Here is a 43,875-nt window from a genome sequence, read left to right as displayed (position 1 = left end):
ATCCGATTTCAAACAATCCAGCCAAAACAAGATAGATCCAACCCATTGCGATTCTCCTTCAAATTTTTCATATCCGGCATACATACTCCGGCATGACCACCAGCTTAGAACTTCGGCGGCTCTTTAGGCGTGGTGTGGGGCACATCGCCATCTTCGTAAAAGCGCTTTCGCGTAGCCTCGGCAACCCGGTTACATAGTTGGTCGCCCAGCATTGGTCGATCCAACTTGCATTGCTTGCGCAACTCTTTCAGACGCTCAGGATTGAGCGCTAATTCATCGACTGTCGGAAGGTTGGCTTTATCTGGTTTCCCAGATGGGCTGCAGGCTGCCAATGTCGAGGAAAGCAATATGAGAGCAATCTTCTTCATGGTTAATTTTCTTTGGGAGATTGTGTGATGGTTTACCGCCGACCTTTGGCATCTGGAGATTTGATCGAATGAACGCGTTCCATGAAGCGAGTCAGCATTTCTGACGGCTCGCTGGCCGGCCGTAGTAGATAGGTCGTGAGCATTGGCGAACGTCCAGTCAGCGGCCGTGCGACCACCCCCTGTTCCCTGCTGGCTGTGATATGCGCGCCTCCTGTGAGGCCTAGTGCAAGTCCCGCCGAAACCAGGACCATCATTAGATCGCTGGAAGTCACGCGTTCGGCAATCAGTGGCTCTATGTCCACGCGACGTAGCCCCCGTTCAACTTGCCGAGCATGGCCCTCACACGCCACCGCGTCGCAGAGCACCAGCGGATACCGCAACAGCTCTTCTAGGGGAATCTGTTTGTGGGATAGCAAGGGGTGCCGTGCGGGCACAGCTACCATCAGAGGGTCACTCCACACCGGCACGGCGATGATGCCTTCGCCGACTTCATCCGATTGAGCGAAGCCGAGATCGTACAGTTCGCCACACAATCCCTTGATTTGCTGTGCCAAAGGCACCTCGAAGAAGCGAACTTCCACTTCCGGCTCTTCCTGCCGGCAGAGCGCCAACAACGCAGGCAGGCGCGATGGCGTGATTCCATCAGACAATGCAATACGGAGCTGGCAATGAAAGCCATTGGCTGCGGCGTTCACACTGTCGCGCGCCTGCTGCAAAGCTGCGAAGACACGCGGCACGCTCTCAAAGAAGAGCCTGCCCGCACGAGTCAAGCGGGTGCTCCGAGTGGTTCTCGCAAATAGCGCTACGCCCAACTCTTCCTCAAGTTCCTTGATGGCGCGCGACAGCGGCGATGTCTCTATGTGGAGGCGCTCTGCGGCTCGGGCAAAGTGCAGCTCCTCTGCCACCGCCAGAAAGTAGCGCAGGTGTCGAATTTCCATGTTCGCATTCCTCATCACTCAGGCCTCACCACCTTCGCCTTGCGTCACGCTATTTAGCTAGCCTTCGCAAGCTGCTCCAGCATGTTTCTGCGATCAAACAGGAGAGCCGGATAATGCTTTTGCCAGGACGCCCCATTGCATGGCTGTCTCGGCCCGCGTGCGGATCAGCGAAGCCTGCGCTGACAGCACCCCGGCCTCAGCCTCGGCCACCACCGTGGCGTCCACTTGTCCCGCCTCGAACAGACGTCGGCTGCGATCGAGCTGACGCTCCGCGACTGCGACACCCTCGGCCTGATGCTCCAGTGCTGCGTGCTGCGTATGCCAACCGAGATATGCGTTCTCTACGTCCTGCAAAGCACTCAACAAAGTGCGCTCGAACTCCGCATGGGCAGCTCGGCTGCGCGCCTCTCCGGTCTCGATGCCGGCACGGATCGCGCCACCATCGAAGATCGGCAACGACACCCCGGCCCCAAGTGAAAAAATGTTTCCAGTGATGCGGGTTCCCACACTCTCTACGCGCTGCCGTCCGCCGCTCAGGTCCAACACCAGCCTGGGGAAGCGTTCGCCTTCGGCTGCGTTCCAGCGCGCGGTTTCGGCGGCGAACTTCGCTTCGGCGGCGCGCACGTCGGGCCGCTCACTCAGCAGGTCCGCAGGTATGCGTGTCGGTGTCCAGTCCGGGACGGCGAGCGACGCAAGAGTTGGGGAAGCTGCAGGCGCTCCGGGCGTTTGTCCCACTAGTACATCGAGTGCATGCGTCGCCTCGCCGCGCGCACGCCGCAGTTGCTCTTGCTCCACGCGCAGTGCGACGACGCCGGCGCGGGTACGCTCGATGTCGAAGCCGGTAGCTTGTCCGGCCTCGAACTTCCGTTGCATCAGCAAGACGAGTCGTTCTGCGGATGCCAGCCGCGCCGCGGCTAGCGCTTCGAGCTCACTGGCTTGGCGCTGCTGCACAGCCGCCGACACTGTTTCAAACGCGACCTGCCACCGCGTGGCAACCCACGCTTGTTCGGCTGCCACCGCATCCAGGCGCGCACCTTCTGCTGCCTGCGAAAGCCGTCCCGACAGGTCTGCCTCCCACGATGCGGACAACGTGGCGCGGCCATCATTGCCGATTGCAACGTTCTCTGAATAGTCGCGTCCTCGAGTTGCCTGCGTGCCCGCGGACAACGAGGGGAGCAGGGAGGCCCGTGCTCGCCGCGTGGCGGCCGATGCCTCGTCCACGCGCGCTCGCGCAATCGTCAGTTCGGTATTGCGCTCCAGCGCCGCCCGGACCAAGGCATTGAGGTGCGGATCGCCGTAGGCCGTCCACCAATCGACGGGAAGAGTACGGCGGGACGATTTGTCCAAGATGCCTTCACCTCCCTCTTCATTTGAGAAATGGGCCGGTACATCCAGGCGAGGTGGATCGGCAGAGTGCGGGGCATGGCTGCAGGCCGCAAGAAGCAGTAGCGGAGAAATCATGGCAATGAGGCGATAGCGTTCAAGAATTTGAGACATGGCAGCTCCTTGCGTTCCGAAAAAGTCTTGACGGACTGTTGTATGGCTTCTACTATACCGTCTGGACTGTATATGACTCAAGCTTTTTTGGAGCACGACCATGCCGCCCCGCGCGAAAACAAAGTTGCCCCCCCCGTCCACTGCCCATAGCAGCGCCGATGCGCAGCCCGGCCTCCAGCAAGGAGCCCAGCGAACTCGCGACCGCATCCTGCAGGCCGCCCGCGAACTGGTACTGGAGGAAGGTGCCAGTCGCTTGACACTGGACGCCGTCGTTGTGCGGGCCGGGTTGAGCAAAGGGGCGTTTCTCTATCACTTCAAGACCAAACGCGATTTGTTCGTGACACTGATCGACGAGATGATCCGGGCGGACGACGCGGTACAAGCCAATCACGAGCGCAGGTTTGCCGGAGATCCGGACCCCTGGCTGTCGAGCCAGGTGGAAGCGATGCCCGACGACGAGATGCAGAAGATGGGCGCAGCGCTGCTCGCGGCAGCTGCGGAAGATCCAACACTTCTCGACCCACTGCGCGAGTGGTACCGCGTGCAGTACGAACGCGTGCGTCGATCCCCGCGTGGCACCGAGACCGCGGCACTCATCATGCTGGCATTGGATGGCGCCCTGTTCGCCGATCTTCTGGGTTTGCCAATACTCGCACCCGCAGAGCGGCGGCATTTCTTTCGGGCGCTCCAGGATCTCGCCTCGGGCCATCTCGAACTTGTCCCGGCAAAAGGACGCACATGAGTCGCGTCCGTAGCGGTGTCATGACCGCGTGCGCACCGCGCTCCTTGGCGGTTGCTTGCACACTATCCATTTCGACTCTGCTCTCAGGGTGCGGAAACTCGCAATCCACCGTATCCGAGCCTCCGCGCGCAGTGAAGCTCGCCGCCGCGCAGTCGGATCTCCCGCATAGCTCTCGCATCGAATTGACTGGCTCGGCGCGAGCAACCGAGCGCAGCATCCTAGGATTTGAAACAGGAGGACGGATCGCCAAGTTGAACGTCGACGTGGGTGAACGGTTCTCCCGCGGCCAAGTCCTGGCAGAACTTGATGCGCAACCTGACCGGCTTCGCGTGACACAAGCGCAAGCATCCCTGGCGGCCGCCGAAGCCGGCCTGATGGATCGACGTGTACAGACAGATCAACAGCGCCGGTTGCTCGAAAGCGAAGTCATCTCCCCTGCTGCGTTCGAGAGCGCGAAGGCGCAGCTAGCGGTCGCAGAGGGTCAAGCGCGCACTGCCAAGGCGGCGCTTGGCCTGGCCGAACGAGCACAACGTGGCACGATGATCGTCGCTCCTTTCGATGGTGTCGTGGCGGAAAAGCTGGCTTTGGCGTTCACCGACATTGCTGCTGGTGCGCCGGTATTTCAGGTCGACGGCGTGCGCAGTGGCACTGAGATCATCGCGAACGCGTCTACTACACAGGCACCTCACATAGATGTCGGCCAACGCGCAGAACTGAGCTGGAGCGGAGCCGAACAACCAATCCGAGCGGTGGTACGTCGTGTCGGTCTGCGCGCCGAAAATGGCTCGCTCCTACCCGTGGTGCTAGTGCCTGAAGATAACGCGCAAGCGCGCGCACTTCGGCCAGGTATTCCCGTACAGGTCGTGCTCGACGCACCTGCGGCAACCTCCAAGACCTCTCGGCCCGAGACTGTATCCATACCTTATGCCTCGCTGGTGCTCGGCACGAAGCCGGGCGAGGCTTCCGTCTTCGTCTACACCCCTGAAGATAAGAAGGTGCACCGTCGCGCGGTGCGCTTCACGCCGGTACAGGAAGGAGACAGCGCGCGCGTCCTCGCTGGACTCAAGCCCGGCGAGACGGTGGTTGCCGCCGGAGGAGGATGGCTCACCGATGGACAGCCAGTGACACCACTGGAAGCCACCACTCAATTGACCAAGCGCTAACGCGATCCACCAGGTTACTTCATCATGAAGATCACCGAGATGGCGCTGCGCGCCAGTCGACTTACCTACTTTGTAGCGCTCATCATTTTCGTCGCCGGCATCGCGACCTTCCTGAATTTTCCTTCTCAGGAGGAGCCGACTGTCACGGTCCGCGATGCGATGGTCACGGCGTTGAACCCGGGGCTGCCCGCCGAACGCGTTGAGCAACTCATTGCCCGGCCGATCGAGGAGCGCTTGCGCGAACTGGCAGAGGTCAAGCGCGTGACGAGCACCGTGCGCGCAGGCAGCGCCATGATCCAGGTCACGATCTGGGACCGCTACACCGACTTGGCACCGATCTGGCAGCGCGTCCGGGCCAAGGTCGCCGATTCGAAGGATGCCTTACCACAGAGCACAATGGGGCCTTTCGTCGACGAAGACTTCGGCCGCGTCGCGGTTGCCTCGATTGCGGTCACTGCACCAGGTTACTCCATGAGCGAGATGCGCGTCGCGCTCAAGCAGATGCGCGACCGCCTGTACACCGTGCCTGGTATTGAGCGCATCACTTTCTACGGCCTGCAGGAAGAGCGCGTCTATCTCGAATTCGATCGGCCTAGGCTCGCGCGATTGGAGCTGACACCACAGGGGGTGATCGACCAACTCGTCAAACAGAACGTCGTCGCTTCGGGTGGACAAATTGTTGTCGGCGGCATCAATGCAACCTTGGCGGTCAGTGGCGAAGTGCGTGACGCTCCCTCCCTGCGAGCAATGCCGATCGCGCTGCCACGACCGCAAAGTAGTACGGCGCCCGTGCCGACGATCGCATTGGGTGAACTGGCGCAGGTGAGTGTGCGGCCAGCCGATCCGCCGGAATCTGCTGCCATCTACAAAGGCCAGCCCGCTGTCGTCATGGCGGTTTCGATGGCCTCCGGTCAGAACGTGGAGCAGTTCGGAAAAGCGCTCAAAGCACGGGTTGCAGACCAGGAGAAGCTGCTGCCGGCGGGTTTCGATCTGTCATACGTCACTTTCCAGGCCGATGTCGTCAAGCACGAGATGGGCAAAATGAACCACGTCATGATGGAGACGATCATCGTCGTCCTCGGTGTCGTCGTGCTATTTCTCGGTTGGCGCACCGGGATCATCGTGGGCATGATCGTGCCGTTGACGATCCTCAGTGCACTCATCGTCATGCGCGCGATGAACATCGAGCTTCAGAACGTCTCGATGGGCGCCATCATCATTGCGCTCGGCTTGTTGGTGGACAACGGCATTGTGATTGCCGAAGACATCGAACGCCGCCTGGCCGGTGGCGAAGATCGTAAGCATGCCTGCCTCGAGGCGGGCCGCACGCTCGCCATTCCGCTGCTCACGTCCTCGCTCGTGATCGTGATCGTGTTCTCGCCGTTCTTTTTTGGCCAGAACGCCACGAGCGAGTATCTGCACAATCTCGTGGTCGTGCTGGCACTGACGTTGTTCGCTTCGTGGCTGCTGTGCCTGACTGTCACGCCCCTATTGTGCTACCACTTCGCCAAACCCCACCACAAGCAGGAGCAGGGCGACGCCTATGACACCCGCTTCTACCGTGGCTACCGGCGCGTACTGGAGTGGGTGCTCCACCATAAGGCGGTCTATGTAGCGTCGATGATCGCGGCGCTTGCCATTGCGCTGTATGGCTTCACCACCCTGCCGTACGATTTCATGCCCAAGTCCGACCGGCTTCAGTTCCAGATTCCGGTGCAGCTCGCCCCCGGTACCGACTCGCGCGAAACGCTCGCCCGCGTGAAGCAGATCAGTGGTTGGCTGGGCGACACGAACATCAATCCAGAAGTCTCCGATCACATCGGCTACGTCGCCGATGGTGGCCCGCGCTTCATCCTTAGCCTGAATCCACCACTGCCGGCATCGAACATCGCGTACTTCGTTGTCACATTGAAGCCGAAGAGCGACATCGACGCCGTCCTCGCCCGCACCCGCAGCTACTTTGCGCAAGCACATGGCGACGTGCGCGCCGAGCCCAAGCGTTTCTCACTCGGTGCGACCGAGTCAGGGACTGCCATTTATCGCGTCAGCGGTCCGGATGAGGAGGTATTGTTGGGGGCCGCGTCCAAAATCGAAGCAGCGCTGCGCAAGCTGCCCGGCACCATCAACGTCAAGAACGATTGGGATACGCGCGTTGGCCGCATCGACGTACGGGTCGACCAGGACCGCGCGCGTCGGGCGGGCGTGACGACTGAAGACATCGCTGGCGGGCTGGATGTCCGCTACAGCGGCAGATCGATCTCGGTTATTCGCGACGGTGACACCTCCGTCCCGATCGTCCTGCGCAGTATCGTAAGCGAGCGTCGCAGCACGGCAGACGTAGGCGCGACGCTCATCTATCCCACCAACGGCGGTCCAGCGGTGACGCTGGCTCAGGTCGCAGACGTATCGCTCGCGAGCGAGCCCTCGGTCATCCAACGGCGCAATCTCATCCGCACGATCACCGTGCAAGGACAGAACACCTCTTACACCGCCCAGGAGATCATCAACCGCCTGGCGCCTAGCGTCGCTGCCCTGGACCTGCCCGCGGGCTACTCGGTTGAACTTGGCGGCGAGATCGAGGAAGCCGCCGAATCGAACGCCGCGCTGTCGACCTACATGCCCCTCGCATTTCTGGCGATGCTGATGCTGTTCGTATGGCAGTTCAATTCTTTCCGCAAGCTCGGTGTGATCCTCGCGACGATCCCTTTCACGCTTATCGGCGTGGTATTGGCTCTGAAGCTGACCGGCACACCTTTCAGCTTCATGGCGACCTTCGGCGTACTGGCCCTGTTCGGGATCATTGTCAACAACGCCGTGCTCTTGCTGGAACGCATCGACCAGGGGCTAGCGGAAGGCCTGCCACGCCATGAAGCCTTGGTTGGGGCCGCGATACAACGGCTTCGTCCAATCGTGATGACCAAGGTCACCTGCATTTCGGGACTGGTGCCACTCATGCTCTTCTCCGGACCATTATGGAAAGGGATGGCGATCGCGATGATCGGTGGGCTGGCACTCGGAACGCTGGTGACGTTGGGCTTGATTCCGCTGCTTTACGAAGTCCTGTTTGGAATCAAGCGAATTGGGCCGTGGAACCTGAGTGCCGCCACCGCGCATGGAGATCGCTCATGAGTCTCTTGCGAGCCGCCGCGTGCTGCGCATTCTCAGAATTCGTATGCACCCACGCTTCATGCGTATGTCTCGCTAGGCTTATGCGATTCAGCACCCATCCGCTGATCTGGAAATCCTGGTCGATTGTCATTGCCGCAGGGGTTCTAGGAGCGGGCTATCCACTGGGCCTGCGGGCCATCACGGCGGGCGGTCCGATGCGCTGGGTCGGCCTCTGTGTGGCAGTGACGTGCATGGCGGCCAGCGGCGCACTTTTGTGGTTCGCGCTCAAGCGGATTCCGATCAGCGCGGCCTCTGCAGCCTGGGCAGGAATCGGGCTACTTGGAAACTTGGGCGTCGGCGCCCTCCTACTAGGCGATGTCGCATCGGTAACGCGCTGGTCTGGCACCGCCCTCATCGCAGCAGGCATTGCCTGTCTTAGTTTCGTTTGATCAAGGAGACCCATTATGAAGAGCAAAACTGCATTGATCCGCGGCGGCATCTTTTTTTGCGTAGCAGGCGCGCTCTCTGGATGCGCGACCAACAGCATGACGCGCTCCGGATTTCTCGGCGACTACGAGAAGTTATCGCCGACACGATACGAGAACGTACTGATGTACCGCGCAGCGGGATTCGAGCCCAAGCGTTATGCCGCTGTCGTGGTGGAAGAAGCGCAGATCAAGACCGCCTCGGGTCGCATCGATGGGCTCGATGACGCGCAGCAGCGCGAAGTGCTAGACCATGTGACGAGCGAACTGAAACGCCAGGAAGGCAAAAGTCCCGCCCCCCCAGGTGGCGCGGGACAGGTTCGGGTGCGTGTAGCGGTCACCGAACTGCAGACACCGAATCGGGCAGTCAATGCAATGACGACCCTGCTGGTTGGACCCGTGACGACGGGTGGTGCCAGCCTAGAGTTCGAAGCAGTCGATTTAAGGACGGGACGCCGGGTTGCTGCCGCCAGTTGCTTCGAGCGCGGCAACGTCATTAAAGAGTTCGCCGGTTCGTACACATTGCTGGGTCATGCCAAAGCGGCGATCACGAACTGCATCGAGCGCATCGACAGCGCTTGGCGGGACACGCAGCCATGAGCAACGCTTCACAGGCTTGGCTCCGGCAGGATGCCATGGTCGGCGGTGATCACAAATGGCTGGCGGGTGGCGACTGGACGATAGAGCACTACGCCAGTCTGGCAAAATCCGTGTCCGCCGCCCGCATCAGTCATGCCGAGGGGTACGCCACTCCCTTACTCGACTGGACGCAAGTCCAGAGACTGGACACCGCCGGCGCGGCTCTGCTGGTGGAAATTCTCGGGCCAGACTCGATACTCGACCGGCCGGAGGCAGCTCCAAATCTGTCCTCGGATCGCCTCGCCCTAATGAGAGCGCTGGCCGCCGCTGCTACCGATCAGCAGAAGACGGAGAAAGCAGCGGTGAGCGGGAATCCTCTGCTCCGCGGTCTGGGACGCATAGGCCTGACCTTGGAACAGGGCTGTCGTGCGTGTCTTGGTCTGGCCGGGTTCGTGGGCCAGATCATCGAAACATGGAGCCGTACCGTTCGTCACCCGCGTCGCTGGCGCGCGACCTCGGTGATCGCTCAAATCCAGCGATCAGCGGTGGACGCCATTCCCATCGTGGCGCTACTGAGCTTCATGGTAGGAATGGTGGTGGCGTTCCTGGGAGCAACGGTGCTGGCCAACTTCGGTGCGAGCATCTTCTCGGTGCATCTGGTCGCCTTCTCGTTCATGCGCGAGTTCGGAGTGCTGCTCCCGGCCATATTGATTGCAGGCCGTACCGCAAGCGCGTACACCGCCCAAATCGGTTCGATGAAGGCAAATGAAGAGATCGATGCGCTTCGCTCCAACGCGCTCGACCCCATCGAGTTACTGGTGCTGCCACGCGTGCTGGCGCTTCTTGTGTCCTTGCCACTGCTCACCTTAGTAGGCATCTTGGCTGGCATTGCGGGCGGCGCCACCGTATGCGCACTGAGCTTGGAAATTCCTCCCGCACAGTTCCTTGCCATCGTGCAGGAAAAAATCGAGGTGCGCCATTTTCTTGTCGGAATGAGCAAGTCCCCGCTCTTCGCGGTGATGATCGCCGCTATCGGCTGCCATGAAGGGTTCAAGGTCGCCGGTAGCGCTGAGTCGGTAGGCGACCACACGACGTCTAGTGTCGTGCAATCAATCTTCATGGTGATCCTGATAGACGCCATCGCTGCACTGTTCTTCATGGAGATGGGCTGGTGAGCGCGGTGAAGCAAGACACCGACAACGGTGTGCGACACGCTATTGAAGTGCGCGGCCTGGACAACAGGTTTGGAACCCAGCAGGTCCATCAGGACCTAGACCTGGACGTGCGGCGCGGGGAAATCCTTGGCGTGGTGGGAGGGTCAGGCACCGGGAAATCCGTGCTCTTGCGTAGCGTCGTCGGGCTGCAGAAGCCGCATTCGGGCGTGGTCCGTATCGGGGGGCGCGACCTACTGCGAGCCCAATGGCTTGCGCGCGCGCGTATGGAGCGAAGGTTCGGCATTCTGTTCCAGAAGGGCGCGTTGTATTCATCGCTGACCGTCTTGGAGAACGTCGCTCTTCCTTTGATCGAGCATGTCGGTCTGGCGCGGCCTCTTGCCGAGCGTTTGGCAAGAAGCAAGCTGGGCTTGGTGGGGTTGCCTGCCGGAGCGGGAGACAAGTATCCGGCCTCGTTGTCCGGAGGCATGGTGAAACGAGCAGCACTGGCGAGAGCCTTGGCGCTTGATGCGAACATCCTGTTTCTTGACGAACCCACCGCAGGACTGGATCCAATCGGGGCTGCATCTTTCGACCAATTGATTCTGACCCTGCGCAATGCACTGGGCCTCACGGTGTTTCTGGTAACCCACGACCTCGATACGCTGTACACCATATGCGACCGTGTCGCGGTCCTGGCGAACCAGAAGGTACTCATCAACGACGGCATCGAGGCAGTCGAGCGCTTCAAGCACCCGTGGATACAGGAATACTTTCACGGCCCCCGTGGCCGTGCGGCCGCACAGGCCACTGGTGCTTCCAGCCAAGAGACGCAGCCATGAAACCCCTCCGCATCTGCATCATTCTTCCGTCGCGCACGCATTGGGCTGGGCGCACGCAATATTTAAACTCTGAGAACGAGGTGGTCTGATCATGGAACCACGTGCCCATCATGTATTCATTGGTCTGTTCGTCGTGCTGCTCGGTGCGATTGGTATTGGCTTCGCGCTTTGGCTCAGCGACACACGTTCCGACCACGATTACCAGTATTACCGGATTATGTTCGATGAGCCAGTGACCGGGCTTACGCCCGGCAGCCAGGTTCAGTACAGCGGAATCACGATTGGCGAAGTCGTTGCACTTTCTCTTTCACCGCGAGACCCAAGGCGGGCGATAGCGCGCGTACGCATCAATGCCACCATCCCGGTCCGGCAGGATACCCGCGCTGAATTGGTCATCACGGGAATTACCGGCAACGCGGTGATCGAGTTGAGCGACGGTGGGCCAAACGTGCCATTGCTGGATCGGAGAGAGGACGAGGAACCGTTGATCCTCGCACCACGTTCGGCGATGGCATCCCTGGTCTCCGGTGAGGGGAACAGCATGACGACACTCAACGGCATCTTGCTGCGCACGCAGGAGTTACTGTCGAAGGAGAATTTGGCTCTTGTGCACCGCAGTCTGGTGAATCTTGAACAGACCACGGGCGCGGTCGCTGACCAGAGGGCCGAGATCGCGACGTTAATCAGCAATCTGACCGAAGCAAGCAGAGAATCGACAGCTGCCGTGCGCCAAGCAAATAGCACTCTTCGCGATGCCAACCTGCTACTAAATAACGATGGTAAGCAAATCATGGTGAACACGCGTGATGCAACGGCATCCCTCGAACGCGCCGCTTTCAGGGTTGAGACGCTACTGCAAAACAATCAGGAATCGCTGAACCAGGGCTTGGCCGCCACAGGTCCTGCCATGCACGAACTCCAGCAGGCGCTGGCCAATCTAAACACCGTGCTGCGCCGACTGGATCGCAATCCGGCGCAATACCTGCTCGGTGGAGAGAACATTGAGGAAACCAAGCCGTGAACACTTCCGCCAGGATGATTCCCGTCGCTGCCGTGACTATGACGCTAGTACTCGGCTTGTCCGCGTGCAGTGTGCTTCCCAAAGCAGCTCCAATGGTCACCTACAAATTGCCCGACTATCACATCGCCCAGGCGGAGAGTACGCCGCGCGCCGTTCCGGGACCCGGGGCGCTGCGCGTCTACGCCCCTGAGAGTAGTCGCGTCCTGGATTCGGAGCGGCTGTTCATTGCGCAGCCCGATGGTCGCTTGTCGGCTTGGCAAGGAGTGCGTTGGGCCGACCCCGCACCGGTGCTGCTGCGTGACCGAATCGTCGAAGCCTTCATGCGCGATGGGCGGTCGACTTCCGTGATTACCGATAGCACCCCAATGAGCGCCGATATGGAGTTGCGCAGTACGCTGCGGGCGTTCCAGCTCGAATACCGCGGCACTGAAGCGATCGCCGCGGTTCGGCTCGATGTGCAACTGGTCGATCCGGCCAAACGGACTGCTATTGCCAGTAGACGCTTCGAAGCAATCCAAGCCACAGGCAGCAAGCGAGAGGCCGATGTGGTGAGCGCGTTCGGTGTCGCCACGGATATATTGGCCGGGCAGATCGTTGAATGGGCAGTTCAGGTCGGGGCAGCGCGTTTGCGAGTTGCACCGGAATTGGCAAGCAACCATGCACCCACAGCGTCGTCGATAAGCACAGACTAGTCGTCTTAACGGAGCACAGAAGCTAGGGCCAAAACGCTGCTCGACACCTTAACTCGGTACGACAGCCTACGGCCCCGATCCAATCCCAGGACCTCTTTGCCGTCCAACCTCCCATGACACACCGCCGCCGCGTACAGTCGCGGCGATCTGCTGCCCCAGTCGTGGCTCGATTATCGGCCGCCAAGGCACCAGACTGAATCCCATGCCGTCATCGAGCAGCGCATAGCGACCGCTGGCGAGCATGACCGAGCGCCGGTAGATGCCGGCTACGCGCTGCCCGTCTGTGACGTGCCGATGCTCCAATCCGCTATCGGCGGCAATGTGCTGGGCGGCCTGCGCCAGCTCCCGATTGCGCAGCGTTTCCAGCAGATTCCGGGAGAGAATCAGCCGCTGCCCGCGCCGCTGGGCCAGCCCCTGTTCTTCGAGGAAGTCGGCGCGCTGCTGCAAGGCTTGCCTAGCATCGCCGCCAAAGCCCAGGTCGCCCAGTCCCTTGCCGCCGCCGATCAACTGCTGATCCAGCCAGGTCGCGCCGATGACGCGGGCCTGCCGTTCAATCGGCAGATGCGATTTCAGTTCGACCGCCACGCCGCCCAGCCGCTGCGCGTCGTACTGGCGGCCACGCTCGGCCAAGTCGTCCGGCACCTTCCATAACCCCTCGGCCACGCGCTCCACGATGCCGGCCCGCCGTAGGGCTTCCAGCCGGCGGATATGGGCCGCCACAGCCTCTTGCGGGTCGCGGCCGGGCTTGGCTCGGCCTTGCTCGATCGCCAGGTGGTGATCGGTGCGGTACAGGCCATTGCTCGCCAGCGTGGCGATGTTCTTGTCGGCCGCCCGCACCTCGGCGGAACCGCGTACCTCCACCACCGCGCCGATGGGATAGTTCGCCAGCTCGTCGCGGGCGTCCAACGCGACGTAGTGGGCTTTGCCGTCCAACCCGTCGATGACCAGATAGCCGCGGTCGTGCAGCTCGTCGGCCAGACCCTTAGCAGCCACGCGACCGACGATAGTGCGGCCGTCGTCGCCCGGCTCGAACACCGCCAGCTCGCGAGGCTTGCCGCTCATGGCCCGCTGCATCGTTCGGATGATGTCGCCACGCTCGCCCAGGGCACGCAAGGTCTTCTCCGCGTCCGCATGGACGGCCCAGGTGCCGGGCTGCACCTCGTCGGCCAGGCCCAGGCGCTGCAAGTGTTGCAGGCGGCCGATCAGCAGCAGGCGCTGGCGTTGCAGCCGGGGTTCGTTGAAGCGTTCGATCTGCACCCGGCCATCCTCGCCGGCCTCGCGCTGCAACGTGCGGTCGAGGCTCGTCCACCGCTCTTGCTCCACCTCGCGCTGCAAGGTCTGCTGGATCTCCAGTTCGGTGCGCGGCCCCAGCCATTCCGTCGCCAGCTCGGCGGCGCGATGGCGGAAGCCGTGGGCGATGTAGTCGCCCGCGATGATGAGGTCTTTGCCGGTATCGTCGCGTCCGCGCACGATCAGGTGCGTGTGCGGGTTGTCGGTGTTCCAGTGATCGACCGCCACCCAATCCAGCCGCGTCCCCAGGTCGGCCTCCATCCGGTTCATCAGGTGCCGGGTGTAGGTGCGCAGGTCGTCCAGCTCCGCACTGTCTTCAGGTGAGACGATGAAGCGGAAATGATGTCGGTCGTCCTGGCAGCGTTCCTTGAAGGCATCGAGGTCGGCTTCGTCGGTCTGCGGCCCGTAGGCACGGCCCGGCTCGCCGTTCCGGCCGGCACCGTCGCGCTCGATGTAGCGCAGGTGCTTGGCGAGCGACTGCGGACTGGCGTTGCGCTGGTTGACCAGCAGCGTCTTGATGGTCACGCGCCGTGACATAGGGGTCAGCTTTGCGCCTGCGAAGCGCGCCGCCGTATGGCCGCGTCCAAGCCGTGAGCCGGGCCGCTGGCCGGCGTGCTGGCCGCTCCCGCCAGCGGTAGGACGGCGCACCGCCGACTTGCCGCCGCTGGCCTTGCCAGCCTGCTTGAGCACCTTGGAAACGAAGCTCTGGCCCTGGCCTTTGCCTCGGTTCTTCGGCGCGCCAGGGCGCACCCAGAAATCATGGTCGCCGCGGTCGGTCATGGCTGTGCTCCCTGCAAGCTCCGGCGTGTCCGAGCGTGCGAAGCACGCGGACATGCCTGCATCGGCGCGTGCCTCGCGCCCCACGCGGCACGGCGGCGAAGCCGCGCCGTGCCGCGCCACCCCCACGTGCAGACTGGCTTTGCGGGCGGCAGAGTGCCGAACCCTTTTGTCTTGCCTTCCGCCTTTGCCCCTCGCTCCCGCTCCGGGCATCGGCGGCCCGGCGGCGCTGCTGCACGAGCAGCCAGCCCGCCGGCGAACACGCCAATGGCCGCAGGCCAGGCGCGTTCGAGGCAAGACGCCTGCACGTTGGGCGGCTGCGCCGAAGGCAGCGCGAAGTGCGGTGCGAATGCACCCGCACTGCACGCGCGACGACACGGCGACGAACAGTAGAACGACATGCCCGATGGCACGATGAGAGGCGCGGCAAAGTGCAGCGAATCGGCGGCCATCATGGACGTGTCTCCAGCCAGATCGGATGCGCAACGCCGATCACGGCGAACGCGCTGACCGGCCCGAAATAGCGGCTGTCGAACGACGCCGGGTTGGTCGCGCTCAACAGGAACAGTTCGCCCGGTTGGAGACGGCGGCAAAGCTGCAAGGATGGCAGCGGCCGGCCCAGCCGGTCGGCAGGCAGGGCGGCGGCCACCGGCACGCCGTCGATGCGAACCTGGCCGGCGACGATGCAAACGTGTTGTGGCGCGACTGCGCCCACACGTTTGAGCAGCGGAACGCGGGTCGGCAGGTAGCCGCGCTGCGCAGCCAGCATGGCGGCCCTGTCGGGCAGCGGCATCAGCACGATGCTGTCCACGGACAGCGGACGTGGCCGCGAGGCGGTGCGCGGGTCGAACGGTTCGATGCGATACCAACCGACCGCCACGCTGTCGGACGGGTTGTAGGCCATTCGCGGCAGGGGCTGCACGAACGCCGCCCAGGCCAGCGCAGCGAGGCCGACGGTGGCGAAGCCTGCCAGCACGAGGCGAGCGCGCAGGCGCGAGCGAGGATGCGGCACGGGGCCGGTCGTGGAAATCGTGGTCATGGCAATGCCCTCCCGGCCAGCCAGGCGGCGTGCCGTTCTGCGGTGTATGTGGGTAGCGCCGAGCGCGCTGCGAGCCGGTTCGCGAGCGTGCGCCAGTACGCGGGCGATGTGTCTGCGGCTGCGATGCCCAGCGCCTCGATGCCGTCGATGCGTTCCAGCACGGCGCGCACGTTGGCATCGCCTTCGGCGTGCAGCAGCAGACGCGCGCCCGGCTGCACGCCGGGGATGCGCTGCACGGCGTCCAGCGGCGTGGCGGTCTGCATCACCATGAGCTGCCAGCGGATCGTGCCGTAGTCGTTGGCCTGCCAACGGATGCGGCACAGAACCGCGTTCGGCAGGAACACGGCGCAGCGCCGCCAGCGGTCGAGCTGGAGCGTGCGCGCCGGTTCGCCGAAGCGCAGGTAGAGCTTGAAGCGCGGTTCGATGTAGGCCAGCGCCACGCGCGTCAGCGGCACGTTGCCGGCCTGGCCGGCGAGTGTCGAAGGCGCCGGCGGCGGCGCAGCCGTGGGCGCACTTGCTTTGGGGGTGTGGGCGGTCGAAGCGGATGCGTTCACGGCGTGCCCTCCGGGGGAAACTCCCGCTCCAGCAGGTCGCGCAGCAGTTCGGCTACGGTCACGCCTCGCGTGAAGGCCGACACCTTGATGCGCGCCCGCATGGCGGGCGTGATGTCGAGCGTCAGTCGAGCGGTGTAGAGGTCGCCTTTCTGCACGGCATCTGCGTCGCCCTGGCGAATCCACGCTTCGGCGTGCGGATTCGCTGGGGGACGCGCACCGATGCCGACGCGCTTGCTGCGTGGTGGTGGCTTCCCAGTCATGTCGGCCACCGCAGCAGTTCGTCGGTGAGCGCGGCGATCTCGCGGGCAGCGGCGCTGTCGGGCGCGGTTTCGCGGGCGAGCCGGCCAGCGGCTACGCTGTCGGCAAAGACGATGCGCTGGTGGATCTCCGAGCGCAGCGCGGGCAGCGGCTGTTCGGCCAGCGATTGCCGTGCCTCCCTGCCGATGATGGTGGTGCTGACGCGCCGGTTGATGACGAAGGCCGCGCGCAGCGCTGGCCGGAACACCTGTGCTTCGCGGATCAGTGCGACCATCTCGGCAGAAGCCCATACGTCGTAGGGGCTGGGCTGCACGGGGATCAGCACGCGCTCGGCCGCCAGCAGCGCGGAACGCGCGAGGGCGGCGATGCGCGGCGGGCCGTCGATGATGATGTGATCGGCCCGCCTGGCGAGTTCTGGCGCTTCCTGATGCAGCGTTTCGCGGGCAAGGCCCACGGCGCTGAACAGACGGGGCAGGCCCTGCTGGCTACGCCGCTGCGTCCAGTCGAGCGATGACCCCTGCGGGTCGGCATCCAGCAGGATGACATGCAGGCCGCGCATCGCCAGTTCGCCGGCGATGTGCGTGGCGAGCGTGGTCTTGCCGACGCCGCCTTTCTGGTTGAGAAACGCGAAGATCATGGCGCGGCCCTCCGAGCTGGAAAGCCGGCCTGGCCGTGCCGTTTCGTGGTTGTCCACCGAAACGGCGCGCTTCTACTAAAAGTTATGTATTTCTTGTTAGGTAAGTTAGAGGGAACGCAAACCCGCGCCGTTGTTGGCTTTCCGGCGTTTTCGTACTCCTGATAGCACGAGGGTCGTACTCCTGATAGCACGATACCCGGTACTCCTGATAGCACGAGGCCGTCCACAGGTTCTCCCGCAGTTATCCCCGTGCCGCGTGCGGCACGGGCCGGAAGGTCAGCAGCTCGGTGTTGTCGTCCGGCATCCGCTCGATGCCGAGGACGTAGCCGGGCAACGACTGCCGCGCCACCAGGGCGCGCACGTCGTAGGCGAAGTCCGAGAAGCGGGCCGCGCTGCCGGATTTGCGGTACAGGTGTCGGAAGTCGAATTGCCAGCCGTGCTCCTGCCGCCCGCCATGCTTGCGCACCAGGCGGTACAGCCAGCGTTCGATACCGCCCTTCAAGCGGAAATAGGCCGGGTCGATGGTCAGCACCAGGGCGGCGTCGAGCACGCCGGCATAGAACCAGTCCGGCAAGATCAGCTCGATGCCCAGCGGGGTGCCGCTGGCGTCGGCGAGTTCCTTCCACTCGTTGATCCACGAGAAGCGATGCAAGCGCCTTCCCGTGGTTTCGCGGATGGACGTGGCCACCGTGGTCGATTGCAGCCGGTCGAGGGCGGCCTTCAGGCGCTGGTAGTCGTTGAGGGACGTGCCGCGCCCGATGAAGCGCAAAATCTCGTAAGGCGTGGCGCGTATCCAGCGCGACGGGCGCAGGCCCGCGTCGCGCGCCTCCACGATCTGCGAGGCGGCCCATATCAGCACGTCGGCATCCCATATCGTTGCGATGCCGTGCTCCTGCGTGCCTTCCACGCGAATGGTGACGTTCCCGCTGCGGAAGTCGATCGGCGCCGTGCGCCGCGACTTGGCAAGCGAGAAGAACGGAAAGGCCATCAAGTCCTGGGAATCGCGTGGCGCCATGTCGCCCGGCAGCGCGCGGAACAGATCGAGCTGTTCGCGCTGCGGCAAGGCTTGCCCTGGCGGGCTGGACATGGCGAAGGCCACCCACGCGCCGACGATCAGCGGCCATCACGGTAGTCGCCCGCGTGGCGCTCGGCGTATTCGGGATCGGACGTGGCCTCGTAGCTGCGCTGGTCGGCCCAGGCATCGAGGTCGGACACCGCGTACATGACGCGGCGGCCGAACTTGCGGAACTTGGGGCCGCCGCCGATCACCCGCTGCTTCTCCAGCGTGCGCGGCGACAGCCGCAGGTAGTCGGCGGCTTCGTCGTTTGTCAGGTAGCGTTGAGGCTGCGAGGTCGCAGTGACGGCAGCGGCGGCAGGCCGCGAGGGAGCAGGTCGCATGGGATGTACCTCCATCAAGCCCGGCCACACCACGCGGCCGGATAGAGGCACTCTCAAGAAAGCAAGGCTTCTTGCTAAGGGACGATTCGCACGGGTCGAGAAACGTCCCCCCTAATGCGACGGGAACATTGGAAGCTGCGCTAGTCGGCGGTAGCCGCCGTGCATCAGCTCATCGCCGCGGCGTACCAGCCGCCGTACGCGGGCACGCAATGCACTGTCTTTGTGCCAGTCGGCCGCGACGGCATCCGCGCCGAACAGACCTTCGCCCACCTCGCGCAAGGAGGCTCCCGCGAGGGTCGCGTCGAGCGCTTGCAAGGTATGCAGTTCCAGCAGCGCGGCGGGCGTGGGGCGGGAGCGGGCTGTTGCCACAGGCGTGGCCACGGTTGCGGCAGATAGCGCATCCAGCTTCGCAGCGAGCGTGCGGTAGCGCGCACAGGGCGTGGCGCAGGCGCGTGTGGCGTAGAGATAGGCCGAACCATCTTCCAGGTCGGGTGCGAGTGCCAGCCGAACGCAGCAGCCTGGCCAATGCGATACGAGCACCAGGCGCTTGCCGTCGTGGGTCAGTTGCTTGCGCCCAGGAATGCGCCAGAACTCGAAGGTATGCGCATCGGGTGGTGGGTCGGCGTCGGGGTATAGCTGCACCACGGCATCGTGATCGGGGAACCAAGCAGGATGTGCGTCGCGCGCATCCAGGCCGGGATCTTCCAGCAGGCGCAGGCCCCAGGCCTGCGCCGCATCAGGCTTGCGACGCCGGCGTAGCCAGTCGCGCCGGTAGCTTGGATTCCTGCGCAAATACTCCCAAGCCAGCGCTGGGCCATCGAGGTGCAGCGTGTAGAGATACGCGGCCGTGGGATACCAGTGTTGGCTGCTGCGGTCAGTCATGGCGAAACCTCCCTGTTTCTGGGAACGTCGCCACAATTCCGCTGTGCGGGAGCTATCGAATCGCCATCAAGTGGTCATCAAACTCGGGTTACGCTTTAACTGCTGGTGTCAAGACAGATTCGCTCCAGTGCATTGCCGAAATCGTCTAAATGCGACGACTGCACCGCCCGGAAATGGGGTGCAGCATTGAACACCGTGCCGAATCTCGCGCCTGGCATCATGACTGTTTTGGTCAGGAGCGCACCACCCTGGTGCAAGCATGCGGATCAAGACTTGCCAGGTCTTGGCTAAGACCGAAATAGTCACAATGCGATACTTTTTGCCTGGTCGCGCTGGAATGCGTCAATCGGTGATCGAACCGTTTTCCTGAGCCAGTCGAACGTATTCCGACAGCGGCCGCGTCGGCTGGAAATACCGATCTCGTATCACGGGCTGCTTGAGCGGCCCGACGATGGACGCCAGATCGGACAGCTTCACCGTCGCCAGGGCAGGCATCCCGATCCCGAGGTCGATCAGGCCGTAGGCCGTATCGCCATCGGTCGGATCGAGCGCGGCCAATAGCCAGGTCGCATGTGCGTCCGGTGTGAACAGGCGCACCACGGGCAGCGGGTCACATTCCTGGCCTGCGGCGCGGGTGAGGCCGTGGGCCAGTAGGTGCACCCGGTCTTCCTCGGTGACAAGCGTGGTCAAGGCCGCGCCCCTTCCACGAACACACGCAATCGCCGAGGCGCATCTGTGCCTGCGGACGGATGCACGTATGCGCAAGCGCACGAAGCCGCAAAAGCGGAGAGGCACGAAGGCGTATTGGTGGAAGTCAGGAAAGACACGGATGCGGTTCCCTGGGTCTGAGGAAATCCGCAGATGCGGATCTCCGTAAAAGCACGGAAAAGGAAAACATCACCACCAAATGAACACTATAGATTGTAGTCCTATAGGGCGCAATGGGCTGTCATCTTGGTTTTTTGGGGAAACCATAGGTGGCAGCGAAGAACTCATTGGCAGCGGCGATTCGGACGGTAAGGAAGGCGCGTGGTTTGAGCCAGGAAGCGTTCTCCAACGTGTCCAGTCGCACCTACATGAGCACGCTGGAGCGCGACCTGAAAAGCCCAACCATCCAGAAGCTGGCCGATCTGTGCGAGGTCATGGAAGTGCATCCGCTCACGCTGCTCACATTGGCTTATGCCGGTGACAGCACCCGCGAAGCTGATGAATTGCTGGCACAGGTGCGCCAGGAACTCAGGGCGATATTGGAAGAGCCCGACACGCCTTAGCGCGTTGGCGTGTGGTACTGAATTGCAGCAAGCGGAGCGCGCAGCGCCGCAGGCGCGAAGGCGTGAGGGATTGAAGCCGGATGGCCGTGACGGCTTGCCGGCACGGGGCGAAGCCCGAAAGCCCGGCGGCGCTTACAGCGCCGACACGCCACACACCGCTCGTTGACACGGATTGCGAGCCACAAGGCACGCATGCAGGCCCGCCGTGACGGGCGTATCCAGCACGCGGCAGCAGCAGAAATCCTGCGCGTGCGGTGCTGCGATCAGCAGCATCGCGCCCCGCCGCAGTGGGCGGGACGCGGTAAGCGGCTGTCAGGCCGCCTTCGGCTTGTTGCGCGACCAGATCAGGTCGTGCGTGCCGTCCTCGTTCTCGATCAGGCGGGCATAGACCGTCGCCGGGAACGAAGGGTCGTCGATGGATACGGACAGGTATTCCCGCCCGGCCTCGCTGGTCTTCTTCCACGCTGCGCCGACTTCGTGGCCAGCCGCTTGCAGGTGGAAGTCGGGGGCGTTCTCGGTGTCGCCCTTGTCGTTGGGAACCAGCTTGACCTTGACGTTGAGCGTCAGGGTGCGAAGCGTGCCGGTGAAGCCGTCTTTCTCTGCGGTGAAGGTGCCGATGTTAGCCATGATGTTTCTCCTTTCGGGTTGAACAAGGTCGCGCCAGTGCGTCCTTGTTGTGATCCGGCCGGCGGGGGATGGGCTGGTCGCACCGCACAGCGGTCGCAACAACGTGGAGAACCTGGAAGCGAAAAGAATTTGTCCCGCGAGGAATGCGCGCAGCGCAGGGGAAATTGTTTTCGCTGCAAGGTTGCGGCCATCAAGCACAAGGCGCAGCCGCGCCACCGCCAGGATTCACAACAAGACAAGGACGCACAGGCCGCCCGCTCCCGAATGGAGACGTGGCCAACTCGGCATCCCCGCGTGACGGCTGCACCGGCTTGCGCCCTGACGCGGGCCAGGTCAATGCCCCGACGACAAGGCCAGAGCGCCCCTGCCGCAGCTCACGGCCACATACTGAGGCGTGGTGTGGAAGCTCCATAGAAGCGAGGCTGGGCGGCGTGTCGGTGAACCGTCTTTCGTGACGTACAGACAACGAACCGCCAGCGTCGGGGACGGCACGCTTTCGTGCAACCTGCCGCAGCAAGCCGGGGCGTAGCCACACCAGCCCCGCCCATTGCGGCGGGGCTCGGTCGAATCGTTGGCGGCGCGATGCGCCGCCACACTTGCTGGCTTCGTGGATTTCGCGCACGAGCGCCCTTGTGCGTGGCCCCATCGCCGCCTGTCCGAAGGCGGCGATGGGGCGTTTTGGCTTTGAGCAGTGAAACCGGGCGCGGCCACCGCCGCGCCCGGAGTTTTCGACCACCGGCCCCAAGGCGGCACGGCTTGGGGCCGGTGCGGCTCGTTATTCCTTGGTTTCGATGATCCACCACACGGCGCGCGGCAAGGCGCGGCCCGTGAGGGGATGCAGATCGGTCAGGTCGGCGCGGGCCGTCCAGCCACGCGGCGGACGGTAGCCGCGCACGTCGCCGTCGCCGTGCCAGCGGCGGGCGCGCACCGTGCCGGAGGCATAGGTCGCAGCTATGCGGGGGCGGTTTGCGGGTTGGTGGGTCATGGCAGGCATCCTCAACATGAAGCGCCCCGGCCGGAACCGGGGCGCTATCTACGGTGCGAAGTCACGCGGCCAAAGCCTCGGCCTGCGGCTGGTCATCCGCCACGGCGGCCACTTCTTCCTGTGCTTCGGCTTCGCCATCCGCCGGCGCGTCCTGCCCGGTCTGCTGCGGGCCTTCGGAGCGGAAGATGGCGGGCATCCAGCCGGTGCCAGCGGCCAGCCGTTCGGCTTCGCTGGCAATGTCGCCCTTCTTCAACTTCGCCAGTCGGGTGACGTGCGAGGGCGCGAACCCGCCAACGGCTTCCAGAATCGCGGCCTTCGGCACATGCCGGAAGTAACCCTCATTGGTGGGCTGCCACCACGCGGCCATATCCAGCCCCACGGCCTGCGCCAGTTCCGCGCCGGGCTGGTGCGGCGTGGCGCGAGGCGTCACCACGTCCACCGTGGAAGCTAAGCACACGGCCAACAGCCGCACCAGTTCATCCTGTGATTTCGCCAGCAGCGCGGCGAACAGTTCGGCGCTGTCCTCCGGCAAGGTTTCGCCTGCCACCTGTTGCAGTTCGCGCAGCGCCACGGCGGCGGGTGATTCCGGCCAGTCCGGGGCCATGCCTTCCAGCCGGTCTTGCACCGTGAGGCGCACACCCAGCGGCAGGTCGTGCCCGTAGTGCCTTTCCTGCAAGACGGTCTGCACCATGCCATGCACCACGGCGGCCAGCGCTGCTTGCGGATGCCGTGCAACTTCGATTTGCAGCGCAGCGGTACGGTGCGCGCTCAACCGCTGCGCCAGTCGGTCAGACATGGCGGCGGTCTTGGGCTGCTCGTCGTCCTCGCCTGCGTCCTCGTTCGCGGCTTCGCCTTCGCTGCCGAAACCCTGCCGCAGCCGCTCCAGCGTGCGCAGTGCCTTGGCCTCCGCTTCGCGCAGCAGCCCGCGATGAATCGCGGCCTGCCCGTCGCGGTCGATGGTGACAATGGCACCGGCTGCGGCCTTCACGTTGGCCGCATAGTCCAGCAAGCCATCTTCCAGCGCCTGCAACTGCTCGCCCAGGCGTTCGCCTTCTTCCTGCAAGGCATCGGCCTTTTCCTCGTCCTCGTCGTCCAGCGCGGCATCCACCGCCTCGGCCAGTTCGTGCAGCTTGGTTTGCAGCTTCTCGATGCGCTGCGCGTCGCGCTTGTTCGGACTGCGGCGTTCCCTTGGCGCACGCTGGAAGGCTTGCAGATCGGCATGGGTCATGCCCGGCGTGGCATCCACCCACGCCCAGCCCTCGGCCTGCACCTTGGCGGCGATACCTGCCAGCTTGTCCTGCGCCAGCCGTTCCAGCAGTGCGGCATCGGTCAGATACACGCCTTTGTCGCCCTCCGCGAACAGGTCGCGGCGGATGCCACCGCCTTCCTGCTCGTAGCCGTCCAGCCCGACAAAGCGCACCAGCGGATGCCGGTAGGCGTCGATTTCGCGTTCGGTCAGGCGGTCGCGCAGGTTGTGCGGGCCGCGCTGCCATGTGGGCGCATCGTAGAACGCGGCTTCCTGCGCAGCATGGTCGTCGGTGATGGCGAGGGCCATCAACTGGTCAAGGCTCACGGCCTCGGCCCGGTAGTCGGCCAGCAGGCGCGGCGACACGTTGGCGAGTTTCAGACGGCGCTGCACCACCAGCGGCGTGACGCTGAAATCCGCTGCAATGTCCTCGATGCTGCGGCCTTCGGCCACGAGCGCGGCGAACGCCTCGAACTGGTCGGCGGGGTGCATGGCTTCGCGCTGCACGTTCTCGGTGAGGCTGGCCGTGCGGGCGGTGCCATCGGCCACCAGCAGGCAAGGCACCTCCCATTCCTTGCTAATGCGGTGCTTTTTCGCCAGCAGCTTCAACGCTGCGAGGCGACGGTCACCGGCCACGACCTCGTAATGCTCGCCATCGGCGGCGGCAATCACGATGAGGTTTTGCAGCAGGCCGACACGCTGGATGCTGGCGGCGAGTTCGGGAATGGACATGCGCGGGGTCTTGCGCACGTTGCGGCCAGTGGGACGCGACACCAGCCGCGACAGCGGAACCAGAATCAGGTTCTTGGTCGGATCAGCGGCTTCCAGCGGGATAGCGGCGGCGGTGTTGATGGCGCGGGCTTCGGTTTGGGTAACGGCGTTCATGGTGATAACTCCTATCGGTTCAGGGATGCAGCAGCGAAGAAAGCGACAAGGGCTGCTGCCTGCCCCTGCCGCGTGGGGATTCAGGCTTTCAACTGGCGCATGCCATCGGCCAGCAGCCAGAGGGCGCGATTTAGTCGGATGTTTTGGTCGATGCCCTGCACCGGGCGGGTTTGCTGTCGGCGCCCGTTGGCGCTGCGGCCACGCAGCCCGCCTTGGGTCAGGTTTTCTTGGGTGCGGTTGAACACGCTCCACAGGTCGGGGCGGCGGTCGTCGAAGCGGCGCGGCATCAGGATTTGCGATTCCGTGATGGGCGCGGGCTTGTCGGGGTCGTCGTACTTGAGGGCGAGCGCGGCGCGGGCGAACACTTCGGATTCGCCATCGTCCAAGGTGATGCCGCGCATGGCATCGCGCGATTCCTTCACCCGATCGAAACCGCTCAAGACTTCGTAAGCCCCCTCAATGACCAGACCGGCCACGTCGCCTTTATGGGGCACTCGCACATCGGCCACGGTGTTGCCGCAGACAAGGCCATTGCTGCACACGAACCGGAACATTCCGGCCAGCATCTGATAGCTGCTGGTGCCGTCGTGCGAGTTCAGCAGCACGATTTCGTTGGCCTCCGCGCCGTTGATCTGGCTGGCATGGCGCAAGCGAATCATGTGTTTGGTGTGCTCGCGCTTGCCTTCGTCGCGCACGCGGGTTTGCGTCACCATGAAAGGCTGGAAGCCTTCTTTGCGAAGCTCGGTCAGCACGGCGGCGGTGGGGATATAGGCGTACCGCTGCGAACGGCTCTCGTGCGGGGCATCCGCGAAGATGGACGGGGCCACGCGGTGAATCTGGTCGTCGGACAGCGGGTAATCGCTGCGCAGCGAGGGGGAGCGGAAAGCGAAACGGGATGCGAGTTGCATGGTCTTTCTCCTGACAAAAGAGGTTTGCTGTTCACACCGCACACCGGATTTCTAGATTCGGAGCCCAGCCTTTCGGCTGTTTGGTGCGGTCGGCACGAGGAACCCGGTTGGCCCTGTTGCCACCGTCTTTCCTGAGTTCATCGCCCGCGCCCAAAGGAGCGCGCGGACGGGGGCCGTCAAGGAGCCAAGCGCAGGGTTGGTGCGGCCCGCAGGCGCAGCCGAGGACACGGCCCTGCGCGCCTTGACGGCACACGGTCGCGGGCTACGGTCGCGGGTAAGGTGATGAAGTCAGGGGAGACGGCTGGACAAGGCAACGGCCATCCCTTTGTGCTGACCGCACGCAAGCGAAGCGCGCAGGCCCGAAGCTGGAAGCCGGGCCGTAGGCGTCAGCGATGCGGAAGGCTGGCGAAGCCAGTCCCGCCAGGGATGAGCGACTAGCGAACCTGGAGCAGCGCGATCCGCGAAGCGGAGACGCAAGAGGACTCTTCGTTTACCATTTGTTTCGCAAGCAAATGATGGGAAAGCAAGAACACGGAGATATAGAGATGATTGTCTGCATCAACCGCCTCAAACAGTTCGGAATCTTCAGCGACTTCAATGGAACGAAGATCCAAAAGTTCGGCCGGTACAACCTGGTCTATGGTTGGAATGGAACAGGCAAGTCAACGTTATCGAATCTATTCTCTTGCTTTGAGCTTCGCTCGATGGTTCCCCGCTTCAGCACGGGCCAATTTTCAGTAGTTCTGGAGGATGGCTCAACGATCACGGAATCCACACTCCACTCATCCCAATTGAATATTCATGTTTTCAATCAACGCTTCGTGCATGAGAACATTGATTGGGACAAATCCGTAAAGAGCATCCTTCTTATTGCGAAAGAGAAGATTGATGACTTGCAGAAGCTGGAGAAGCTGAAGAGCGAGCTTCAGTCGAAAAAGAAGGCTCACGACGACAAGCAAAGCGATATCAAGAAGCAGCGTGAGGCATTAGAGAAGTTCCTGACCAATGCTGCCAAGAAAATGAAGCTTGGCGGTTGCAGGATCTGAGTGCAACACGGTTATTGAATTGAAGCGGGAGCATCATGCCGCATCACCACGGCTTCTTGCATCACTTCGCCCATCACCTCGATCGGGCATTTGAAGTCGAAGCGTTTGCGCGGTCGCATATTCAGTTGCAAAGCGATGGCGTCCAGGGCTTCCTGACTATGCACCGACAAGTCCGTGCCCTTGGGCAGGTACTGGCGGATCAGTCCATTGATGTTCTCATTGCTGCCGCGTTGCCAGGGGCTGTGCGGGTCGCAGAAGTAGATCGCCACCCCGGTCCGCTGGGTGATCTCGGCGTGCCGCGCCATCTCCCGGCCCTGGTCGTAGGTCATGCTCTTGCGCACCGCCAGCGGCATGCCATTGAGCGCCGCACTGAAGCCCTCCAGCGCCGAGGTCGCCGTCGCGTCGGCCATCTTGATCAGCATCAGGTAGCCGCTGGTACGCTCCACCAAGGTGCCCACCGCCGAGGCATTGGCCTTGCCCTTGATCAGGTCGCCCTCCCAATGGCCTGGCATCAGCCGGTCTTCGACCTCCGGCGGGCGCACGTGGATGCTGAGCATTTCAGGGATCTGGCCGCGCCGATCGACGCCGCCAGAGCGCGGCCTGCGACTCGTCTTGCCCTGGCGCAGGCAGATGATCAGCTCCTTGCGCAGGCCACCGACCGGCAGGGCGTAGATCGCGTTATAGATCGTCTCGCGGCAGACGTAGGCCTCTCTGAGGCTGGGTATGTTCATGCTGCGCAGCTTGCCGGCAATCTGCTCGGGAGACAAACCCTCACGCAGCATATGGACGACCAGCTCGAAGCGCTCACTGCCCGGCAGCAGCTTGCACTGAGGCCTGCAGACCTGGCGGCGGACCTGCATCTGCTGCTGGGCAGCACAGGCCTGGTAGCGGGTGCCAGGGGCCCGGTTGCGGCGCAGCTCCCGGCTGATGGTCGAGGGGGAGCGGCCGAGCATCCGGGCAATTCGCCGCTGGCTGAAACCTTGGGCAAGGCCGAGTTGAAGGGTCGCACGTTCGGGGATACTGAGTTCGTGATAGGACATAGTGGCAGCACCGTACCGGAAAGGTCAGGTGTTGCACTCAGTTTTTGCGGCCGCCCTTGGACTTCAGGCGATTGATACGAGCGACAGTTATTACTTGAATTACGACCGCCGCAAGCTCTTCAACTTCATACAGAATAACGGCGAGACAATTATCAAGGCGGAGTCGGTTCTTCCAGATGAGAGGGTTATCGACCTTACGAATGCCGCCAAGCCAGATCAGCTTCCAAGCATTGCTTTCGCCTCAACGGCCATTGAGCCGGACTACTTTAAGAAAGCGGCGGGCCGCATCAGAGATTTGATTGGGACTACGGCGGTCAATCAAGCAATCCAGCGGCTGACCGATAACCCGGAAATCCGCGAATGGGTTCAAGCAGGCTTGGAAATCCATAAAAACCACGACTCGCAATCCTGCGAGTTCTGCGGCTCTCCGTTCGCCCAGCTTCGTGCCGAGGCGCTTGCTGCCCACTTCAGCAAGGAGTTCACGGAGTTTCAGAGCCGACTTCAGAACGCGGCGACATGGATTGAATCTCAAGGCGCTCCAGCTAATCAGTTTCCCGCATCGACCGAGTTTTATAAAGAACTATCGGCCGAGGCAGAGAAGCTTCAAAAGGACTACGCAACTGCTGCTGAAAAGATCGACCAGCAAATCGACGCCTGGCGGGAAGCCCTGAAGGCCAAGATCACAGACCCTGGGAAGACAGACATTCAGATCTCGGATGTGGTTGAAGACGATGTCACCAATTTCAATGACATCCTGAAATCGATTGTTGCTCTCGTTGGAAAGCACAACAATAAGACTTCAAATTTCAAATCTGAGACCTCAAAAAGCAAGGTGGCACTGGAGCTTCACTTTGCTGCGGCTGAGGTGCAAGAGTTTGACTATGCTGGAAGTGAGAAGAAGTGCAATGACCTTGAGTCAGAAGCAAAGAACGACCATAAGGAAATTGAAAAAATTAGTCTAGAGGTCGGAGCCATAGAAGCGGCGCTCTCGAATGAAACGGTCGGGGCAAAGGAGTTCAATGACATCCTGCATCGCTTCATTGGCCGCTCTGAGCTTTGCCTGAACTTCAATCAGAAGAAGAAAGGCTATGAGATCATCAGAAACGGGGTTGGTGAGCACGATGGGAATTTGAGCGAAGGTGAGAAAACTGCGATTGCATTTGTCTATTTCATCACGAAGCTCAAAGAAAATGGAAATAACATCAAGGATACGATCGTCGTCGTTGACGATCCGGTCTCAAGCTTTGATTCTAATCACTTGTTTCACGCCTACTCGTTTTTGAGAACGCAATGCACTGAAGCCAAGCAACTTTTTGTGCTGACTCACAACTTCACTTACTTTAAGCTAGTGAGAGACTGGTTCACTGGCACCAATAGGAATCGAGTCAAAAAAGGCAACGCCGAGAATTGCTTCTTTTATCGCCTGGATGCGCCACCTGGCTCCCCTCGTCACTCCCTACTTGTGGATGCCGACGACTCACTCAAGAACTACGGTTCCGAGTACCACTATATCTTCAAGAAGCTCTACGAATATAGGGCGCACACAACACTCAATCGAGATGAGGCGTTCTTGACCGCCAACCTCGCCCGAAAGCTTGTTGAATCGTTTTTCACCTTCAAATATCCAAGGCGTCGAAGCGACATTAGTCAATTGATGGAGGCTGGCCTAAAAGATTGCACCATCACGACACCAGAGCTTAAAGAAAAAATCTACCGCTTTATCAATAAGTATTCACATAGCGACGTTATTGAGATAACAGAGGAATCCGCAGAAAACTTGGCAGGCGAAAGCCACAGCGTCATCGGGAACATCTTCCAGTGGCTGGAAGAGGTGGACAAGAAACATTACGACGAGATGATTCAGGTTGCGACGGCCTGAGCATCAGGCCGCGAGGGCCATAGCTATGCCACCAGGCGCAGCAAAAAGGGGCCGAAGCCCCTTGGGCTAGATCAGCCCATGCTCGGCGAACGATGCCGTTTCGTTGCCCGCAACGATGATGTGATCGAGCACGCGCACGTCCACCAGACCCAACGCTTCCTTGAGCCGCTGGGTCAGCGCCCGGTCAGCCGCGCTCGGCTCGGGGTTTCCGCTCGGATGGTTGTGCGAAACGACGACCGCCGCCGCATTGAGCCGCAGCGCCTCCTTGACCACTTCGCGCGGATACACCGACGCACCGTCAATAGTGCCGTGGAACATCTCCCTGTATTCGATCAGACGATGGCGCGTATCCATGAACAGCACTACGAACACCTCATGCTCGAAGCTGGCCAACTTTGTACGCAAGTATTCCTTGACCGCCGCCGGCGAAGTGAACTCTGCTCCGCGCCGCATTTTCCGGTCAATGACCTGGCGCGCAGCTTCCAGAATGTCGTCGGCCGATGCCGGTAGATAGCGCCCGTGCGCGTCGCGCACCAGCAGACAGGAATCGAACGAGGGAAAGGACAGTTGCGACATGATCGTGCTCCGGTTGCTCGGGCGGAATTGCCCGGAACCGGCGGCAGCACGGCGCAGCGCAAGCAGTCAGGGGTCGCAGACGGCCGCCAGGACGCAAGCGCGCATGGCGCGCGCCGCCCTTGACGGCGAGAACGCCGTGATACGGTGAAGGGAACAGCAAGACCGCCCACACCCGCCCACTGCACAGAGTCGATTTTTGGCAAGCGGAGCGCGCAGGCCCGGATCAACGAGCCGGGACGGAGGCGTCAGTGATGGAAGCCCGACAGGGGCGAGACTCGCGCAGCGAAGCTCGATGCGCAGCACGACAGCGCGACGGCGGCACGCCGGGACGCCCGACTGCTTGGGACAGGACTACTCGTTGTCCGTCTTGCGCTGCTCGATTTGCAACTGCGCCCGTTGCGTTGCCTGTTGCAGCCGCTCCACCAGCACGCCCCTCGGCGGCAAGGCGGTCAGATACTCGGCAACGTGGATGCCGGACTTGTCCAGCTCCAGCAATTCGATCTGCTCGCGCTTCTTGCCGGTGCAAAGGATGATCCCGAGCGGCGAGGCTTCCTCCGGCTCCCGTTCGTGCTTGTCTAGCCACCGAAGGTAAAGCTCCATCTGCCCTTTGTAGGCCGCCTTGAAGTCACCTACCTTCAACTCCACCGCAACCAGCCGCCGCAGCTTGCGATTGTAGAACAGAAGGTCAAGGTGGAAATCCTCGTCGTCGATCGGAATGCGCTTCTGCCGGGCGACGAATGAGAAGCCCGCGCCCAGCTCCAGCAGGAAGGACTCCATTTCACGGATGATCGCCGCTTCCAAGTCGCCTTCCTGCCAAGTGTCCCGCAGGCCCAGGAAGTCGAGGATGTACGGGTCGCGCATGACCAGGGCCGGCGACATGCGCTGCGCATCGCGCAGGGTCGCCAACTCCTGCGCTATGGTTTCTTCCGGCTTTTGGGAAAGCGCCGTGCGCTCGTACAGCATCGAGTCGATACGCTCGCGCAGCGTCCGCACGCTCCAGCGTTGGGTGCTGGCCATCTGTGCGTAGTAGTCCCGCTGGAGCGGGTCTTTCAGCGGCATCAGGGCGATGAAGTGCGTCCAGCTCAATTCTCGTATCAGTGATACGAGAATTCGCTCGTCGGGGAAGGTGGCGGCGAACTGCACCATGCGGCGCAAGTTCTGCTCTGCAAAGCTGCTGCCGTACTCCTCCACCAACTGCGCAGCCAAGGTGGGCAGAACTTCCTTGCCGTAGGCGCCCCGGCGCCTGTCCAAGACCTGCGTGTGGATGCGTTGGCCGATGCGCCAGTAGAGCATCGTAAGCTCGCTATTCACCGTCGAGGCGGCGCGCAAGCGCGCCGCCTCGATCAGTGCCCGAATGTCGCCCAGCAGCGCCGCGGGCGCTGCGAGCGATGCTGCTGATGGCCGGCGCCCGTTCATGCCACCGCCTCCGCAAGCTGCCGCGCGCCCGTGATGGCTTGGCGGCGGCTGGCCACCAGCTCGGCCGCCTCGCGCACCGGCTTGTCCTCGGTGTGGACGTAGTGCATGAACATCGCCACGGTCTTGTGGCCCGTCAGCTTCATTCCCACTTTGGTCGGCACACCGGAATTGGCAATGTCGGTGGTCGAGCGATGACGGATGCCGTGCGTGCCTACGTGCGGCACGCTGGCGGCCTTGAGCGTCCGGCACCAGCCGCCATAGTGCTCGCCAAAGGTCAGGTGCTTGGCCGGGTCGTTCGGCGACGGCAGGACGTAAGGGCAGCCTTCCAGACGCGGCGCCGTCGAAAGCAGCCGATAGGCTTCCTCGCTCATGGGCTTGGAAATGCCGCCAACCTTGCTGTCGGGCCACACCACGCGCCGGTTCTCGAAGTCCAGCCAGCTCCATTCGAGCGGGCAGATTTCGGAGCGCCGCGCCGCAAACTCGAATTGCAGCCGGATCGCCAACGGGATGACGTAGTTCTCCAGCCCCTCCGCCTCCAGTTTCTCCAACTGGCGGAAGATCCGCACCATTTCCTCGTCCACGATGAGCCGGGTTTCCTTGCCCGGCGGGTACATCGGGACGTGGCGGCACGGATTCGTGCCGTCCGGGCGGAAGCCCCAGACTTCGGCCAAGTTGAACATCTTGCGCAGCACGCCGAAGGTCTTGTTGGCCTCGGTCGGCTTGTAGGCCAGCTTTTCCATGAGCCCCGCAATGTCGGGCCGCTTCACGTCATGCACCTTCTTGCGGCCCAGCAGCGGGATGATGTTGCGGTCGATGACGCCCTGGTAGCCGTCCTGCGTGCTGACCTTGTTGCGCTTCTTGGAGTAGTCCTCCATGAACTTTTTGCACAACTCGGCCATCGTGGGCGCCTTGCGCGCCTCGGCCTTGGCACCGCCGGGATCACCACCCCGGCGAACCTCGGCCAGCCAGTCCTGCGCTTTGACCCGCGCCTGTTCGACGGTTAGCTCCCCGTAGAGTCCCAGCGAGGGCTTGCGGGGCTGGCCAGAGTTCGTGCGGTACTGGAGCATGAACACCCGGCGTCCCGTCGAGGTAATCTTGCAAAGGAAGCCGGGCACGACGGTATCCCGTAGTTCGATGTCCTTCGCCTGGGGTTGCGCCGACTCTACGGCGGTCTTGGTGAGCTTGATCTTTGCCATGATGACTCCTTGGAACGACCCGGATTCCAGGAGCCAGATAGGAGCGGCGCGAGGGAGAACCGGGTCAAGTTTCAGAAAGCACCGGCATATGATGGAAGCGCGTAAGCTATTGATAAACCTGCTGTATCGGGCTACGTCGCAGTCCAGCGAACTACCGGGCTGGAGTCATCGTGAAACAAAAAACCCGCTCGAGGCGGGCTTTATTTGCTACGTGTCAGCTCAACGAACTCGGACTGCCTCAAGGGACAACAGATCCTCAATGTGATCCGCAGCATCGGCCCGCAAACGGCTCTCCAACCTTTCTCGACTGATGTGTTCAGTTTCGCTCGGCTCAACGAGCAAGACTACATAGCCTTGATCCCGCAGCTGCTGAAGCAAAGCTGCCTGGCCTGTAGAAATGGGCATGAGAATATCTCCTGTGATCAGTGGGTGGTTTTCGAAAGTCGAAGCATGCTCGAGGAGCACTACGCGGCAGCTACCTGCTTCTTCTTGAAAACCATCGGGGTATTTGGCTTGCGGCCGTCACGCCGGTCGACGAACTCTTTCATGATCTCCAACATCGTCGAGTTGACAGCAAGAACTCGCATGGCGCGGGTACACGCGACGTAGAGGAGGTTCATCTCATCAATCCATGGTTCCTTTTCGTTCTCTGGATTGAATGGATCGAAGGTGAAATCTTCAGCCAGTTGCACCGCATCCCACTCCAAGCCCTTCGAACGATGCGCGGTGCTGAGAGTGATGGTGGCTTCAAGCTCATCGGTGACAGCATTACGCCGCAGCTTGGCAAATAACTCTGGGAGATCCGCGCTGTACTGCTCGATGATCTTGATCGAGCGGTTCATCTCAGGGTCTTGGCTTTCATCGGCAATCTGCTTGTAGAGATCGTAATCAGGATATTCCTGGAGGAGTTTTTTCCCCTTCACTCGGTCACGCCACCCCTTCGATAGCGCATGTAGGTCTTCAAGATCCTGGAGGTTGTAACCCTCGATCCCCCCAACCCAGTAGATCTTTGCGCCAGTCTCTACATTGGCCAGCGCCGTCTCGATCACTCCAACCACCGTCCGGCAGAGTACGGTGCGATGTTCAAGGTCAGCAGGTAGTGCCTTGGAAACACGAGTCTCGCCGCCAAGCCCAGCCAGTTGGCGGGATTCACCCTTGAACGCGAGAACCATGTTGGCGACGTGCGCAACGGCAGACCCGAACCGAAACGACTGAGTGAGGTAATGGACTTCCGCTTTGTCGAGCCAGGTTGCATTGAGAGCATCTACGGCCCCCCTGAAGCGGTACAGCATCTGATGGCCATCACCACAAACGACCACACCCATACCGTATGCCGCCTGCTGCGCAAGCACACCTGCAATCACTGGATTGATGTCCTGTGCCTCATCTCCAAGCGCGATATCGTAACGGTCCCGCAAGTTTGGTTTCGAGAGAGCCCAGAGCTTTAGGTACCCATCGTGCGTAATGTTCGCAGCCTCGTTATGGATGTCGCACATTTGCCCCCAAAGCTGCCTGGCTCCTTCTACGATGCTGCCGGCGGCGCGCTTCATTCGCTCCGTTTTCAGCTTACTGACAGGGCAGTGACAGAGCTCGATGTCGTCATCCGCGCTTGCCAAATAATTATTCAGCGTTTCTTGCACGCTGCGCACCAATTCCCAGTTCTGAGAGCCGATAATCCTTGCGATGTCGGTCAGGCGTAGGTTGCTCGTGAGCTTGTGTCTGTACTTCGATCCGATCGACGCATAAGCCAAGCCGTGGGCTGTTTTGCACGTCACGTTCGGCGGAAATTTTTGCTTGGCAGCAATCTCGACGCTTTTGTTGTAGCAGAGGTAGAGCAGACGACATTGAGGCCGAGCCTTGGCATAGCCAACAAGCGTGGTGGTCTTCCCAGTTCCAGCAAAAGCCACCAGCTTGACGATACGGGCCAACGAGTTAATCGCTGGCCCCTGTTCGTGGGTGAAGTTCATCCCTTGGATCTCCGTTCTGATATGGCTCCATGGTTGCATAGCCACGCACAAACCCAAGCGGGGTGCTGCTAGCTCTGTCCTTTACAGGATTTGGGTATTTCTGGAGAGCTGGCAATGTCTTCTCACACCCGGAATCAGAGCAGCAATCATGAATTACGACGAGATCCTTTCTTGCTATCAGCGTCTTCTTGAAGCCAATCCAGGGAAAGCATTGCAAATCGGCGACGATTGCTACGCGGTGCTGATCAACGGAACCTTGAGCGGGGCATACACCACCCTGGATGGGGCTGTTGATCTCGGGACAACCTTCGACTTTGATCGCGAATCTTGGGATGCCGAATGCGAGTGCTGGGACGGAGATGTTTCTGGCATGCAAACAGCATTTTGCGTAGCCACTCCCACCCTCGTTGATCTCCCACCACCTCCCGCGGGAAATAGCACGCCCAACCAGGAGGGAGAAGAATGCTAGGGTTCGCCACCAATCCGACGCAGAACAACGCCAGGGGAATTCCGTTTGGGATTTACAGGATTGCTGGCAGGATGACTGCATATCAAGGGAGCCGTAGCTTATGACAGCCATCCAACTTTTCCAGCACCGCCAATCGGAGCCGGCATGCACCGATCTGATTCAGATGATTCGTGACGGCATGATTCGCCGGCTCAAGCGGTTTGTTGTTGAACCTTACGATGATGGCATCACCTGGGGGATTCAGACAGTCGCCATAGCAACACCTGATGCCGATGACGGCGACCAGTTTCCGGTTGTGATTGTCGACCTCCACGAAGACGACCAGGCTGCAATGTCGTTTGCCCTGAGCGTTTTCGACGCACTCAAAAATGCAGGCCGAGCAACAGGCGAGGATGTATGCCAATGGCGGCGAAGCCTCTTTACGCTTGTGCCTAATTACTGAGCTCTGCGCGCTCCAGACCGGGCCAAGAAAAACCCGCCATTAAGGCGGGTTTTTTGTGGGAGCGGCACCAAAAGGGCGGCAAATGACGACATGGGCGGAAAAAAGGCACAGACGACACTGCTCACAAAGGCACAAACGGTCGTCAGATGACGACGCATGCTAATCAGGCTGATCTTCTTCATCCGCCGAAACAGCGAACAGCAGTCCAGCTTCCTGAGCTTCAGCCAACTCGCCCAGGGGCTTAGTGACCAGCCATTCGCTTTCTTCGGCAGGGTCATACTCAGGAAGCGGTGGAAGATCCTCAGGGTCAAGTTCCAGATTAAGCGGGAGCTGTGCGAGATCACAGAAGGTGAATTTGATTGCGATCACCTTCCGCCCTTCCCTTCTCAACTCGTAGCTGACATCCAGATTGCTCTTTGTCTTCAGCTCCTCAACTGCCGGATCTATGACCCTCTGGCGGAGGTTGTTGAATCGTTGATATGCATCCGACAAGCCAAGGGCTACCCGCAAGGCTTCAACCTCGATGTAGGCCCATCCAGTCTTCCGAAATTGCATCAGCATCTCGAACAGCCGGAATGAATGGCTCGAGTCCAGGCAGGCTACCCGACGTAGATCATAGCTAGTCACTTTGCTGTACAGCATCGTGAGATAGGGCATGACATGAATGGTGAACGACAACTCAACGCGACCTTCACCATCCAGGTATTTGGCCCGATCAACCCAGCGCTTCCGCTCCATGCCGGACCCGTCAAAGGTCTTGATGTCGCGCTCGTACAGCTCATCAGCTGCCACTTTCATCTGCTCATAGGCATGCCTGAGCTGGACGCCGTAGATATCCGAATAGTCCACGGCCGACACGGACACCTTTTTCGGCATGGGCCTTCGTGGATCGAGCTTGCTGATAGCCGCGAGGATCAACCGCTGCTCGTTGAGGGTCAGTCGGTACGACGCGGTAATCAGCGTATTGGATTTCGTGACCCGGAGCGGCTTAGGTTCAGGTTTAGTAGGTTTGGGTAAATTGGACATGTCTGGCCCTACGATTAATAACGGAACCCTACAGAGAGATTCCTCTGTAGTCGATACCCAGGAGTCGTCTAATCTCTAACCTCCAGTAACCATGGGCCTTACAGCCAACCACCTGTTCAGATAGCTCGAAGGTGCATGGATCTGTAGTCGATAGGTGGCAGCCGTAATATGTAGTCGATTAGCTTCCCCTCCGGCGCGTACAACAGCCGTAATCTGTAGTCGATGGCGCGCGATACCTCCGATCCGCAGCCGTAATCTGTAGTCGATAGCAAAGAATTGGGCGTCACTGCTGCCTGGTAACGCCCATCTAGGCATAGCCGTAATCTGTAGTCGTATCGAGCAAATGGCTAGCACAGCAGCCGTAATCTGTAGTCGATTGGCTCCGAGAAGGGCAGGCAGGACTGTTTATTGGCGATTCCACACCAAATCAAGGCAACGCGAGGGGAAACGTCAAAGAAACGACGGAAAGAATAAAATATTCTTATAAAACAACGACTTACAAAACAACACCCGCGTACACAGGCCGCTTTGGCAAATTCAGCACACAAAATTGCTTGAAATCGAGCCTTAAAAACTCAAACTCGTGCTATGCGCACAAGCCTACAGCCGGAATCTGTAGTCGTTAGACGCAGCCCCAGGCCCCCTCATATAGGCTGTGGATAACGGCCGGAATCTGTAGTCGTCATAGCCGGAATCTGTAGTCGCGTCAGCCGGAATCCATAGTCGCAAAGCCGGAATCTGTAGTCGCAATACCGTAATTTGTAGTCGATGCTCCTCTGGAAGCCACGTGGCACTAGGGCTCCAGCCCCTTAAAAACAAGAGAACAACAAGAGAAAAACAGTTAAAAGGCTTTTAAAACTGGAAAGCTAATTTTTCTGAGGTTGAGGAGCCAAAGCCAAAAGCAGACTCAGAGTCCAAGTGCCGTTTTTCCGACGACAATTCGGTTGGAAAGCAGCACACCCGCCAGGTCGGTGAGGAGAAAATGATCCAAACCGAACACGACCTGGAGGAACCCAATGAACACTGCCGCTTACGCGGGCGTCGCAGCTTATCTGCTCAGCATGGCGGCTATAGCGCCGGAGCCGGTAAGCCTAGCTGTAGGCGTTACGACGATCGTAGACGTCCAGCAGCGCTACACCATCATTGACAAGATTGGTACGTCCTACACCGGCGGGCCGGTACTGAACCTTTCAGAGTGGGAAGTCAACCTCGATGGTGTTACTGACATCCAGCTGGCCTTTAACGCTGAAGGGGTCCTGGATGTCGCTACGGTGAAGGCTGACAAGCTCCATCTGGAGGAGGTGTTAGATAGCTTCAGGAACCAACTACAAATCAGCACTGATGAATTTGGCCTTGGCTTTGAGAACGTGACCTTCTTCTCTGGCACCACCGAGGTGGTTGTCGAATCGCATCCCCTAGACACTCAATTCACAGTCAACTACATCAGCGCTGACTTCAAACGCGCACGTACCCAAGCTCAAAAACAGTACGCCTAACCAGATCATAGAACTGCCCTGCCCTCTCCATGAAAAATCTAGTTCGCGTCCATACTTAAAAAACAGCCATTAACCCGAACTGACCGGCAGAACCAGCAGCCTTCAGTTCGGGATAAGCAACCTAAAAAAGACCCCTACCGTGATTTAGCCTTGAAAATACGGCTTTACGTATTATCATCCACCCTGTATTCAGCAAATGCAGGGATTGTCATGCAGCAGTCAAACGAGCAGTTTGAAGAAGAAACGGTCAATTACACCGACTTCGACACCCTCCTCTACCCTCCCCAGTTCGCGGCCGACTGCTTCGGCCTTACCACCCGTCGCCTCAAAGACATTGAAGACGAAAACGGCATCGAAATTCGACGGGTCCCGCGCGGAACTGTCACGTCGAGGGCTTATACGCTTCGCGATATTTTTGACATCGCAGCGCTTCGCCGAGCGAAAGGCTACGCAAAGGGTCTGCCTCGCCAGATTGTGATTTCGACGTTCGTGCAGAAAGGCGGTACTGGAAAGACGACAACCTCAGTCAACTTTGCGGTATTCCTTCAGCTTGCAGGTCTACGTGTGCTTTGCGTTGATAACGATCCCCAGGGCGATTCGTCCAGCGTGTTTGGCTACGATCCCGATCTCGCGCTATCAGATCTCGAGGCAATGGGAATACCTGCCGATCGCTATGTCGCCGGCCACTTTGGTAGCCTCCTGAGTCCAGATCTCCGGGTGAGATGTTTTGATCCCATGACTTTCGAGGAGGTCGTCAAGAAGCCATTCGGTGAAAATGGGCCACACCTGATTCCGGCGGATGCGTACCTTGAAGACCTGGCCGTCGCACTCGATGCCGAAAACAACATGGACTTCTGGTATGCCGGGTGGCTTGAGCGGGCGCGTAGCGGAGAAATCCCAGGGGTCGATATCTCCTCGTATGATGTGATTTTGTTCGACAACGCGCCTACCGCCTCCAGGCTCACCAAGAACTCCATCGTTGCCAGCGACTTTGTCCTCTGCCCCGTGCGGATGGACAAATTTTCGTTCAGGGCTCTGATGCGGCTTAACGACTGGATGGTTCGATTTGCGAAAGCATATCGGCGCTCTCCAGGGGTGCTTGCTATCCCTACGATGTTCATCCGTAACCGCAAACGCATCCTCAATAACCTGGTCGTCCTAAACGATCTTTTCCCTGGTCGGGTATCAGAGGAAAAACTCTATTACTCCGAGGATTACGGAAAGGCACTTGATCAAGGCGTTCCCCTGCTTGTCTGGAAAGGTGCGTCTTCCAAAACGATTGACTCGATGCGCAGCGTGTTCGGTGAGGCGCTGAAACGAATACGCGATCTGGCCGCTCAGTGATTGAGGTGGTGCTCGGAGCACCAGGGCCGTTAGATTTAAGTGGTGCTCCGAGCACCAGCAGTGTATGCGAAGAATATTGGTGCTCGGAGCACCACTTAAAACTTGAGAATTTCAGTGGTGCTCGGAGCACCACCACTTGGTTTCGGAGGAAATATGGCCAAGTCGGAGGATTACCCAGGTCAAAAAAAGGCCCCCCCTCAGTGGGTCACGGGGGTTCGCCCACCCACGGAAATTGCTGAGCCCAATCTCAGGGTTTCCGTTGCAGACATGCTTGCCGCACAGCGGGCAGAACAGGAGGTCAGTGCTCCAAGTCCGGGCGCAGTGTTAGCTCCAGCATCAGCTAATAATGATGAGTCTGTTGCCGCAAGTGACAGCGGCGTTCTCGCTGAGGTAAAGGTCGATTCGATTCGGGTATCTCCCTTTCAGCCTCGCTTGACCTTCAGCGAAGCAGCTATTGAGGACCTAGCGAACTCGATCGCCTCTGTTGGGTTGGTGAAGCCGTTGACGGTCCGACCTGTAGGCGATGGAGCTTATGAGTTGATCGGCGGTGAGCGTCGTTGGCGTGCTCACAAGCTGCTCGGCAGGGAAACTGTGACTGCCTATGTGCGCTCCGTTACGGATGCAATGGCGAAGATCTTGGCCCTGACCGACAACGAGGGACAGGAAGCTCTAACCGAGTATGAGCGCGGACGTTCCTATGCCGCGATCATGCGAGCAGGGGAGGAAAGCTCGATTCGTGCTCTCGCGCGCAGAGTAGGTGTCAACCATTCGATAGTTAGCAGATGCCTTCTCCTTATGGATCTGCCAGAGGAAGTGCGAGCAATACTAGACACGAATCCGGGGCTTATCGGCGGGAAATGGGCAAAGGACTTCATTGAATTCAGTCGCACCGAGCCGGCGTTGCTTCTTCAAGCAGTTACCTCTATGCGCGATCATCAATGGACGCAGGAGCATGCCCTACGGTGGTTAGCGAAGGAGGTTGCCTCGCGTGATCAGCAGAAGACCCCGGGCAAGTTCACCGATAAAGAAATCAGTGGGATAGGCAAGGTTCGTGTAGATGGAAAAAAAGTCGAATTTCGATGCGAGAAAACGGTCGACGCGAAGCGGCTGGCTGAACAGTTTGAGGCCTTCTTGAAGACCATAGACCGCTCCCTGATCACAAACGAATGATTATCAATAATATTGTAATGAATTATTTCAGACGCGAAACAGGTTAGAAAACGAGAACACGAAGGCGAAATGCCATGACAGAATATGGTTTTCAGACTTCGAGATAGGGATATATGGCAACCGCAGTCGCGCAACCAGAGCTCAGGGTGCAACCGCAGACACGATTCACCGCGCTCGCACAGCTGTCAAAGATTGAGCCTGAGCATTTGCTCGGCCTGAGCCGTATCGAGCTGTTTTCTGTGATTTCAGAGCACTGGCTGAAGTGTTCGGCCCCTGCGCGGATTCACATGTTGAGCAGCGAGGATCGGTTCATCCGAGGCGAGGCGCGGGCTCAAAACAAAGCATTAAGCGTCACGCAAATTTGCGCAGACCAAGCGCCAGGGATTATCTATGAGCAATTCAACCAGACACCGTATCTCACTGGCGTATGAGCACGAAGGTGAGGTGCGGCAGGCTTCAGCCGAGCTGAACCTAACGAAGGCGAGCATCATCTTTAGCGCACTCCCGAGCATAAAATTCAAGGTCTCCCTGAGCGATCCTGAACAGGTCATATTGCAGTTGCCCACAGACCGCAAAGGAAAAAAACCAACGGTGTCTTGCGACATCTCCTCGATTCCTGAGCTGGAAGCGGCGATGGCAGAGGTGCGCAAGCAAGGCTGGCTCAGGCCGAAGGTGTCAGTGAGTAAGTGCGAATGAACCGTGGCCAATGCCTAGATCCGATTGGAGTCGATATCTAGGGCGCGCACAAGCTCATTCGCTTCCCTTGTTGTTTGAGCGCGCGCGAAGAGTAGGGCGAGCGCGATGGGCTTAGCACAGAAGCTCAAAGGGTGGCTATCCGCGGGCCATCCCATACTCCGGACGGGAAATGATCCACATAGATCTCCGCGATAACCTATGCTTTTACCACCGCCAGTTCGCTTTCCTTCTGTAGGAGCGGGTCGGCTTAACGGCGGTCAGAAAAGCTCAAAAAGCATCAAATTAATGAAACTTATCACGCCTTAAATGGTCTGTGATGGCCTAATGTTTGCTGTAGACATGGCCCTAGCTTATGCTGTGCTATGAGACAACTTTTTATAGGTGTTGCCGTCCTGCAACCAGTTTACGAGCTGAAAAGATGACGAACCTTTGACGCCGTTTTTGTGTAGTGATGCAGGACTGTATATTTATACACTGATTAGCATGCAGCCTTTGCCTTGACAGAAAATACCGAGATTCAGCCATGATCACAAAGATGCCGCCTCATGTAGTCAGAAGCTTTCCCTACTGGGAGACGCCACCGGAGCCGGGCCAGGATTTACATGAATTGAAATGGGGCGTCATGGAAGTCCTTTCAGACAAGTCGCTTAGATTCGTTGACACCAAACCAGATCAGGAAGCTCTCGAGGAATTAATAAGCCAACTTCAAGAGAAGATTTAATATTGATTTAGATTTATTGTCCTAGGCTTCTGTAGATCACAACCCCTGCTTAAACGGCAGGGTTTTTTTTGCGCGAATGTCGAAGGCAGGCCAGCAAGATGGCCGCAAATTCAGACGCAAAAACGACCTGAAAAGGCGTCATTTATTTATGTGTTCGACTTATCGTTCCTTGATAAAACCCGGAACGAGAAGCTGCTTATGCAAAGCTATGATTTGGCGTTTCACGATTACGCTCAGCTTTTTCCGCTAATCATCGGTGATGACTACGAAGCCCTGCTTGAAGATATCGATACCAACGGACAGCGTGCACCGATCGTTCTCTATGAAGGAAAGATCCTTGATGGGCGTAACCGATATCGCGTTTGCAAGGATCTGCTGATCGAACCACGAACAGAGGAATACACAGGAGATGATGCCCTGGGTTACGTCCTCTCTTTGAACCTCTACCGCCGGCAGCTCACCGTAGCACAACGGGCTTTGATCGCTGCCGAGCTGTCCTCACTGCGTGGGAACAGCGCTATCACTGTTGACCTGGAGAAAGCAGCCGGGCAGGAGTTGGAAGCCGCAAAGATGGCTATTGAGGAGGCAGCCAAAGTCCTGGGTATCAGCCCACGCTCTGTGTCTTCTGCCTGCAAGGTTGTCCGGGACGGCACCAAAGAGCTGTTAGATGCTGTCAAATCTGGTGAAGTGAGCGTATCCGCCGCGGAACAGGTGGCTAAGCTCGAGAAAGAGGCTCAGCAAGAGTTGTGTAGCCGCGGGCCTAAGGCAATACGTAAGGCCGCGAAGGACATGAGAGAGGAGGGCAGAGCGAAACCTGCGTTGTCCAATAAGTCACTTCCGCCCCCAGAAAAAAGCAGTCACCTGCCACCGCCGGTGCCGCTTGACGATGATGAAGATGCTGATTCAGCACACGAAGCGCCGGCTAACCAAATAGCCGCGATCGAGCAAGAGTCGGACATTTTCTATACCTCGGAGAGAAAGCCAGCGGCTCAGCTACTGTTCGAAATGGCTGATGCAGGAATGCAGTTTGGTCGAGAAGCTGAGGGCGTTGCCGACGACATCATGAATGAGGTTGAGGAAGGCCTCGATCTTCAGTTCCTTGCGTTTGTTGTGGACGTAGCAAAGAGGCTGGAGAATCGGGTGAAGGCAAAAATGCAGGCCAGATACGCTGAGGAGACGTGAGGGTTGGGATTTTTTGGAAGGGTGATTTCATAGGTTAAAGCCCGAACAGAAAAGGAGTACCCCACATGCAAACACCTCAGGACGACACAATAATGGATTTTGGCCCGAACCTCTTCGGTGGCGAGGGTGGCTCCGCGTCCAATTCTTCGGCTGATGATTCAGATGCTACGAACGATGCTCCGGATGCTCCGGATGCTCCGGATGGGGCGGCGAGTATTTCTCAGCAGATGGCTGAAGGTTGCACCGAAGAGAAGACAGCCGAGGCCGCCGGCGGCCAGGCGGGAGGTGACAATGCTCCCTCGAGCAGCAATGGTGCATCTGGCGTGAATACTGAGAAGGCAGCCACTCAAACCAAGGCAGGGAAGTCCGAAGTAGGCACCAAAGCCTTGTCCAGTGTGAAAGCGGCCGTGAAGGTTTTCGAAAGCATCAATGGGTTCGACGAAAAAAGCGCGACTCAGCGTACCGTTGTTCGCGATCTGATGCTGAAGCAGTCCGAAGCCATGGAACTCAAGCTCCAGGGCAAGAAACCCCCTGAGGGTGAAGACTTTGATGCCATTGCTAAGCAGCTCCGGCGCGAGAACAACCGCCTCGACTCCCTGCTTGAAGGAAAGGAATCACTGTTCGGCAAGGCCCGGAAAGCCGCCGAAATTGCGATCGAAAACATGCAGGGCGTAATTGCCGAAATCAACCGCTTGGAGGAGGAGGGTTAGCCCTCCTGGACGACATGAAGAAGAAACTCTTGCGGATTCCACGGTCATCTGGCCACCCATTCCATGAGCATCTGACCACCGATTCCACGCTGATCCGGCCACCCATTCCACGCGCATCCGGCCACTGATTCCACGGCCATCCGGCCACTCAACCGG

42 protein-coding genes are annotated in these 43,875 nt (G+C 60.2%); 20 read left to right on the top strand and 22 right to left on the bottom strand.

Annotated features, from left to right (window positions below; all coding sequences use genetic code 11):
* Window positions 1–104: 104 nt before the first annotated feature.
* The 3 genes from G7020_RS19500 to G7020_RS19490 all read right to left on the bottom strand — a co-directional run bounded on the left by G7020_RS19500 (window position 105) and on the right by G7020_RS19490 (window position 2,803).
* Window positions 105–368 carry an EexN family lipoprotein gene (locus tag G7020_RS19500; RefSeq protein WP_000717310.1) on the bottom strand — a complete coding sequence of 88 codons (264 nt, stop codon included), beginning with the start codon at window positions 366–368 and terminating at the stop codon, window positions 105–107.
* Between the two features lie 32 nt (window positions 369–400).
* Window positions 401–1,306: a LysR family transcriptional regulator gene (locus G7020_RS19495; protein WP_058130798.1), complete on the bottom strand. Its 906-nt coding sequence runs from the start codon at window positions 1,304–1,306 to the stop codon at window positions 401–403.
* 93 nt (window positions 1,307–1,399) lie between these two features.
* Window positions 1,400–2,803 carry an efflux transporter outer membrane subunit gene (locus G7020_RS19490; RefSeq protein WP_225526179.1) on the bottom strand — a complete coding sequence of 468 codons (1,404 nt, stop codon included), beginning with the start codon at window positions 2,801–2,803 and terminating at the stop codon, window positions 1,400–1,402.
* 100 nt (window positions 2,804–2,903) lie between these two features.
* Between G7020_RS19490 and G7020_RS19485 the strand changes: the two genes are divergently transcribed.
* The 9 genes from G7020_RS19485 (at window position 2,904) to G7020_RS19445 (ending at window position 12,586) form a co-directional block, all read left to right on the top strand.
* The gene (locus G7020_RS19485) at window positions 2,904–3,545 is read left to right on the top strand and encodes a TetR/AcrR family transcriptional regulator (RefSeq protein ID WP_240905047.1); all 642 of its coding nucleotides are present in this window, start codon (window positions 2,904–2,906) and stop codon (window positions 3,543–3,545) included.
* Window positions 3,542–4,708 (top strand): efflux RND transporter periplasmic adaptor subunit, encoded by a 1,167-nt coding sequence (locus G7020_RS19480; RefSeq protein WP_003092290.1) that lies wholly within the window; start codon window positions 3,542–3,544, stop codon window positions 4,706–4,708. Before G7020_RS19485 ends, G7020_RS19480 begins: the two co-directional genes overlap by 4 nt.
* A gap of 24 nt (window positions 4,709–4,732) precedes the next feature.
* The gene (locus tag G7020_RS19475; RefSeq protein WP_014603542.1) at window positions 4,733–7,837 is read left to right on the top strand and encodes an efflux RND transporter permease subunit; all 3,105 of its coding nucleotides are present in this window, start codon (window positions 4,733–4,735) and stop codon (window positions 7,835–7,837) included.
* A gap of 80 nt (window positions 7,838–7,917) precedes the next feature.
* Entirely contained in the window at window positions 7,918–8,265 is a 348-nt protein-coding gene (locus G7020_RS19470; RefSeq protein WP_038421338.1) for a DMT family transporter, read from the top strand.
* 15 nt (window positions 8,266–8,280) lie between these two features.
* Window positions 8,281–8,901 (top strand): DUF3313 family protein, encoded by a 621-nt coding sequence (locus G7020_RS19465; protein ID WP_000837791.1) that lies wholly within the window; start codon window positions 8,281–8,283, stop codon window positions 8,899–8,901.
* The gene (locus tag G7020_RS19460; RefSeq protein WP_000063629.1) at window positions 8,898–10,055 is read left to right on the top strand and encodes an MlaE family ABC transporter permease; all 1,158 of its coding nucleotides are present in this window, start codon (window positions 8,898–8,900) and stop codon (window positions 10,053–10,055) included. The genes G7020_RS19465 and G7020_RS19460 overlap by 4 nt, the downstream gene beginning before the upstream one ends.
* Before the next feature lie 5 nt (window positions 10,056–10,060).
* Window positions 10,061–10,873, top strand: coding sequence for an ABC transporter ATP-binding protein (locus tag G7020_RS19455; protein WP_024944155.1), 813 nt, complete (start codon window positions 10,061–10,063; stop codon window positions 10,871–10,873).
* 91 nt (window positions 10,874–10,964) lie between these two features.
* Window positions 10,965–11,894, top strand: a complete 930-nt coding sequence (locus G7020_RS19450; protein ID WP_000433686.1) for an MlaD family protein — start codon at window positions 10,965–10,967, stop codon at window positions 11,892–11,894.
* 92 nt (window positions 11,895–11,986) lie between these two features.
* Window positions 11,987–12,586 (top strand): ABC-type transport auxiliary lipoprotein family protein, encoded by a 600-nt coding sequence (locus tag G7020_RS19445; protein WP_003124411.1) that lies wholly within the window; start codon window positions 11,987–11,989, stop codon window positions 12,584–12,586.
* 66 nt (window positions 12,587–12,652) lie between these two features.
* Here G7020_RS19445 and G7020_RS19440 read toward each other — a convergent pair whose 3' ends face one another.
* The 9 genes from G7020_RS19440 to G7020_RS19400 form a co-directional block, all read right to left on the bottom strand.
* Window positions 12,653–14,656, bottom strand: a complete 2,004-nt coding sequence (locus G7020_RS19440; RefSeq protein ID WP_000132148.1) for a relaxase/mobilization nuclease domain-containing protein — start codon at window positions 14,654–14,656, stop codon at window positions 12,653–12,655.
* 448 nt (window positions 14,657–15,104) lie between these two features.
* Window positions 15,105–15,692: a S26 family signal peptidase gene (locus G7020_RS19435; protein ID WP_003092304.1), complete on the bottom strand. Its 588-nt coding sequence runs from the start codon at window positions 15,690–15,692 to the stop codon at window positions 15,105–15,107.
* Entirely contained in the window at window positions 15,689–16,246 is a 558-nt protein-coding gene (locus G7020_RS19430; protein ID WP_023093372.1) for a DUF2840 domain-containing protein, read from the bottom strand. Before G7020_RS19430 ends, G7020_RS19435 begins: the two co-directional genes overlap by 4 nt.
* Window positions 16,243–16,506: a hypothetical protein gene (locus G7020_RS19425; RefSeq protein WP_000147048.1), complete on the bottom strand. Its 264-nt coding sequence runs from the start codon at window positions 16,504–16,506 to the stop codon at window positions 16,243–16,245. The genes G7020_RS19430 and G7020_RS19425 overlap by 4 nt, the downstream gene beginning before the upstream one ends.
* Window positions 16,503–17,141 (bottom strand): ParA family partition ATPase, encoded by a 639-nt coding sequence (gene parA / locus G7020_RS19420; protein ID WP_003092312.1) that lies wholly within the window; start codon window positions 17,139–17,141, stop codon window positions 16,503–16,505. Before parA ends, G7020_RS19425 begins: the two co-directional genes overlap by 4 nt.
* Window positions 17,142–17,382: 241 nt before the next feature.
* Entirely contained in the window at window positions 17,383–18,228 is an 846-nt protein-coding gene (locus tag G7020_RS19415; protein ID WP_022652188.1) for a replication initiator protein A, read from the bottom strand.
* Between the two features lie 26 nt (window positions 18,229–18,254).
* Window positions 18,255–18,539 carry a helix-turn-helix transcriptional regulator gene (locus G7020_RS19410; protein WP_001247107.1) on the bottom strand — a complete coding sequence of 95 codons (285 nt, stop codon included), beginning with the start codon at window positions 18,537–18,539 and terminating at the stop codon, window positions 18,255–18,257.
* Window positions 18,540–18,650: 111 nt separating this feature from the next.
* Complete coding sequence (locus G7020_RS19405) at window positions 18,651–19,421, bottom strand: DUF2285 domain-containing protein (RefSeq protein WP_003092318.1); 771 nt, start codon at window positions 19,419–19,421, stop codon at window positions 18,651–18,653.
* A gap of 342 nt (window positions 19,422–19,763) precedes the next feature.
* Entirely contained in the window at window positions 19,764–20,111 is a 348-nt protein-coding gene (locus tag G7020_RS19400; RefSeq protein ID WP_016487838.1) for a DUF2958 domain-containing protein, read from the bottom strand.
* 287 nt (window positions 20,112–20,398) lie between these two features.
* Here G7020_RS19400 and G7020_RS19395 point away from each other — a divergent pair, with 287 nt between their 5' ends.
* Window positions 20,399–20,692 carry a helix-turn-helix domain-containing protein gene (locus tag G7020_RS19395; protein ID WP_006379425.1) on the top strand — a complete coding sequence of 98 codons (294 nt, stop codon included), beginning with the start codon at window positions 20,399–20,401 and terminating at the stop codon, window positions 20,690–20,692.
* Window positions 20,693–21,004: 312 nt separating this feature from the next.
* On the opposite strand, the gene G7020_RS19390 is transcribed toward G7020_RS19395, so the two are convergent.
* The 4 genes from G7020_RS19390 to G7020_RS19375 all read right to left on the bottom strand — a co-directional run bounded on the left by G7020_RS19390 (window position 21,005) and on the right by G7020_RS19375 (window position 25,343).
* Window positions 21,005–21,319 (bottom strand): DUF736 domain-containing protein, encoded by a 315-nt coding sequence (locus G7020_RS19390; protein ID WP_001273857.1) that lies wholly within the window; start codon window positions 21,317–21,319, stop codon window positions 21,005–21,007.
* Between the two features lie 775 nt (window positions 21,320–22,094).
* On the bottom strand, window positions 22,095–22,304 hold the full coding sequence (locus G7020_RS19385; RefSeq protein WP_022580212.1) for a hypothetical protein: 210 nt from the start codon (window positions 22,302–22,304) through the stop codon (window positions 22,095–22,097).
* Window positions 22,305–22,365: 61 nt separating this feature from the next.
* Complete coding sequence (locus G7020_RS19380; RefSeq protein WP_000994919.1) at window positions 22,366–24,435, bottom strand: ParB/RepB/Spo0J family partition protein; 2,070 nt, start codon at window positions 24,433–24,435, stop codon at window positions 22,366–22,368.
* 80 nt (window positions 24,436–24,515) lie between these two features.
* Window positions 24,516–25,343 (bottom strand): DUF932 domain-containing protein, encoded by an 828-nt coding sequence (locus tag G7020_RS19375; RefSeq protein WP_003092327.1) that lies wholly within the window; start codon window positions 25,341–25,343, stop codon window positions 24,516–24,518.
* 392 nt (window positions 25,344–25,735) lie between these two features.
* Here G7020_RS19375 and G7020_RS19370 point away from each other — a divergent pair, with 392 nt between their 5' ends.
* Window positions 25,736–26,389 carry an AAA family ATPase gene (locus tag G7020_RS19370; protein WP_258189399.1) on the top strand — a complete coding sequence of 218 codons (654 nt, stop codon included), beginning with the start codon at window positions 25,736–25,738 and terminating at the stop codon, window positions 26,387–26,389.
* An 11-nt stretch (window positions 26,390–26,400) separates the two neighbouring features.
* On the opposite strand, the gene G7020_RS19365 is transcribed toward G7020_RS19370, so the two are convergent.
* Window positions 26,401–27,429 carry an IS30-like element ISShes10 family transposase gene (locus tag G7020_RS19365; protein WP_011711660.1) on the bottom strand — a complete coding sequence of 343 codons (1,029 nt, stop codon included), beginning with the start codon at window positions 27,427–27,429 and terminating at the stop codon, window positions 26,401–26,403.
* A gap of 28 nt (window positions 27,430–27,457) precedes the next feature.
* Between G7020_RS19365 and G7020_RS19360 the strand changes: the two genes are divergently transcribed.
* Window positions 27,458–29,308: an AAA family ATPase gene (locus tag G7020_RS19360; RefSeq protein ID WP_336509732.1), complete on the top strand. Its 1,851-nt coding sequence runs from the start codon at window positions 27,458–27,460 to the stop codon at window positions 29,306–29,308.
* A gap of 66 nt (window positions 29,309–29,374) precedes the next feature.
* Here G7020_RS19360 and radC read toward each other — a convergent pair whose 3' ends face one another.
* From radC to G7020_RS19340, 4 genes are all read right to left on the bottom strand, one after another.
* Window positions 29,375–29,884 (bottom strand): RadC family protein, encoded by a 510-nt coding sequence (radC, locus tag G7020_RS19355; protein WP_003092330.1) that lies wholly within the window; start codon window positions 29,882–29,884, stop codon window positions 29,375–29,377.
* 351 nt (window positions 29,885–30,235) lie between these two features.
* Window positions 30,236–31,300, bottom strand: coding sequence for a PDDEXK nuclease domain-containing protein (locus tag G7020_RS19350; protein ID WP_003092331.1), 1,065 nt, complete (start codon window positions 31,298–31,300; stop codon window positions 30,236–30,238).
* Window positions 31,297–32,496 carry a tyrosine-type recombinase/integrase gene (locus G7020_RS19345; RefSeq protein WP_001062689.1) on the bottom strand — a complete coding sequence of 400 codons (1,200 nt, stop codon included), beginning with the start codon at window positions 32,494–32,496 and terminating at the stop codon, window positions 31,297–31,299. The genes G7020_RS19350 and G7020_RS19345 overlap by 4 nt, the downstream gene beginning before the upstream one ends.
* Window positions 32,497–32,960: 464 nt before the next feature.
* On the bottom strand, window positions 32,961–34,463 hold the full coding sequence (locus tag G7020_RS19340; RefSeq protein WP_124097831.1) for a UvrD-helicase domain-containing protein: 1,503 nt from the start codon (window positions 34,461–34,463) through the stop codon (window positions 32,961–32,963).
* Window positions 34,464–34,611: 148 nt separating this feature from the next.
* Here G7020_RS19340 and G7020_RS19335 point away from each other — a divergent pair, with 148 nt between their 5' ends.
* Complete coding sequence (locus G7020_RS19335; RefSeq protein ID WP_124097832.1) at window positions 34,612–34,932, top strand: hypothetical protein; 321 nt, start codon at window positions 34,612–34,614, stop codon at window positions 34,930–34,932.
* Window positions 34,933–35,032: 100 nt separating this feature from the next.
* A complete protein-coding gene (locus tag G7020_RS19330; protein ID WP_124097833.1) occupies window positions 35,033–35,374 on the top strand; it encodes a hypothetical protein in 342 nt (113 codons plus the stop codon).
* Window positions 35,375–35,533: 159 nt separating this feature from the next.
* Here G7020_RS19330 and G7020_RS19325 read toward each other — a convergent pair whose 3' ends face one another.
* Window positions 35,534–36,400 carry a replication initiation protein gene (locus tag G7020_RS19325; RefSeq protein WP_124097834.1) on the bottom strand — a complete coding sequence of 289 codons (867 nt, stop codon included), beginning with the start codon at window positions 36,398–36,400 and terminating at the stop codon, window positions 35,534–35,536.
* Window positions 36,401–37,416: 1,016 nt separating this feature from the next.
* On the opposite strand from G7020_RS19325, the gene G7020_RS19320 reads away from it, so the two are divergent.
* The 6 genes from G7020_RS19320 (at window position 37,417) to G7020_RS19295 (ending at window position 43,719) form a co-directional block, all read left to right on the top strand.
* Window positions 37,417–37,896 (top strand): partitioning protein, encoded by a 480-nt coding sequence (locus tag G7020_RS19320; RefSeq protein ID WP_124097835.1) that lies wholly within the window; start codon window positions 37,417–37,419, stop codon window positions 37,894–37,896.
* Window positions 37,897–38,106: 210 nt separating this feature from the next.
* On the top strand, window positions 38,107–39,240 hold the full coding sequence (locus tag G7020_RS19315; RefSeq protein WP_124097836.1) for a ParA family protein: 1,134 nt from the start codon (window positions 38,107–38,109) through the stop codon (window positions 39,238–39,240).
* A 153-nt stretch (window positions 39,241–39,393) separates the two neighbouring features.
* On the top strand, window positions 39,394–40,410 hold the full coding sequence (locus tag G7020_RS19310) for a ParB/RepB/Spo0J family partition protein (RefSeq protein ID WP_023101939.1): 1,017 nt from the start codon (window positions 39,394–39,396) through the stop codon (window positions 40,408–40,410).
* 390 nt (window positions 40,411–40,800) lie between these two features.
* A complete protein-coding gene (locus tag G7020_RS19305) occupies window positions 40,801–41,106 on the top strand; it encodes a hypothetical protein (RefSeq protein WP_023101938.1) in 306 nt (101 codons plus the stop codon).
* Between the two features lie 919 nt (window positions 41,107–42,025).
* Window positions 42,026–43,009 carry a ParB/RepB/Spo0J family partition protein gene (locus G7020_RS19300; protein WP_023082874.1) on the top strand — a complete coding sequence of 328 codons (984 nt, stop codon included), beginning with the start codon at window positions 42,026–42,028 and terminating at the stop codon, window positions 43,007–43,009.
* Between the two features lie 65 nt (window positions 43,010–43,074).
* Window positions 43,075–43,719: a hypothetical protein gene (locus G7020_RS19295; RefSeq protein WP_023082873.1), complete on the top strand. Its 645-nt coding sequence runs from the start codon at window positions 43,075–43,077 to the stop codon at window positions 43,717–43,719.
* Window positions 43,720–43,875 lie beyond the last annotated feature (156 nt).

Source organism: Stutzerimonas stutzeri (assembly GCF_013522825.1).
Classification (GTDB): Bacteria; Pseudomonadota; Gammaproteobacteria; order Pseudomonadales; family Pseudomonadaceae; genus Stutzerimonas; species Stutzerimonas stutzeri_AK.
Note: the sequence above shows the minus strand (reverse complement) of the source record. Positions and strands in the feature narration are given on the sequence as shown.

Excerpts from the sequence above, each read along its gene's own strand:
- G7020_RS19500 (WP_000717310.1), bottom strand. The coding sequence starts at position 368 with ATGAAGAAGATTGCTCTCATATTGCTTTCCTCGACATTGGCAGCCTGC.
- G7020_RS19495 (WP_058130798.1), bottom strand. The coding sequence starts at position 1,306 with ATGGAAATTCGACACCTGCGCTACTTTCTGGCGGTGGCAGAGGAGCTG.
- G7020_RS19490 (WP_225526179.1), bottom strand. The coding sequence starts at position 2,803 with ATGTCTCAAATTCTTGAACGCTATCGCCTCATTGCCATGATTTCTCCG.
- G7020_RS19485 (WP_240905047.1), top strand. The coding sequence starts at position 2,904 with ATGCCGCCCCGCGCGAAAACAAAGTTGCCCCCCCCGTCCACTGCCCAT.
- G7020_RS19480 (WP_003092290.1), top strand. The coding sequence starts at position 3,542 with ATGAGTCGCGTCCGTAGCGGTGTCATGACCGCGTGCGCACCGCGCTCC.
- G7020_RS19475 (WP_014603542.1), top strand. The coding sequence starts at position 4,733 with ATGAAGATCACCGAGATGGCGCTGCGCGCCAGTCGACTTACCTACTTT.
- G7020_RS19470 (WP_038421338.1), top strand. The coding sequence starts at position 7,918 with ATGCGATTCAGCACCCATCCGCTGATCTGGAAATCCTGGTCGATTGTC.
- G7020_RS19465 (WP_000837791.1), top strand. The coding sequence starts at position 8,281 with ATGAAGAGCAAAACTGCATTGATCCGCGGCGGCATCTTTTTTTGCGTA.
- G7020_RS19460 (WP_000063629.1), top strand. The coding sequence starts at position 8,898 with ATGAGCAACGCTTCACAGGCTTGGCTCCGGCAGGATGCCATGGTCGGC.
- G7020_RS19450 (WP_000433686.1), top strand. The coding sequence starts at position 10,965 with ATGGAACCACGTGCCCATCATGTATTCATTGGTCTGTTCGTCGTGCTG.
- G7020_RS19445 (WP_003124411.1), top strand. The coding sequence starts at position 11,987 with ATGGTCACCTACAAATTGCCCGACTATCACATCGCCCAGGCGGAGAGT.
- G7020_RS19440 (WP_000132148.1), bottom strand. The coding sequence starts at position 14,656 with ATGACCGACCGCGGCGACCATGATTTCTGGGTGCGCCCTGGCGCGCCG.
- G7020_RS19435 (WP_003092304.1), bottom strand. The coding sequence starts at position 15,692 with ATGACCACGATTTCCACGACCGGCCCCGTGCCGCATCCTCGCTCGCGC.
- G7020_RS19425 (WP_000147048.1), bottom strand. The coding sequence starts at position 16,506 with ATGACTGGGAAGCCACCACCACGCAGCAAGCGCGTCGGCATCGGTGCG.
- parA (WP_003092312.1), bottom strand. The coding sequence starts at position 17,141 with ATGATCTTCGCGTTTCTCAACCAGAAAGGCGGCGTCGGCAAGACCACG.
- G7020_RS19415 (WP_022652188.1), bottom strand. The coding sequence starts at position 18,228 with ATGTCCAGCCCGCCAGGGCAAGCCTTGCCGCAGCGCGAACAGCTCGAT.
- G7020_RS19410 (WP_001247107.1), bottom strand. The coding sequence starts at position 18,539 with ATGCGACCTGCTCCCTCGCGGCCTGCCGCCGCTGCCGTCACTGCGACC.
- G7020_RS19405 (WP_003092318.1), bottom strand. The coding sequence starts at position 19,421 with ATGACTGACCGCAGCAGCCAACACTGGTATCCCACGGCCGCGTATCTC.
- G7020_RS19390 (WP_001273857.1), bottom strand. The coding sequence starts at position 21,319 with ATGGCTAACATCGGCACCTTCACCGCAGAGAAAGACGGCTTCACCGGC.
- G7020_RS19385 (WP_022580212.1), bottom strand. The coding sequence starts at position 22,304 with ATGACCCACCAACCCGCAAACCGCCCCCGCATAGCTGCGACCTATGCC.
- G7020_RS19380 (WP_000994919.1), bottom strand. The coding sequence starts at position 24,435 with ATGAACGCCGTTACCCAAACCGAAGCCCGCGCCATCAACACCGCCGCC.
- G7020_RS19375 (WP_003092327.1), bottom strand. The coding sequence starts at position 25,343 with ATGCAACTCGCATCCCGTTTCGCTTTCCGCTCCCCCTCGCTGCGCAGC.
- G7020_RS19370 (WP_258189399.1), top strand. The coding sequence starts at position 25,736 with ATGCGGAAGGCTGGCGAAGCCAGTCCCGCCAGGGATGAGCGACTAGCG.
- G7020_RS19365 (WP_011711660.1), bottom strand. The coding sequence starts at position 27,429 with ATGTCCTATCACGAACTCAGTATCCCCGAACGTGCGACCCTTCAACTC.
- radC (WP_003092330.1), bottom strand. The coding sequence starts at position 29,884 with ATGTCGCAACTGTCCTTTCCCTCGTTCGATTCCTGTCTGCTGGTGCGC.
- G7020_RS19350 (WP_003092331.1), bottom strand. The coding sequence starts at position 31,300 with ATGAACGGGCGCCGGCCATCAGCAGCATCGCTCGCAGCGCCCGCGGCG.
- G7020_RS19345 (WP_001062689.1), bottom strand. The coding sequence starts at position 32,496 with ATGGCAAAGATCAAGCTCACCAAGACCGCCGTAGAGTCGGCGCAACCC.
- G7020_RS19340 (WP_124097831.1), bottom strand. The coding sequence starts at position 34,463 with ATGAACTTCACCCACGAACAGGGGCCAGCGATTAACTCGTTGGCCCGT.
- G7020_RS19335 (WP_124097832.1), top strand. The coding sequence starts at position 34,612 with ATGAATTACGACGAGATCCTTTCTTGCTATCAGCGTCTTCTTGAAGCC.
- G7020_RS19330 (WP_124097833.1), top strand. The coding sequence starts at position 35,033 with ATGACAGCCATCCAACTTTTCCAGCACCGCCAATCGGAGCCGGCATGC.
- G7020_RS19325 (WP_124097834.1), bottom strand. The coding sequence starts at position 36,400 with ATGTCCAATTTACCCAAACCTACTAAACCTGAACCTAAGCCGCTCCGG.
- G7020_RS19320 (WP_124097835.1), top strand. The coding sequence starts at position 37,417 with ATGAACACTGCCGCTTACGCGGGCGTCGCAGCTTATCTGCTCAGCATG.
- G7020_RS19315 (WP_124097836.1), top strand. The coding sequence starts at position 38,107 with ATGCAGCAGTCAAACGAGCAGTTTGAAGAAGAAACGGTCAATTACACC.
- G7020_RS19310 (WP_023101939.1), top strand. The coding sequence starts at position 39,394 with ATGGCCAAGTCGGAGGATTACCCAGGTCAAAAAAAGGCCCCCCCTCAG.
- G7020_RS19305 (WP_023101938.1), top strand. The coding sequence starts at position 40,801 with ATGAGCAATTCAACCAGACACCGTATCTCACTGGCGTATGAGCACGAA.
- G7020_RS19300 (WP_023082874.1), top strand. The coding sequence starts at position 42,026 with ATGCAAAGCTATGATTTGGCGTTTCACGATTACGCTCAGCTTTTTCCG.
- G7020_RS19295 (WP_023082873.1), top strand. The coding sequence starts at position 43,075 with ATGCAAACACCTCAGGACGACACAATAATGGATTTTGGCCCGAACCTC.